The sequence below is a fragment of the Streptomyces sp. TRM64462 genome (assembly GCF_013362995.1).
Classification (GTDB): domain Bacteria; phylum Actinomycetota; class Actinomycetes; order Streptomycetales; family Streptomycetaceae; genus Streptomyces.
The window spans coordinates 3018-60688 of the sequence record NZ_JABWDV010000425.1; the positions used below are offsets into that span (position 1 = coordinate 3018).

A 57671-nucleotide genomic window follows, 5' to 3' on the forward strand; every position below is an offset into this window, starting at 1 on the left:
GAGCCCGCCGTGGAGGTCAGCGTGAGGCTCAGGCCTCGGGCTTGTCCTCGGACTTCTCCTCGGCCTGCGTGTCGGCGGCCTCGGTGGCGGCCTCGACGGTCTCGGCCGTCTCATCCTCGTCGTCCAGGACGACGGGCTCACCCTCCGTGTCGACGACCGTGGCGGCCTCGACGACCAGGGCCAGGGCCTTGCCGCGGGCGACCTCGCCGACGAGCATCGGGACCTGGTTGCCCTGGACGACGGCCTGGGCGAACTGGTCGGGGCTCATGCCGGAGGAGGCGGCACGGCGCATCAGGTGCTCGGTCAGCTCTTCCTGGTTGACGTTGAGCTTCTCCTTGGAGACCAGCTCGTCGAGGATGAACTGGGTCTTGATGCCCTTGACCGCGGCTTCCTTGGTCTCGGCCTCGAACTCCTCGACCGTCTTGCCCTGGAGCTCCAGGTACTTCTCCAGCGTCAGGCCCATCTGGCCGAGCTGGTGGTGCTCCAGGTTGTGCTTGCGGGTGTTGACCTCGTCCTCGAGGAGCTTCTCGGGGATCGGGACCTCGACCAGCTTCAGCAGCTCGTCCAGGACGCGCTCCTGGGCCTGGGTGGCCTGGTCGTACTGCTTCATGTTCTCGAGGCGCTTGCGGCTGTCGGCCTTCAGCTCGTCGAGGGTGTCGAACTCGGACGCCATCTGGGCGAAATCGTCGTCGAGCTCGGGGAGCTCGCGGGCGGCCACCTGGGTGACCTTGACGGTGACCTCGGCGTCCTTGCCCTCGGCGGAGCCGCCCTTGAGCTGCGAGGTGAAGGTGGCCTCGCCGCCGGCCTCCAGGCCGGTCACGGCCTCGTCGATGCCGTCGAGCAGCTCACCGGAGCCGATCGTGTACTGCACGCCACTGGCGACACCGTCCGGGAGGACCTCGCCGTCGACCTTGGCCTCCAGGTCGATCGTCACGACGTCGCCCTCGGCGGCGGCGCGCTCGACCGGGGAGGTGGACGCGAAGCGCTCGCGGAGCTGCTCCACGGACTTCTCGACGTCCTCGTCGCTGACCGCGACGGCGTCGACGGTGACCTCGATGCCGGAGTAGTCCGGGATCTCGATGGCCGGGCGGATGTCGACCTCGGCGGTGAAGGCCAGCAGCTCGCCGTCCTTCAGCTCCGTGATGTCGACCTCGGGCTGGCCGAGCGGGTTCACGTCGGCCTCGTTGACCGCCTCGCCGTAGAACTTGGGCAGCGCGTCGTTGACGGCCTCCTCCAGCACCGCACCACGGCCGAAGCGCTGGTCGATGACGCGCGCCGGGATCTTGCCCTTGCGGAAGCCCTTGACCGTGACCTGCTGGTTGATCTTCTTGTACGCCGCGTCGAGGCTGTCCTTGAGCTCCTCGAAGGGCACCTCGACAGTGAGCCGAACCCGGGTCGGGTTCAGGGTCTCTACGGCGCTCTTCACGGTTCGGTCTCCTTGGTGGCTGATTCTGGGTTTCTGCCGGCGCGCCGACTTCGGCGGTCCAGCGGATCGGGCCCGGTCAGACGGACACACGGGCACGCAGCTTGCATAGTAACCGCAAGGAGTACGGCCCCCACAACGTGATCTTGGTTGCGCGGGAGACGCGAGAGGTGGTCGGGGTGGCGGGATTTGAACCCACGGCCTTCCGCTCCCAAAGCGGACGCGCTACCAAGCTGCGCCACACCCCGTCGGTGCGACACGTAGGGTACATGGCCGCGGGCGCCGCGTCGGCCCATTAAGGGGTGTGCGACCAGGGCGCGGGACCCGCTACGATGCTCTTCGTACCGCGGCCGTCGCTCCCTGGTGACGCGCACGGTGCGGCGCTTGCGGGCGTAGCTCAATGGTAGAGCCCTAGTCTTCCAAACTAGCTACGCGGGTTCGATTCCCGTCGCCCGCTCTGTACGGATTCCGGCCCGGCCGGGTGAGCTGCTCACCCGGCCGGGCCGGAGTCGTTCCGTCGGCGCGTTTCCTAAAAAGTGATCCTGCTGATCGAGGCGGCGACCTCGTTGAGCACGTTCGTGATCGTCGGCCCGATACCGGAACCGGCCAGGAAGAAACCGAAGAGGGCGGCGACGACGGCGGGGCCCGCTTTGAGCGATCCGCCGCGGATCAGCACCACGAGCACGATCGCCAACAGAAGCACCACGGACAGCGATATGGCCACAACTGATCACCCCTCGGTCGGTCCGGCCGGACGGCCCGGGGGTACACGGCCCGGCACACCCCCGCACGCGGTCCATCGTGCCATCAACATCCCCTGGTCTGCTGCCCCGTGACGGATGGTGGACGGGAGACGGGGAGCCCTGCGGCGCGGGCGGGGTGGGCGGCGTGAATTTCGCAACGGAATTACCGGCGATCATTTCACGGCGCCCGCATGTCCGTCACAGAAAATCCGCAGGGCCGCACCGCCGGCGCTTATTGATCAGCGCCAGCCGGGCGATATGCGGCTTTTGTCCTGGATTTGTTGTGGCATTTCAGGCACGGCGTGGATGACGAGACGTGGCTTTCCTGGTTTTCGCAAGGACCTGGAGCGGCATTAGGGTGCCTCGAATGTTCCACCCACCCCAGGAAAAACAGCGGCAGCGAGACCCTTACTTCGACAACGCGAAATACCTGGCGATCGTGCTCGTCGCGGTGGCGCACGCGTGGGAGCCGGTCATGGAGGGCAGCCGCGCGACGCGGGCGCTCTACATGGCCGTGTACGCCTTCCACATGCCGGCGTTCGTGATCATCTCCGGCTACTTCTCGCGGAGCTTCGCCGCCCGGCCCGAGCAGCTGAGACGGCTGGTGAGCGGGGTCGTCGTCCCGTACCTCGTCTTCGAGACGGCGTACACGCTGTACCGGCGGTGGGGCGACGACGCGCCCTGGCAGGCGTTCTCGCTGACCGATCCGATGTACCTGACGTGGTTCCTGATCGCGCTGTTCGTGTGGCGGCTTTCGACGCCGCTGTGGCGTGCCCTGCGGTACCCGTTGCCGGTGGCGGTGGCGCTGGCCGCGCTCGCGTCGCTGACCCCGGGCATCTCGCAGGACCTGGATCTTCAGCGGGTGCTTCAGTTCCTGCCGTACTTCGTGCTGGGGCTGATGCTGCGCGAGGAGCACTTCCGGCTGGTGCGGCGGCGGGCGGTGCGGCTGCTCGCCGCGCCGGTGCTGGTGGCGGCCGTGGTGGTGGCGTACGCGGTGGCGCCGTCGCTGCGGATGGGCTGGTTCTACCGGAACACGAGCGCGCAGGAGCTGGACGCGGCGTGGTGGGCGGGGCCGGTGGCGACGGTCGCGCTCGGCGGGGTCGCGCTGGTGCTGACGGCGGCGTTCCTGGCGCTGGTGCCGGGGCGGCGCACGTGGTTCACGGTGCTGGGCGCTGGCAGCATCTGCGGCTACCTGCTGCACGGGTTCGCGGCGAAGGCGGTGCCGTACTGGGGGCTCGACGAGACGTACGGGGTGCTGGTGACGCCCGCGGGGCGGGTCGGGCTGACGGTGGTGGCGGCCGTGGTGGTGACGCTGCTGTGCACCCCGCCGGTGCGGCGGGCGCTGCGGTGGGTGGTGGAGCCTCCGCTGGAGTGGGCGTTCCGCGGCGGGCCGCCGGCCGCGGCGGAGCGGCCCGGTGCCGGGGGCGCCGCGCCGACGGTGCCCGCGCAGCAGGCGGTCAGCCGGACGTGAGGCCGAGGAGCCGGCGTACGCGCGCGTACTTGGCGGCCAGCCGGGTGCGGGTGGGCTCGTCGAGGGCGGCGAGGCGGCCGGGGTCGCTGTTGTGCGCGAGGTCGGCCTCCTTGACCAGGAGGGCGCCGGGGACGGCCAGGATGCGGGCGGTGTAGGCGTCGAGGTCCTCGCCGGGGCGCTTGGTGACGGCGAGGACGATGTCCTTGACCTGCTGCGGGAGGGCGGCGTCCGCGAGCCACCGCGGGGACAGGGCGTCGTCCTCGACGGCGTCGTGCAGCCAGGCGGCGGCGATCTGCTCGTCGCTGCCGCCGCGTGCGCGTACGCCTTCGGCGACGGCCTGAAGGTGCTCGGCGTAGGGGCGCCCGGCCTTGTCGGTCTGGCCGGCGTGGGCGTGGCGGGCGGTGGCTTCGACCTGGGCGAGGGTGAGGTGGGGCTGCGGCATGGGCCGACTGTACGCGCGCGCCGGCCCCCACCGGCGTGCAGTCGCCGTACCGGCGGGAGGGGACGCGCAGGGGTCGCCCCCGCAGGATTGGTGGTGCCGAAACGCTTCGCGTTCCGGGGCCCGAGCCCGCCAATCCGAGGAGGTGAGCCCCGGAGCGGCCCCGACCACGCACCGGCGTAAGGCGCACCGCCCACGGGGTGACCGGGAACGGGGGTGCGGGCGGCCGGTTCCGCTGTGCCCACCCGTTCCGCCCTTGGCGGAACGCATGCCCACAGCGAAACCGGCGGTACCGGCCGACGCACCGCCCCACAGCAAAACCGGCGGAACCGCGGCCCACGCACCGCCCCACAACAAGACCGGCGGAACCGCGGCCCACGCACCGCCCCACAGCAAAACCAGCGGCACCAGCCCACGCACCGCCCCGCAGCGGGAACCGGCGGGCCGGTCGGCGCACCGCCCCCGCAGCAGGGGTGGCGGCGACCGTCGGGGGGCCGTTCGGGGGGCAGGGGGCGGGCTGCAGCCGGTGCTGGGGGCGGCGGGTGGGGGTTAGGGGTCGCGGGTTAGGAGGAGGAGGGCTCGGTCGTCGTTCACGTCTTTGGCGCAGGCTTCGATCAGGTGCCACGCGGCGCCCCGGAAGCCGGAGGAGACGTAGCGGTCGGCTTCGCCGGTCAGGCGGTCGATGCCCTCGGTGATGTCGCGGTCGGATGCCTCGACCAGGCCGTCCGTGAACAGCATCAGGACGTCGCCCGGGTTCAGGGTGCCCTTGACCGGGTGGAACTCGGCGCCGTCGTAGACGCCCAGCAGGGGGCCGTCGCCGGACTTCTCCTCCCAGCGGCCGGTTCCCGCGTGGAGCTGGAGGGCCGGGAGGTGGCCGGCCGACAGGAGTTCGTAGTCGCCCGAGTCCAGGTCGAGGACCAGGTGGATGGAGGTGGCGAAGCCCTCGTCCCAGTCCTGGCGCAGCAGGTAGCCGTTGGCGGCGGGCAGGAAGCCGTGCGGCGGGAGGGAGCCCAGGAGGCCGCCGAACGCGCCGGACAGCAGGAGCGCGCGGGAGCCGGCGTCCATGCCCTTGCCGGACACGTCCGTGAGGACGACCTCCAGGGTGCGCCCCCCGCCGGTGCGGGCAGCGACGACGAAGTCGCCGGAGAACGACTGGCCGCCGGCCGGGCGGAGTGCCATCTCGCGGTGCCACCCCTTGGGCAGCGCGGGCAGCGCGCTCTGGGCGCGGATGCGTTCGCGCAGGTCGAACAGCATGGTGCCGCCGCGCCGCCACGGCACCCCGACGCGGGCCCGGAACTGGGCTATCAGGAGGCCGAAGAGCCCGCAGGCGGCGACCACGAGGACGGTGCCCGGGGTCACGCGTGCCATGCCCTCGGTGTACGGGCCGAGCACGGCCGACTCGACGATCAGCGCCCCGGCGGCCGCCGCGTACAGCCCGAGCAGGCTCGCGGGGCGCAGCAGCAGTCCGCCGGCGACGATCGGCAGGACCAGCGCCTCGGGTGCGAACCACACGGGTGCGGCGAGGGTGGCCAGCAGCAGCGCCGGGATGGTCAGGAACAGGCCTGCCAGGGCGACCCAGTCGGAGCCGTCGCCGCGGAAGTAGTCGACGGCGGATTTGCGCAGGCCGACGCGGACCCGGTGGACCGCCTTGCGGTACCGGGCCGTGTACGCGTCCACTCGTGCAGTACGGGCCATTGGCCTGGACCCTATCCACCCGGCCGGGTGGCGCGCAGGGGGACCCCCGTGACAATGCGTTCGAAATCGGGTCGCCCAGGGGGGTGGACGCCTGGTACGCATGGCATATGACGACTGAGTTGCGGGTACTGCGCGCGGCCGAATGGCAGTCCTGGTACGGGCAGTTGGAGCTCGCCTTCGGGGGCGTGGCGGAAGCCGCGGAGGAGCGGGAGCTGTGGGAGGCGCTGACCGAGTGTGAGCGGTCGGTGGGGGTCTGGGACGGCGGGGTGTGCGTGGGGACGGCCGGGGCGTTCGGCTTCCGTGTGGCCGTGCCGGGCGGCGCGGTCGTGCCCGCGGCGGGCGTGACGATGGTGAGTGTGGCGCCGACGCACCGCAGGCGCGGCATCCTCACGTCGATGATGCGGCGGCAGTTGGACGACGTACGGTCCTGGGGGGAGCCGCTGGCGGTGCTGACCGCGTCGGAACCGGACATTTATGGCCGGTTCGGTTACGGCCTGGCGACGCGGCGGATGCGGGCGGACATAGACACGTCCCGGGTGCGGCTGTCCGTACCGGACGGGACGGATGACGTACGGCTGCGGCTCGCGCGCCCCGAGGAAGCGGCGGCGGCCTGCGAGGCGGTGTACGCGCGGTCGGTGCCGGGACGGCCGGGGATGCTGGAGCGCAGACCGGGCTGGGAGCGGCTGCCGTTGCTCGACCCTCCGTCGGAGCGTGAGGGTGCCTCGCCGCTGCAGTGCGTGCTGGCGGAGCGTGACGGTGACGTGGCCGGGTACGCGCTGTACCGGGTGCGGCCGGACTTCGACGCGGAGGGCCCGAAGGGCACGGTGGTGTTGGAGTACGCGGGGGCGCTCGACCCGGCTGCGGACGCCGCCCTGTGGCGTTTCCTGTTCGCTATCGACCTGACGTCGCGGCTGACGATGGCCAACCGGCCCGTGGACGACGCCTGGCAGCATCTCGTCTCGGACATCCGGCGGTGCCGGGTGGCCTGGCGGGACGGGATGTTCGTACGGCTCGTGGACGTGGCCGCGGCGCTGGAGGCGCGGACGTACCAGGTGCCGGTGGACGTGGTCCTGGAGGTGGCGGACGCGTTCTGTCCGTGGAACGCGGGCCGGTGGCGGCTGACCGGGAACGGCAAGGGCGCGCAGTGCTCCCGTACGGACGACGCGCCGGACCTGGCGCTGTCGGTGCGGGAGCTGGGCGCGGCCTATCTGGGCGGGTTCTCGCTGGTGTCGCTCGCGGCCGCGGGCCGGGTGCGGGAGCTGCGGGAGGGCGCGCTGGCGGAGGCGTCGCTCGCGTTCGGCTCGCCCGTGGCTCCTTGGGTGGCGCACGGCTTCTGACCCGGGGTCAGCGGGTCGGCGGGTCAGCTGGTCAGCGGGTCAGCGGGGCTGGCAGGCGGGGCACCAGAAGAGGTTGCGGGCGGCGAGATCGGCGGTGCGGATCTCGCCGCCACAGATGTGGCAGGGCATCCGGGCTCTGCGGTACACGTACACCTCGCCGCCGTGGTCGTCGACGCGCGGCGGGCGGCCCATGGCCTCGGGGGTGTGCTCGGGGCGTACGGTGTCGATCCGGTTGGCGCGGACGCCCTCGCGCATCAGCGCCACGAGGTCGTGCCAGATCGCCGTCCACTCCCGCTCGGTGAGGTCCCTGCCCGCGCGGTACGGGTCGATGCCGTGCCGGAAGAGGACCTCGGCGCGGTAGACGTTGCCGACGCCCGCGATGACCTTCTGGTCCATGAGCAGGGCCGCGATGGTGGTGCGGGAGCGGGAGATCCGCCGCCAGGCGCGGTCCGGATCGTCGCCGGTGCGCAGCGGGTCGGGGCCGAGCCGGTCGTGTATGGCCTGCTTCTCGGGGTCGGTGATGAGCGCGCAGGTGGTCGGGCCGCGCAGATCGACGTACGACTCCGGGTCGGCGAGCCGCAGCCGCACGGTGTCCGTGGGCGGCGGCGCGGGGGCGGCGCCGAAGTTCACCTTGCCGAAGAGGCCGAGGTGGATGTGGACCCAGCCCATCTCCTCGAAGCCGAGGAACAGGTGCTTGCCGTGGGCGTCGACCCCGTCGAGGACCATGCCGTCCAGGAGCGCCGCCGCGTCGGCGAACTTGCCCTGCGGGCTGGACGCACGCACAGGCCGGCCGCCGAACCTTTCCAGGTGGTCGGCGGCCAGCCGGTGGATCGTGTGCCCCTCGGGCACGTCAGTCCTGCTGCGGGTGGTGGGCCGGGACGGGGGGCATGACGCCCTCCGTCTCGTACGCGGCGAGCATGTCGATGCGGCGGGTGTGCCGCTCGTCACCGCTGTACGGGGTGGCGAGGAAGACCTCCACGAACTTGGTGGCCTCGTCCTGCGTGTGCATACGGGCGCCGACGGCGACCACGTTGGCGTTGTTGTGCTCGCGGCCCAGGGCGGCGGTCTGCTCGCTCCAGGCGAGGGCGGCACGGACGCCCTTCACCTTGTTCGCGGCGATCTGCTCGCCGTTGCCGGAGCCGCCGATCACGATGCCGAGGGCGTCGGCGTCGGCGGCCGTCCGCTCGGCGGCGCGCAGGCAGAACGGCGGGTAGTCGTCCTGGGCGTCGTAGATGTGGGGTCCGCAGTCGACGGGCTCGTGGCCATGGGCCTTGAGCCACTCGACGAGGTGGTTCTTCAGTTCGTAGCCGGCATGGTCCGAGCCGAGGTACACGCGCATGGGTCCGAGTGTGGCACGGGGCCGGTCACCGGTCGGGCAGCGGGGGTGCGAAACCGGGCGGTGTCCGGCGCGCGCGCCTCCGGACGCGTTCGTGTCACCGGACGCGTTCGCACCTCCGGAAGACGGCTCGTGTCAGGCGTCCCGGCCGGCGAGCTTCCACGCGGCCGGCGTGAGGCCCATCGCGAGCACGGCCTTCAGGGCGTCACCGATGAGGAACGGCACCATGCCGAGGGCGACGGCCTTCGACAGGCCCATGCCGGTCGACAGGGCCAGGTACGGCACGCCGACCGCGTAGACGATCAGTGAGCCGAGCGCCATCGTGCCCGCCATGCGGAGCACCGACCGGTCCGCGCCGCGCCGGGCGAGCGCGCCGACGGCGGTGGCGGCGAGCAGCATGCCGAGGATGTAGCCGAGCGTCGGGATGGAGAACCCGGAGGCGCCTTCCGCGAACCACGGCACGCCCGCCACACCGACCATCAGGTACAGCGCCAGGGAGAGGAAGGCGCGGCCGGCGCCGAGCGAGGTGCCGACGAGGAGGGCGGCGAAGGTCTGGCCGGTGATGGGGGCGGGGAGACCCTCGACGGGGATGGAGACCTGGGCGGCGAGGCCGGTGAGCACGGCGCCGCCGGTCACGAGCGCGATGTCGCGGGCACGGCTGGCGGGGAGCAGGTCGGCGAGGACCGCTCCGGTACCTCCGGTACGGGAAGGGGCGGCGGCAGCAGTGCTCATGGGGACTCCGCGGTGGTGAGGTGGCCGGTCGGGACCTGCCGACCGTAGCCCAGGTGTGAACGGGCGATCACCGTCAGCCGATGACAAAGCCCTCGGCGCGGTGTTGGTTGACTTCGCACAAAGATCGCTGATTACACCTCAGGGCACGTGATGCTTGTCACGTGGGGTGGAGTTCGATCGGCCCCTTTTGCACCATGGAGCCTCCGAGGGAGAGACTGTGGAGTCTCACCAAAGTCGCCTGATCCGCGGACGTGGCAGTCCTGTGTCCGCTTCTTCACGTTGTGCAAGCGGTGTGTCCGTATAGCGGAAACCGGTTCCCCGTGACCGGTGCACGCACCCAGACTCGTGGGCGACTTTGCCCCTTACCCGGACAGGAACAGGGCCCACCCATGTCCCGTACCTCCGCGCCCGAGAACGCCGACGCGCCGCTCTCGCACGGACTCAAGCAACGCCATCTGTCGATGATCGCCCTGGGCGGTGTGATCGGCGCCGGCCTCTTCGTCGGCTCGGGCGCGGCCATCGCGGCCGCGGGCCCGTCGATCATCGTCGCGTACGCGCTCTCCGGTCTGCTCGTCATGCTGGTGATGCGCATGCTCGGCGAGATGTCGGCGGCCAACCCGGCGTCCGGCTCCTTCTCGGTGCACGCCGAGCGGGCGATCGGGCCGTGGGCGGGCTTCACGGCGGGCTGGGCCTTCTGGTTCCTGCTGTGCGTGGCGGTCGGCCTGGAGGCGATCGGCGCCGCGAAGATCGTGACGGGCTGGCTGCCCGGCGTGCCCGAGTGGTCGCTCGTGGCGCTGTTCATGCTGATGTTCTGTGTGACCAACCTGGCCGCCGTGAAGAACTTCGGCGAGTTCGAGTTCTGGTTCGCCGCGCTGAAGATCGGCGCGATCACGCTGTTCCTGGTGATCGGCGTGCTCGCCATCCTGGGTGTGCTGCCCGGCACGGACTCGCCCGGCACCTCCAACCTCCTGGGCCAGGGCGGTTTCCTGCCCAACGGCAGCGAGGGCCTGATCGTCGGCCTGCTGGCCTCCGTGTTCGCGTACGGCGGTCTGGAGACCGTCACCATCGCGGCCGCCGAGTCCGAGCACCCGGTGCAGGGCGTGGCCAAGGCCGTCCGTACGGCGATGTGGCGCATCGCGGTGTTCTACATCGGCTCGATGGCGGTCATCGTCACGCTGATCCCGTGGAACAGCGAGTCGCTGGCGAAGGGCTCGTACGTCGCCACGCTGGAGCACCTGGGCCTGCCGGCGGCCGGCGAGATCATGAACGTGGTCGTGCTGATCGCGCTGCTGTCCGCGATGAACGCCAACATCTACGGCGCGTCCCGCATGGCCTGCTCGCTGGTGGCGCGCGGCCAGGGCCCGAAGGGGCTCGGCAGGATCTCCGGCGGGGTGCCGCGCGTCGCGGTGCTGACGTCGTCGCTGTTCGGGTTCCTGTGCGTGCTGCTGAGCTACTGGCGGCCGGACGACCTGTTCATGTGGCTGCTCAACATGATCGGCGCGATCATCCTGGTGGTCTGGTCCTTCATCGCCGTGTCGCAGCTGATCCTGCGCCGCCGCACGGAGCGCGAGGCCCCGGAGAAGCTGGCCGTGCGGATGTGGGCGTACCCGTACCTGACGTGGCTGGCGCTCGCCGGTATCGCGACGGTGTTCGTGCTGATGGCGCGTGAGGAGGGCACGCGGGTCCAGCTCTACTACACGGGCGGTCTGGTCCTGGTGCTGGCCGCGCTGGGCTTCGCGCACCAGCGGCTGACGCGCCCGGCGCGGCGTACGAGGCCGCTCATGACGGCCGCGGAGGCGGCGGAGGCGACTGAGCCCGCTGAGGCCGCTGAGCAGGACGAGGTCAAGGCCGGCGCCTGACACACGGTCGGTTCGAGTTCCCGGGAAGCCCCCGGCGCCGCGTGCGCCGGGGGCTTCCGCGTGCTTCTTCCGCGTTCTTCCTTCGTGGTCCTACGACCGAAGGCTGATCAACATCCCGGCTTACTGCTGTTAGCCTGCTATTGCACACAGCTTGCAATAAGCGGTCGGAGGCTCAGGCCATGGCGATGTACACCCTTCCGGAACTCCCCTACGACTACGCGGCGCTGGCGCCCGTGATCAGCCCGGAGATCATCGAGCTGCACCACGACAAGCACCACGCCGCCTACGTCAAGGGCGCGAACGACACCCTGGAGCAGTTGGAGGAGGCGCGGGACAAGGACCAGTGGGGCTCCGTCAACGGCCTCCAGAAGAATCTGGCCTTCCACCTCTCGGGCCACATCCTGCACTCCATCTACTGGCACAACATGACCGGTGACGGCGGCGGCGAGCCCCTCGACAAGGACGGCGTGGGCGAGCTCGCGGACGCGATCGCCGAGTCGTTCGGCTCCTTCGCCCGGTTCAAGGCCCAGCTCTCCAAGGCCGCCGCGACCACGCAGGGCTCGGGCTGGGGCGTCCTCGCGTACGAGCCGGTCAGCGGCCGGCTGATCGTGGAGCAGGTCTACGACCACCAGGGCAACGTGGGCCAGGGCTCGGTGCCGATCCTGGTCTTCGACGCCTGGGAGCACGCCTTCTACCTCCAGTACCGGAACCAGAAGGTCGACTTCATCGAGGCCATGTGGCAGGTCGTCAACTGGCAGGACGTGGCGAAGCGCTACGCCGACGCCAAGGACCGTACGCCGCTGATCGCGCCGTGATCCCGGCAACCCACAGTCGTCCTGCCTCGTGATCGTCTTCTCACCCTTCACGTGGCAGGCGGAGAAAGGGACAGCCCCCGCGAGGACAGGACTCGCGGGGGCTGTTCTGTAGGGCTGTTCTGCAGGGGATCAGTCGAAGTTGGGGCCCTCGGTGCGCGTGCGCTTGATCTCGTAGAAGCCCGGCGTCGACGCGACCAGGAGCGTGCCGTCCCACAGCCGGGCCGCCGCCTCGCCCTTGGGCGCCGGGGTCACCACCGGGCCGAAGAACGCGACCTCCGTGCCGTCCGGGCCCGGCACCGAGACGACCGGCGTGCCGACCTCCTGGCCGACCTTGTTGATGCCCTCCTTGTGGGAGGCGCGCAGCTCCGCGTCGTACGTGTCCTTGTTGGCGTACTCGGCGAGTCCGGCCGGCAGCCCCGCGTCCTCCAGGGACGCGGCGATGGACTCGGGCGTCGCACCCAGACCCTGGTTGTGGAAGCGGGTGCCCATGGCCGTGTACAGCCGGCCCAGCACCTCGGGGCCGTGCAGCTGCTCGGCGGCGATCGCCACACGGACCGGGCCCCAGGCCGTCGTGCGGAGCGCCTCCCGGTACTCCTCGGGGACCTCGTCCAGCTTGTCCTCGTTGAGGACGGCGAGGCTCATCACATGCCATCGCACGTCCACCGGGCGTACCTTCTGCACCTCCAGCATCCAGCGGGATGTCATCCATGCCCACGGGCACAGGGGGTCGAACCAGAAGTCCGCGGTGGTCCTCGTCTCCGACATGTCTCTCCGTCTCCCCGTCTCTTCCGGTCTTCCGACGATGCGGTGTCCGTTCCGGACACCCGGGACAACAGGAGGGACGGGCGAGGGCATTCCCGGATACGTAGCGTGAAAGCCGCGTGGGAGGATCGCTGCCGGTACCAACGAGCCACGAAGGAGTCGCCCGTGCCCGGTGAGAATCTGTCCCGCGACGAGGCCCGCGAGCGGGCCGCGCTGCTGTCCGTCGACGGGTACGACGTCGCGCTCGACCTGCGGTCGGCGGTCGGCGGCGACGAGTCGGAGCGGCGGACGTTCCGGTCGGTGACGACGATCCGGTTCCGCTGCGCCGCCCCGGGGGCGAGCACGTTCGCGGATCTCGTCGCGCCGTCCGTGACGGCGGTCACGCTCAACGGACGGGAGCTCGACCCGTCGGCGGTGTTCGACGGGGCGCGGATCGCCCTGGACGGGCTGGCCGATGAGAACGTGCTGGTCGTGGACGCGCGGTGCGCGTACAGCCGGACCGGCGAAGGTCTGCACCGGTTCGTGGACCCGGAGGACGGCGAGGTCTACCTCTACACGCAGTACGAGCCGGCGGACGCCCGTCGGGTCTTCGCCAATTTCGAACAGCCCGATCTGAAGGCCCCGTACCGCTTCGAGGTGACGGCGCCCGGGGGCTGGACGGTGTGGAGCAACGGCGCGGAGGAGTCCCGCGAGGAGGCCGCCGGGGGCGGTGTGCGGCGGCGGTTCGCGCGGACGCAGCCGATCTCGACGTACATCACGTGTGTCGTCGCCGGTCCGTACCACTACGTCACGGACACCTACCGGCGCGGTGAGCTGGAGATCCCGCTGGGCGCGATGTGCCGCAAGGGCCTCGCGAAGCACTTCGACGCGGACGACGTCTTCCTGGTCACCAAGCAGGGCCTGGACTTCTTCCACGACGTCTTCGACTACCCGTACCCCTTCGGGAAGTACGACCAGGCGTTCGTGCCCGAGTACAACCTGGGCGCGATGGAGAACCCGGGGATGGTCACCTTCCGCGAGGAGTACATCTACCGGGGCAAGGTGACGCGGGCCGCCTACGAGCGGCGGGCCAACGTCATCCTGCACGAGATGGCGCACATGTGGTTCGGCGACCTGGTCACCATGAGGTGGTGGGACGACCTCTGGCTGAAGGAGTCCTTCGCGGACTTCATGGGCACGTTCTCGATGGTCGAGGCGACCCGCTTCACGAACGGCTGGATCACCTTCGCCAACAACCGCAAGGCGTGGGCGTACCGGGCCGACCAGCTGCCGTCCACGCACCCGGTCACGGCCGACATCCGTGACCTGGAGGACGCGAAGCTGAACTTCGACGGCATCACGTACGCCAAGGGCGCGGCCGTCCTGAAGCAGCTCGTCGCGTACGCGGGGCGGGAGGCGTTCCTGGAGGGCTCACGGCGGTACTTCAAGCGGCACGCGTACGGGAACACGACGCTGGGCGATCTGCTGACCGTCCTGGAGGAGACCTCCGGGCGGGACATGAAGGCGTGGTCGCGGTCGTGGCTGGAGACGTCCGGGGTCAACGCGCTCACGCCGGCGGTGGCGTACGACGGGGAGGGTCGTATCGCCGAGCTGGCCGTGGAGCAGGACGGCGCTCAGGCGCGTCCGCACCGGGCGGCCGTCGGGCTGTACCGGCTGGAGAGCGGGGAGCTCGTACGGTACGCGCGCGCCGAGGTGGACATCACCGGGGCGCGGACGGTCGTCGCGGAGCTGGCGGGGGCCGAGCGGCCCGCGCTGGTGCTGGTGAACGACGAGGATCTGACGTACGGCAAGGTCAGGTTCGACGAGGACTCGCTGGCGACGCTGAAGGCGCGTCTGGGCGACATCGTGGACCCGCTGGCGCGGGCGCTGTGCTGGTCGGCGCTGTGGAACATGACGCGGGACGCGCTGATGCCGGCGCGGGACTTCGTGGCGGTCGTGCTGGCCTTCGCGGGGCGCGAGTCGGACATCGGGGTGCTGCAGATGCTGCACGCCTGGGTGCGGACCTCGCTCGTCCACTACGTGGCGCCGCAGTGGCGCGAGCACGGCGGGCGGCTGGTCGCGGAGGCGGCGCTGCGCGAGCTGCGGCGGGCCGAGCCGGGCAGTGAGCACCAGCTGACGTGGGCACGGTTCTTCGCGGCGGTCGCGGCGGCGGACGAGGACTTCGCGTTCCTGGAGGGCCTGCTGGCCGGGACGGCGGCCGTGGAGGGGCTGGACGTCGACCAGGAGCTGCGCTGGGCCTTCCTGGAGCCGCTGGCCGCGCACGGGCGCGCCGACGAGGCGGTGATCGCGGCGGAGCTGGCGCGGGACGACACCGCGACAGGCAGGCGGCACCAGGTGCGGTGCCTGGCGGCGCGGCCGTCGGAGGCGGTCAAGGCACAGGCGTGGGCGCAGGTCGTGGAGTCGGACCGGCTGTCGAACGCGCTGGTCGAGGCGACGATCGCGGGGTTCGCGCAGCCGTCGCAGCGGGAGCTGGCGGCGCCGTACGCGGCGCGGTACTTCGACGCGATCGAGCGGGTGTGGGCCGAGCGGTCCATCCAGATCGGGATGGACGTGGTGCGGGGGCTGTTCCCGGCACTGCAGGACCGCGCGGAGACGCTGGAGGCCACGGACGCGTGGCTGGCCGCGCACGAGGCGGCCGCGCCGGCGCTGCGGCGGCTGGTGCTGGAGGCGCGGGACGACCTGGCCCGCGCGCTGCGGGCCCAGGAGCGCGACGCCCTGGCGTGACGCGTACGCCGTGGCGTGACGCGTACACCGTGGCGTGACGCGTACACCGTGGCGTGACGCGTACACCGTGGCGTGACGTGTACGCCCTCGGGGGGCGGTGCTCCGGAAGGGGTGCCGCCCTCGCGGGTCGAAGCCTTCCATCATCGGCAATCGAACGTCCGTACTTTAGGACGGAGTCGTCCCTAAATGTCGACGGGCTTGTAACAGCGGTTAGCGCGGGCGTCGTTGGCGGGCACTTCCGCAGCATGAAGAACACCCCGCTCTCCCCCCGCCCCCTGTCCCACCTCTCCGACGCCCCGTCCCGGGTCCTGTCCGCCGCGCAGTTGCGGGCGCACGGGGTGCCCGCGGCGGAGGTCAGTGCGCAGAGCCGGGCCGGTGGCCCCTGGCAGCAGCTCCTGCCGGGGGTCTACCTGCTGCACCAGGGGCCGCCGACCAGCGACGAGCGGCTGCAGGCCGCGCTGGTGTACACCGGGCGGCGGCCCGCGCCCGCGGACGCGCCCGGGTTCGGCGACTCGATGATCACGGGCCTGGCCGCGCTCACGCTGCACGGGTTCCCGTCCGCTCCCCCGCTGCTGTCGCTGGACCGGATCGACGTGCTGGTGCCGCGCACCCGGCGGCTGCGGTCGACCGGGTTCGTGCGGATCGTGCGGGCGGCCCAGGAGCTGCCCGTACCGGAGGAGGTCACCGGCCTGCCGGTCGCCCCGGTGGCGCGGGCGCTCGCGGACGCGGTGGCCCAGCTCGGCGACCCGCACACGGTGCGGCGCCTGCTGACCGAGGCGGTGCGCGACGGGTACTGCGAGCCGGCTGCGGTCGTACGGGAGTTGAGCAGGGCGCGGCTGCTGTCGCGGCCGCACGTGGTGGACGCCGTGGACTCGCTGCTCGCGGAGGGGCGGGCGCTGGCCGAGGGGCGGTTGTACGAGATGGTGCGGGAGCACGGGCTGCCGGACCCGGTGTGGAACGTGGACCTGCGGCTGCCGGGCGGCCCGCACCTGGGGGGTGTGGACGCGTACTGGCCCGACCAGGCGGTGGCGGTGGAGCTCGACACCCGGGCGCCGCGCCAGGACGAGGATGCCATGTGGTCGGAGTACACACGGAAGCGCGAGTACCTGGAGCGGCTGGGGATCACCGTCGTGCACATCACGCCGAAGAAGCTGCGTGAGGCCATGGACCAGCAGGCGATCGTGGTGCGTACGGCTCTGATGGCGGCCGACGATCGCGCGCCGGCCGCCTATGTGGTGGTGCTGCCGAGGTGACGGCCGGTGGTGACCGCCGGTGTGACGTCCCGTGGTGACGGCTACTTGCAGAACTCGGCTTCCAGGGCCTCGTCGAGGCCGCCCGCCCAGTCGCCGTTGATGTTGCCCGCCATGGAGTGCGAGGCGTCGCGCGTGGCCGCGACCAGCGATCCGGAGCCGTGGATGCCGCCGGTGTGGCCCCAGACCTCCTTTCCGCAGCTCAGCTTGGTGGCGTACACGCCCAGTCCGTAGCCCGTGATGCCCGCCATGCCGACCGGGACGGTGGTCGTCAGCTCCTTCATCTGCCGCTGCGGCAGGAGCCGTCCGTCGAGCAGGGCGCGCAGGAACTTCTGGAGGTCGGCGTTGTCGGAGATCATCTCGCCGGCCGCGCCGGCGAGGGACGGGTTGAGTTCGGTGACGTCGTGGATCTTCGTGGCCGGGTCGGCCGGGTCGGCGCCGAGCGTGGAGTAGGCGCGGCCGCTGGGCCGGGGCAGTGCGGCGTCGGTGCCGGGTACGGAGGTGGCGCGCAGCTTGAGCGGCTTGAGGATGCGGCGTTCGACCTCGGTGCCGTAGGGGCGGCCGGTGGCCTTCTCGATGACCATGCCGGCCAGGACGTAGTTGGTGTTGGAGTAGTTCCAGCTCGTGCCGGGGGCGAAGTCCGGCTGGTGCTTCATGGCGATGGCGACGAGCTGTTCGGGGGTCCAGGTGTCGTAGCGGTGCTTGAGGAAGCCGTCGCCGAGGACGGTGGTCTGGAAGTCCTGGTCGGATGTGTAGCTGTAGATGCCGCTGGTGTGGTTGAGGAGTTGGCGCAGGGTGACGCGGCCGCCGTCGTGGCCGTTGCCCTGGACGACGCCGGGGAGCCACTTCTCCACGCTGTCGTCGAGGTCGAGGCGGCCCTCGGCCTCCAGTTGGAGCATGACGGTGGCGACGAAGGTCTTGGTGATGGAGCCGACGCGGTAGCGGTCGTGGTGGTGGCGCTTGCGGCCGGTGTCGCGGTCGGCGACGCCCGCGCGGCCGTTCCAGGTGCCGTGGCGGTCGCGTACCTGGACGAGGACGCCGGGCGCTCCGTCGCGCACGGCGGCCTCGATGGCCCGCTGCGTGGCGTGGTGGCGGCCGCCGCCGGCCCGCTCGCCGACTGCGTCCGGGGCGGCCGGAGCGGCGGCGGGGCCGGGTGCGGCGACGGCGGGTGCGGTGAGCGCGGTCGCGGTGACGGCTGCCGCGACCAGGGCGGCCGCGAGACCACCGCGGAGCGTTCGTACGGACATGTGGGGTTCCCCTCCCTGGACGACTGGTTCGCGGGAGGGGACTTCGGGGCGGTGCCGCAGGGTTGAGCCGCGCTGCGGGGTTGGGCCTGTTTCAGCCGTTGCCGCCGATGCGGCTGTTACGCGTCACGCATGCATACGGCGCAGGCCGCCACCCTCAACCTCTGCTTCATGCAAGGAGGTTACGGAGGCTTGCGGGCCGGCCGACAGGATGCGCGGACGAAAGAGGGATAACCCTCGCCCGCTGGGCGACTGATCCCGGTTCGCCCCTCGTGGCGTATCCGGCGCGATGACGGGTTTACGCCAGGAACCCCTTCCGTCTCCAGACGCCCTCCACAAATCCCTGTCACATACGAAAGGCTCAACGGTCATCCGGCACCGAATTCCGGACCGTTCCTTTCACAAACAGGGATGCTGATGACCCTCGAACCCCCCAACCCCATATCGGGGATGAGACGTGCGACCCGTGTCGCGGCCGCCGCGGGCCTGGTCGCCGCGTTGATCGCGACCGGCGCCGCGCCCGCCTTCGCCGCGCCCGGCGCGCCCGGCGCGCCCGCGAGCCCCGTGGACACCCCGCCGGCCTCCCCCGTGCCGGCGAAGTCCGCGGAGGACAAGCTCGGCTCGGACGACGCCGAACTCCTCGCCGACGCCCAGGCCAGGGGCGAGCGGACCGTCACGGTCATGGTGGCCACGGCCCCCGGCGCCACCGACCAGGTCGCCGAGCAGCTCGACGCCGTCAAGGGCGGCTCGGTCGGCCGGACCTACGACAAGCTCGGCTACGTACGGGCCACCCTGCCCACCGCGCAGGCGGAGGCCGCCATCGCCGCGGCCGCCAAGCTGTCCAGCGTGCAGGGCATCGACCTCAAGCACGAGATCCGGCTCGACGACCCGACGCCCGCCGCCGACCGGGCGCACGGGGCCTCCGCCGAGAGCACCGGCACCTACCCGGCGCCCGGCAAGCACACCCCGGCGGTCAACCCGTACAACCCGTCGCACGAGACGGGCGCGGTCGACTTCGTCAGGAAGAACCCGACAGCGGACGGCCGTGGTGTCACCATCGGCATCCTCGACTCGGGCATCGACCTGGGCCACCCGGCGCTGCAGAAGACCACCACCGGCGAGCGCAAGATCGTCGACTGGGTGACCGCGACCGACCCCGTCAGTGACGGCGACCAGACCTGGCGCCGCATGGACGTCGGCGTGTCCGGCCCCGTCTTCACGTCCGGCGGCAGCACCTGGACGGCGCCCGAAGGCACGTACAAGTTCCGGACCTTCGCCGAGGCCGCCACCAAGGGCGGCGACATGGCGGGCGACCTGAACCGGGACGGCGACACCACCGACGTGTGGGGCGTCCTGTACGACCCGGCCGCCGGCACCGTCCGCGTCGACCTGAACGGCAACAAGGACTTCGGCGACGACGAGGCCATGAAGCCGTACAAGGACGGCTTCCAGGTCGGCTACTTCGGCACCGACAACCCGGCAACGGACGTCGTCGAGCGCATCCCGTTCGTCGTCGAGATCCGCAAGGACGTCGTCTTCAACGCCGCCGGCGACAAGGCCGACTACGTCAACATCGGCGTCATCGAGGGCTCCCACGGCACCCACGTCGCCGGCATCGCCGCCGCCCACAGCCTGTTCGGCGGCAGGATGAACGGCGCGGCGCCCGGCGCCAAGCTGGTGTCCTCGCGCGCGTGCACCTGGAGCGGCGGCTGCACCAACATCGCCCTCACCGAAGGCATGATCGACCTCGTCGTCAACCGCGGCGTCGACATCGTCAACATGTCCATCGGCGGGCTCCCGGCGCTCAACGACGGAAACAACGCCCGCGCGCGCCTCTACACGCGCCTCATCGACACCTACGGCGTCCAGCTCGTCATCTCGGCCGGCAACAGCGGCCCCGGCGTCAACACCATCGGCGACCCGTCCCTCGCCGACAAGGTCATCAGCGTCGGCGCGAGCATCTCCAAGGAGACATGGGCCGCGAACTACGGCTCGATCGTCTCGAAGCGCTACGACATGCTGCCCTTCTCCTCCCGCGGCCCGCGCGAGGACGGCGGCTTCACGCCGACCCTCAGCGCGCCCGGCGCGGCCGTCAACACCACGCAGACCTGGGCGCCCGGCGGCCCGGTCCGCGAGGCCGGCTACGAGCTCCCGGCCGGCTACTCGATGCTGCAGGGCACCTCGATGGCGGCCCCGCAGGCCACCGGCGCCATGGCGCTGATGCTGTCGGCCGCCAAGCAGCGAGGTGTCGAGCTGACCCCCGCGAAGCTGCGCACCGCCGTGGTCAGCCAGGCCGACCACATCCGCGGCGTGCAGGCACACGAGGAGGGCGCGGGCGTCCTCAACGTCGTCGACGCCTGGAAGGAAGTCCTCCGCGGCGCCCACGCCCACGAGTACACGGTCAAGGCGCCGGTCGACACCGCGATCGACCAGTTCCTCGCCGAGCCGGGCTCCGGCACCGGCCTGTACGACCGTGAGGGCGGCATCAAGGTCGGCCAGGAGAAGGTCTACGAGATCACCGTCACCCGCACCACGGGCGCCGACAAGCCGATCCGGCACGAGCTGTGGTTCGAGAACAACCACGAGCGCACGTTCCGGGTCGTCGGCAGCGACGAGATCATGCTGCCGCTGAACAAGCCGGTCACCTTCAAGGTCGCCGCCAAGCCGCGCAGCGCCGGTGTCCACAGCGCGATCCTGGAGGTCACCGACCCGAAGACCAAGGGCATCGACAAGCAGATCCTGACGACCGTCGTCGCCACGGAGCAGCTCGCCAAGCCGTCCTTCAGCCACTCGGCCGAGGGCTCGGTGCAGCGCAACAGCCACCGCTCGTACTTCGTGACCGTCCCGGCCGGCGCCAAGTCCCTGGAGGTCGCCCTGGGCGGCCTGGCGAAGGACAGCCAGACCCGGTTCATCGCGATCCACCCGTACGGTGTGCCGGCGGACTCCACGTCGACGATCAACTGCTACCCGAACTACACCAACCCGAACAACACCTGCCGCCCCGACCTGCGCTCGTACGCGAACCCGCAACCGGGCGTCTGGGAGATCGAGGTCGAGGCGCGCCGTACGTCGCCGCTGCTCGACAACCCGTACAAGCTGGACGTCACCGTGCTCGGCGCCACCTTCGACCCGGCCGTGCAGACGCTGCCGGAGGCCCGGGTGGGCACGGCCGCGCCGGTCGAGTGGAGCGTCACCAACGGCTTCGCCGCCATCGACGGCAAGCTGAAGGGCGGCTCGCTGGGCTCCGCGAAGGTCGCGCGTCCGACCATCGGCCACCACGCCGAGCAGCGCACCACCGTCGAGATCCCCGAGGGCGTCGAGCGCTTCGACGTCGCCATCGGCAACGTCTCCGACAAGGCCGCCGACCTCGACCTGATCGTGCTGCGCGACGGCGTGCAGGTCGGCTCGTCCGCGGACGGCGACTCGGAGGAGTCGGTGTCCCTGGTGAAGCCCGCCCCGGGCACGTACACGATCGTCGTCGACGGCTACGCGGTCCCGGCCGGGGAGACCGCCTACGACTACAAGGACGTGTACTTCTCGTCCGCGCTCGGCGAGGTCAGGGTCGACGAGTCGAAGTCGGTCTCGCTGGCGAACGGCGCGTCCGCGGCGTTCGGCGCGGAGGTGCTGGTGAACGGCGCGGCTCCCGAGGGCCGGCAGTTCTTCGGCGAGGTCAGCCTGCTGAACGCGCGCGGAACCGCCGCGGGCACGGGCAGCGTCGTGATCGGAAAGGTCACTCCGTGATCCACACTCCGTGACCTGGAGGGATACGGAGTGTGAGGGCGGGCGTCCAGACAGGGCGCCCGCCCTCTCCGTTCCGTGTCCGGTCCGTGGTCCTTCTCACCACCCGGACAATGGATTGGACAAGGCGACCCGGGACATACGCATCATGGACAGCGGCAGCACCCCTTGCCGCACGTACGTACGGAGGAGTCCTCGTGAAGGTAGGAATCGTCGGAGCCACCGGTCAGGTCGGCACGGTCATGCGCAGGATCCTTGCCGAGCGAAAGTTCCCGGTCGACGAGCTCCGCCTGTTCGCCTCCGCGCGCTCGGCGGGCACGGTCCTGGACGGCGTGACCGTCGAGGACGCCGCCACGGCCGACTACACCGGCCTGGACATCGTGCTGTTCTCGGCCGGCGGCGCCACCTCCAGGGCGCTCGCCGAGAAGGTCGCGGGGCAGGGCCCCGTGGTGATCGACAACTCGTCCGCGTGGCGGCGTGACCCCGAGGTGCCGCTGGTCGTCTCCGAGGTGAACCCGCACGCGGTCAAGGACCGCCCCAAGGGGATCATCGCCAACCCGAACTGCACCACCATGGCCGCCATGCCGGTCCTGAAGCCGCTCCACCAGGAGGCCGGCCTGGTCGCGCTGGTCGCCACGACCTACCAGGCCGTGTCCGGCTCCGGCCTCGCCGGTGTCGCCGAGCTGGACGGCCAGGTCAAGGCCGTCGCCGAGCGCGCCACCGAGCTGACCCACGACGGCGAGGCCGTCGACTTCCCGGAGCCCGGCGTCTACAAGCGCCCCATCGCCTTCAACGTGCTGCCGCTGGCCGGCTCGATCGTGGACGACGGGCTGCACGAGACGGACGAGGAGCAGAAGCTCCGCAACGAGTCCCGCAAGATCCTGGAGATCCCGGAGCTGAAGGTGTCCGGCACGTGCGTGCGCGTCCCGGTCTTCTCCGGCCACTCCCTCCAGATCAACGCCCGCTTCGAGCGCCCGATCAGCGTCGAGCGCGCGTACGAGCTGCTGAAGGACGCCGAGGGCGTCGAGCTGTCCGAGATCCCGACGCCGCTCCAGGCGGCCGGCAAGGACGCCTCGTACGTGGGCCGGATCCGCGTCGACGAGACCGTCGACAACGGCCTGGCGCTGTTCGTGTCCAACGACAACCTGCGCAAGGGCGCCGCGCTGAACGCGGTGCAGATCGCGGAGCTGGTCGCGAAGGAGCTCCAGGGCTGAGCCCCGCCCCGGTGTGAGGGCGGTCCCGCCGGGTGGCGGGGCCGCCCTTTTCGCTGCCCGCTTTTTCGCTCCGCTTCCGGTACACGGCCGTGGAAGGATGGCCCCCAAAAGTCGTACATGGAGGAGATGACCGGGTGCCTGGCACAAACCTGACCCGTGAAGAGGCGCAGCGGCGCGCGGCGCTGCTGACCGTGGACTCGTACGAGATCGACCTGGATCTCAGCGGCGCGCAGGAGGGCGGCACCTACCGGTCCGTGACCTCGGTGCGCTTCGAGTCGGCCGAGGACGGCGCGGAGACGTTCATCGACCTGGTGGCGCCGGCGGTGCACGAGGTGGTGCTGAACGGCAAGCACCTCGATGTGGCGTCCGTGTTCCGGGACTCGCGGATCACGCTGAAGCATCTGCGGGAGGGCGCGAACGAGCTGAGGGTCGTCGCGGACTGCGCGTACACGAACACCGGTGAGGGTCTGCACCGGTTCGTGGACCCGGTGGACGACCAGGCGTACCTGTACACGCAGTTCGAGGTGCCGGACGCGCGGCGGGTGTTCGCCAGCTTCGAGCAGCCCGACCTGAAGGCGACGTTCCAGTTCACCGTGAAGGCGCCGTCCGGCTGGACGGTCATCTCGAACTCGCCGACGCCGGAGCCGAAGGACGACGTGTGGGTCTTCGAGCCGACCCCGCGTATCTCGACGTACATCACGGCGCTGATCGTCGGCCCGTACCACGCGGTGCACTCGACGTACGAGGGCCCGGACGGGCAGGTCGTGCCGCTCGGCGTGTACTGCCGTCCGTCGCTGGCGGAGTTCCTGGACGCGGACGCGATCTTCGACGTCACGCGGCAGGGCTTCGCCTGGTTCCAGGAGAAGTTCGACTACGCGTACCCGTTCGCCAAGTACGACCAGCTCTTCGTGCCGGAGTTCAACGCGGGCGCGATGGAGAACGCGGGCGCGGTGACCATCCGCGACCAGTACGTGTTCCGGTCGAAGGTGACGGACGCGGCGTACGAGGTGCGGGCCGAGACCATCCTGCACGAGCTGGCCCACATGTGGTTCGGCGACCTCGTGACCATGGAGTGGTGGAACGACCTGTGGCTGAACGAGTCGTTCGCCACGTACACGTCGATCGCCTGCCAGGCGTACGCGCCGGGGTCGAAGTGGCCGCACTCGTGGACGACGTTCGCGAACCAGATGAAGACCTGGGCGTACCGGCAGGACCAGCTTCCGTCCACGCACCCGATCATGGCCGAGATCCGCGATCTGGACGACGTGCTCGTCAACTTCGACGGCATCACGTACGCCAAGGGCGCGTCGGTGCTGAAGCAGCTCGTCGCGTACGTGGGGATGGACGCGTTCTTCGCGGGCGTACAGGCGTACTTCAAGCGCCACGCGTACGGCAACACGCGCCTGACGGACCTGCTGGGCGCGCTGGAGGAGACGTCCGGGCGTGACCTGAAGACCTGGTCGAAGAAGTGGCTGGAAACGGCCGGCATCAACATCCTGCGCCCGGTCGTCGACACGGACACGAACGGCACCATCACGTCGTTCGCGGTGAAGCAGGAGGCCCCGGCGCTCCCGGCGGGTGCGAAGGGTGAGCCCGTGCTGCGGCCGCACCGGATCGCGATCGGCCTGTACGACCTGGACGACGCGGGCCGGCTGGTGCGCACCGAGCGCGTGGAGCTCGACGTGGACGGCGAGCTGACCGGCGTCGAGGCGCTGGTGGGCAAGAAGCGGCCGGCCGTGGTGCTGCTGAACGACGACGACCTGTCGTACGCGAAGATCCGCCTCGACGAGGAGTCGCTGGCCAACGTCGTCGCGCACCTGGGCGACTTCACCGAGTCGCTGCCGCGCGCCCTGTGCTGGGCGTCCGCGTGGGACATGACGCGGGACGGCGAGCTGGCCACGCGCGCGTACCTGGACCTCGTGCTGTCGGGCATCGGCAAGGAGTCCGACATCGGCGTGGTGCAGTCGCTGCACCGGCAGGTGAAGCTGGCGCTGGACCTGTACGCGGCGCCCGACTGGCGTCCTGTCGGCCTGGCGCGCTGGACGGAGGCCTCGCTGGAGCACCTGCGGGCGGCGGCGCCGGGCAGCGACCACCAGCTCGCGTGGGCGCGCGCGTTCGCGGCGACGGCCCGTACGGAGGCCCAGCTCGACCTGCTGGAGGCGCTGCTCGACGGCTCGGAGGCGGTCGAGGGCCTGGCCGTGGACACGGAGCTGCGCTGGGCGTTCGTGGAGCGGCTCGCGGCGACGGGGCGGTTCGACGCGGACGCGATCGCGGCGGAGCACGAGCGTGACAGGACGGCGGCGGGCGAGCGGCACGCGGCCACGGCGATGGCCGCCCGGCCGACGGCGGAGGCCAAGGCCGAGGCGTGGGCGTCGGTCGTCGAGTCCGACAAGCTGCCGAACGCGGTGCAGGAGGCCGTGATCGGCGGGTTCGTGCAGACGGACCAGCGGGAGCTGCTCGCGCCGTACACGGAGAAGTTCTTCGCGGCGGTCAAGGGCGTGTGGGAGTCGCGGTCGTACGAGATGGCCCAGCAGATCGCGGTGGGCCTGTACCCGAGCCTCCATGTGTCGCAGGCGACACTGGACGCGACGGACGCGTGGCTGGCGTCGGCGGAGCCGAACGCGGCGCTGCGGCGGCTGGTCCTGGAGTCCCGCGCGGGCGTGGAACGCGCCCTGAAGGCCCAGGCGGCGGACCACTAGCGGCACGGAGCGCCGCGGGGAGGGCCACGCCGCCTGCAGCGGACCCTCCCCCACCCCGCCCCTTCCGCCTGTGCTCGATTTGCGGCTCCGCCGCGCGGGGCTCCACTCCCGGAGGGGCTGAACGTCAGCCCCTCCGGTTATGGCTCCGAACAGGGCCCAGGAGTTGTCGTCAGATGTCACGCCCACATCAGCAGCGATGCGAGGGTAACGGCTGCTTGGGAGGACTGGGCGATCTTGCCGTAGCGGGCATCTGCATCTGACCGCGCGGTGATCCAGAAGAAGGCTCAGGCGGACGGCGCGACCGAGGACCACACGCCGAACCACTGCTCGGCGCCGTACTCCTCGAACCGCTCCACCGCGGTGAACCCCAGCTTCGCCGCGAGGCGCATCGCGCGGTCGTTGGCGGTCCGGGTGCAGAGCACCACCGGCTCGCCGGGAAGCGCGTCGGCGAACCAGTCGAGTGCCGCTGCGCACGCCTCGGCGGCGTACCCGCGTCCCCACGCCTCCGGCAGGAACATGTAGCCGAGCTCGGCCTCTCCGCCATCCGGACGGACGTGACCCGGACGCTCCGCGTCGCGCCGATCGAGCGTGATCATGCCGATCATCGCTCCGTCGAGCTCGACCACGAAAAATCCAGGACGCCGCCCGGGCACCTCAGGCACCGCGCGTTCGAGCTCATCGCGCGGTCCGGGGCCATCTACGTAGACCCCCACCTCTGGCGAGGCGAACAGCTCGATGAACGCCGCACGGTCCCGGGACTCGGACTCGCGGAGCACGAGCCGTTCGGTCCTTATCAGGGCAGGTGGCCAGGCGACGGGTCCGAGTTCAGGCATGGCAGGCAACCTCTTGCACGCCCGTGAGAGTGACCGAAAGAGAAGACCTAGGCGGCCTTCTGCTGGAGCAAGGGGCGGCCGCGTTCGTACGCCTCTCGTGCGTGGCCGTTCTTCAGGTGGGGACGCAGCAGCGCCAGCATGGTGCGTACGCGGTCGTCGCATCGCCCCGACTGCACGTGCGGGTAGTCGTCCAGGACGCGGTTCCAGTCGGCGCAGGCTTCTTCCAGGCGCCCGAGCTGGAGCTTCCGCTCCGCGAGCATCGCATGGTACCGGACGTGGGTCCGGCGGTACACGGGCTCCCGCAGGCGGCTCGACTCCTCCATCGAGGTGACGGCGCCGGAGATGTCGCCGAGCTCGTACCGCACCTGGCTGATGTGGTAATGCAGGGACGACGGGTCGTAGGAGCCGAACGCCTTCGCCCGCGACTCCGCTTTCTCCATCGCGGCCTCCGCCTCCTTGATCCTCAGCAGGGCCCCGGCCCGGTCGCCGGTCTGGGCAGCGGCGTGAGCCTGCTGGCCGACCAGGAAGGCGAGCATCCGAGGTCCCGCCTGCGGTGACGCGGCGGACGCGCTGTCGGCCAGCCGCACCGCCACCGGGCCGTGTCCGAGGTCGACGGCCTGCACGCTCATACCGCGCAAGGTCGTGCAGTACGTGAGGTGGTCACCCGCCGCGCCGGCCAACTCCAGGGCCTTCGTGTAGTACCGCTGAGCCAGGCCGTCCGCACGTTCGTCCATCGCCATGTAGCCGGTGAGGTAGCAGTGGTCGGCAGCGGCCGACAGCATGGCCCGGCGTACGGTGTCCGGGGCGTCGGCACGCAGGTACGGGGTGATCGTGTTGACGAGGAAGGCGGCCGCCATCGGCCGGGCCATCCGGCCGCCGAACTTGTCGTCGAGATCGCTGATGTGCTCGGTCATGGCGACGACCGCGTCCACCTCAGGCATCCCGATCCTGATGTGCGGGTCCCGCGCCACCCAGTCGAATCGGTCTGCGATGTCCGGCCATCCCGGGATCGCGAGAGCCGCCGAGTACACGCTTCCTTTGAGTATGGTCCTCCGGCCAGGGTTCATGTCCGCGCTCCCCAGTTCGATCAGTCCTGTCACGGTATCCGTGGACTCGCCAGGCGTCTCATCCGATTTGACGAATCCCGCTTCCGGCGCGGTGACAGGACGCCCGAGCCTGCGTGACAGGGCTTCGAGGATCAGCGGACGAACGAGCTTGCGTGGCATGGAGCCCTTCAGCCAGTGCGGCACGGCGGACTCGTCGTAGGTGACGTCCTGGCCAACTTCCGTACCCACCCGCTGAACAGCGCGGATGAACTGCCCCCGCGTCCATCCGGTCTCGGCGTAGAGGTCGGCGAGTGCGGTGTTCGGTGTGCGTGCCGTCATGGGTTCCCCCGCGTTTTCACGGCTTTCACGGTCCGGCGACTCTCCCACCGTACTCACCTTGCGCTCATGGCGGTTGACTGACTGTCAGTCCACAAGGTGTGGCGGCTGCGAAAGAGCGCCGCTTCGTGGCAAAGCACGGACCCCGGCGAGGTGGCGAGACCTCCCGGGGCGCGGTCACCAGCTACAGAGGAGCTGACGACAGTGAGCATTATCCATGCGGTCTTGCACTGGATGGCGGGGGTGTTCGGCCCGCGTCCGCACATCTGCCGGCCATCGCCCAATATCAGCATCCCGCCCGAGGCTGCGGCCTCACAGCCCGCAAGCAGTCCCACCGGGACACGCCTCCCGGCGCCCCGATCCTCGTACGCCCGCGGGTCGGCAGATCCGATCAACGGCCACGACACGGCCCTGGTGCGCCCGTACCTGGTGGACCACGACCGGCGGCGGCAGAAGGCCCTGCAGCAGGGACGTCGACTGGCACTGGTCCTTGCGGCGGACTTCGGCATCGACCTGGACGTCCACGACCTGCACGGGGCGGAGGTGGTCTGGTGACGAACACCGCCAGAAACGAACGCCGGAAGCCGATCCGCCTCTGCGTGCGCTGCGACCGGGTCACAGACGAGCCTGTGGTTGTCTCCAAGGTTCACGCGGCCACGGGACCCGGCTTCAACGTGTACAGCTGCCCCGACTGCGCGTCGCACTTCCCGCCGGTACCGGACGTGCTCGAACTCCTCGACGGCGCACGACCGTACGCGGACGGTGCCCGGTGAACCGCCAAGCGACGGCCGCGCGCACGGGCACCAGGCTCGTGGTCGGCGCGATCGTCTACTGCCGCCACTACGCCATGCCCGCCCGCGTGACACGCATCAGTGGCACGTTCGTCTACCTGATCCGCCCGTCCGGCCTGCAGTGGCGCTCCGCACGCGTCGCCGTCCGCCCGGCAACCGACTGGGAGCACAAGCAGTACCGGGCCCTCGCCAAGCTCCAGACACAGCGGGAACGAGGGCTGCGAAGCCTCACCTAGACCCCGACCACGCACGATCCGAAATCGATCAGCATCGACCAGCTTGGAGGACACGTGTTCAGTCATGCCGACCGGCTCCCGACTGGGACTCCGCTGCCCATGGGCCACGCCACACCCGTCCCGTGGGGTGTCCAGCGCATGGCCCCGTACCCGGCGATGGCCGCCGCCTACGCGCGGGCCGAGATCGACCCGGTCACGCAGACCACCCGTTACTTCGACGCCGACGGCCAGGTCATGGAGATGCCGAAGCACGGCACCAGCTCCGGCACCAACCCGGCCACCAACACCGGCAACCCGTCCGACGGAACCGCCGGCGGAGGGGACCAGGACACCGGGAACGACTCCGACCAGTGACCGACCTCGGCCCGGTGCTGGTCGTCACCATGATCGACGACCCCACGGCCGACCTGGTGATGAGCGAGCTGCACGACCGGGGCGTCCCGGTGGTGCGGCTCGACTCCGGGGACTTCCCCGGCACCCTGTCGGTCGCGGCCACAATCACGCCGCAAGGCATCCAGGGCACGCTGTCCACCCGGACCCGGACCGCGGATCTGTCCCACGTGAGGTCGCTGTACTACCGACGGCCGTCCGGCTTCGCCTTCCCTCACCTCGGCGAGCAGGACGCCCGCTTCGCCGTCACCCAGGCCCGCTACGGTCTGGGTGGTGTGCTGGCCTCGCTGCCCGGCTGTCTGTACGTCAACCACCCCCACCGGATCGGTGACGCGGAGTTCAAGCCGTCCGGGCTGGCAGCCGCCGTCCGGAGCGGCTTCCAGATCCCCGCGACCCTGGTCACCTCCGATCCCGACGCCGCCCGCGCCTTCGTCAAGGCCCACGGGTCCGTCATCTACAAGCCCTTGTCGACGCCCCTGTACCGGATGGACGGTGTCTCGTGCACGGTCGAGGTCGGGGAGGTCACGGTGGACCAGATCGACGACCGGGTGGCCGCCACGGCCCACTTGTTCCAGAAGCGCGTCGACAAAGTCGCGGACGTGCGCGTCACCGTCATCGGCAGCCGGGTGTTCTGCGTACGGATCGACTCCGGCCTGCTGGACTGGCGAACCGACTACGAGCGGCTCACCTACACCGTGGTTGATCCACCGCCGGGAATACAGGAAGCGCTTCACCGGTACCTGGACCGCTTCGGGCTGGTCTTCGGCGCATTCGACTTCGCCGTGGACCGCACCGGGGCATGGTGGTTCCTCGAATGCAACCCGTCCGGCCAGTGGGCGTGGATGGAACCGGAAACCGGACTGCCCATGATCGCGGCAATGGCCGACCTCCTGGAACGGAAGCATCTGTGAGCGACGACAAGACCCTGCGCGCAGCCCTGGGCGACCGGCTCACCGCCGACGGCTGTCTGCGCTCGCCTCAGTGGCATCAGGCCGTACTCGACACTCCTCGGCACGAGTTCCTCCGGAGCGGGTACTTCCGGCGAGTGGACGGCACCGGCCCCACGGGCTGGGAGCCGGTCATGCCGGACGATCCTGCATGGCTCCCCGCGTGCTACGCGGACGAGTCACTGGTGACCCAGATCGCCGGGACCATCACGCCCGCCGACCTCCAGGGCCGCATCTTCCGGGCGCCCACCAGCTCCAGCACGATGCCGGGCCTGGTCGTCCGCATGCTCGAAGACCTCCAAGTCGACGACGGGATGCGCGTGCTGGAGATCGGTACCGGGACCGGTTATTCGACGGCTCTCCTGTGCCACCGGCTGGGCGACGAGCACGTGACGAGCGTCGACGTGGACGCGGACGTGTCCACGCGGGCCCGTATCGCGCTGGGAGCTGTCGGCCACAGCCCCGAGCTCGTTGTCGGTGACGGCCTGCACGGGCACCCGGTCGGCGGCCCGTACGACCGGATCGTGGCCACCTGCGGGGTGCTGCGCATTCCGCCCGCCTGGCTCGCCCAGACACGGCCCGGCGGCCAGATCCTCGCCACGGTGTGCGGCTGGATGTACGCCTCCGAACTCGCCCGCCTGACCGTCGACGGCGACGGCACGGCCCGCGGCCGACTGTTGGACGGGCAGACCTCCTTCATGCTCGCCAGGCCCCACCTGCCGCCGCCTTTGGGCCTGCTGCCCGACATGGACGACGGCGAGGAACGCCGCGCTGTGCTCGGCCCAGAGCTGCTCGACGACTGGACCGCGCGATTCGTCGCCCAGCTCGCCGCACCTCGGGCCCAGCGCATCCAACTCCCCCGCGACGGCGGCAATACCCAGCACGTGCTCCTCGATGTCGGGGCAGGGGCCTGGGCGGCGCTACACCGTGACGGCGACCGCTGGATCGTACGCCAGGGCGGCCCCGACCGCCTGTGGGACCGGGTCGAGGACCACCTGGCCCGCTGGCGACGCGACGGATCCCCCGACCTGAGCCGCTTCCAGATCACCGTCACCCCCGAGCAACAGACGATCACCTGGATCACCTAGGCCCGCTGGTGCCGCTCACCGAACACGGCTGGTAGTAGCTCACGGGCGGGATCAGCCTTCGAGGGCCATGCGGGCGCCGAGGAGGAGCAGTACGCCGCCGGAGACCTGTTCGAGGCGCCTGCGTACGTTGACGCGGGAGACGATGTTCCTCAGCCGGTCGACGAACCATACATACAGGGCGTAGTAGCCGACCTCGAAGACCGCCCAGACGGCCGCCAGCGCGATCATGGCGGGGAGGTGGAGTGCGCCGGCGGGGACGAACTGGGGGAGGAAGGACAGGGCGAAGATCGCGGCCTTGGGATTGGCCAGGTTCAGCAGCAGGCCCGAGCGGTACGAGCTCCAGCCCGAGCGCGTCGCCTGGGTCTCCTGGCCGCCGTTCTCGTCGGCGGCCCCGTGCCGTCCGCGACGGGCCTCCAGCAGAGTCCTGACGCCGAAGACGACCAGGACCACCGCTCCGACGATCCGCATCACGTCGTACGCCACCTGGGACGCCGCGAGAAGTGCGGTGAGTCCGAGCGCGGCGACGACGCCCCATATGAAGACGCCGCTCTCGTTGCCCAGCACGGTGAGGAAGCCGGCGCGCCTGCTGCGCAGGGACTCCCGGATGATCAGCATGGTGCTCGGGCCGGGGGACGCCGCGATGAGGAGGCAGGCGCCGAGGAAGGCGAGGAGCGTGGTGAGCATGAGCCCCATCGTGGGGACTGTTGTCTGTGGTGTCCATGCGATTCCGGTCTCACACGGCGCGCAGCTACTGGCGGGCGCCCGCCGTCTCCCGTAGGGCGGTCAGCACGTGGGCGAGGGCCGGGGTGGATTCCGCGCCGCGCCGCACCGCTGCGATGACGTGACGGCGGGGCGGGTCCGGGGTCAGGCCCCGGACGGTCACGCCCGGGGTGCGGGACGCGCCCGCCATGCGCGGGACAAGGGCGACGCCCATGCCCGCGCCCACCATCGCGAGGATGGCGGTCCACCCGGAAGCCGAGTGCGCCGGCTCCGGCACGAACCCCGCCGCCTCGCACGCCGCCGTCGTGATCTCCGACCACGGCCCGCTCCCCCCGAAGATCCACCGCTCCTCCGCCAGGTCGGCCAGCCGCAGCTCCGGCGCGGCTGCGAGCGGATGCCCCTCCGGGAGTGCCACGTCCAGGGGGTCAGCCAGCAGCGGTACGCGCGTGAACCTCGGGTCCCGGGCTGTCGGCGCCCGGGCTGCCAGCGACAGCGCCAGGTCCACCTCGCCCGCCGACAGCAGCGCGTACGCCTCCGCCGCCTCCGCCTCCCGCACCCGCACCTCCAGCGCGGGCCGCGTCTCGCGCAGCCACCGCACCGCGGGCACCACCAGCGCCGGCACGGCCGTCGAGAACGCCCCCACCCGCACCTCGCCCACCTCGCCCCGCAGGTATCCGGCGAGTTCGGCGTCCGCCCGCTCCAGCTCCGCGAACACCGCCTCCGCGTGCCGCAGCACCAGGTGCGCGGCGTCCGTGAGCCGCACCCGCCGCCCCTGCGCCTCCAGCAGTTCCACGCCCAGCTGCCGTGCGAGGCCCGACAGTTGCTGGGACACCGCCGACGGGGTCATCAGCAGTGCCTCCGCCGTCGCCGTCACCGTGCCCCGGTCACGCAGCGTGCGCAGGATGCGGAGCTTTCTGATGTCCCACTCGGTCATGCCGGGAACCTACGGGAACGGGCCGGTGGCGTGCACCGGACAGCTCGCCGGAACCGGTTGCCGCCGCGCCCGGGCCCCCAGGAGACTCGGGTCCGGCAGATTCCTCCCCTCCCCGCCGGAGCCCGGTCCACCGGCTGACCACCGGTGCACCGGGCCCTCACGTTCCCCCTCAAGCCGTCACCCGGAGCGTCCCGCGCCCAGCGCGACCCCCCCGAGCACCAGGCCCATGGCCACCGTCCCGGCCGGGCCCATGGTCTCCCCGAGGAGGACGAACGCCAGCAGCGCCACGCACACGGGCTGGAGGTAGTACACGACGCCCGCCCGCGCCGCCCCGACCAGCGCCACCGCCCGGTTCCAGGCGAAGAACGCCACGGCCGACGAGAACACGCCCAGGTACAGCAGCGGCCCGACGGTGCCCGCCGTGAGCGGGAAGCCGCCCCGTACGGTGACGTCGGCGGCGTACAGCGGCAGCAGCATCAGCGCGCCCAGCGTGAAGGTGGTGAACAGCAGTGCGGGCCCGTCGAGTTCGCGCGGGCGCCGCCGGAGCAGGGCGCTGTACGAGCCGAAGCAGACGGCCGCGCCCACGATCCACAGGTCGGAGACGCCCGGCAGCGCCGCGTCACCGCCGGAGCCGACCAGCAGCGCGACGCCCGCGCACGCCGTGAGCGTCCCGGCCGTGCGCCGCGCGCCGAGACGGACGCCGCCCAGCCGCTCGTACAGCGCCATCAGGACCGGTGACGCCGCCATGACGAGGCCCATCGTGCCGGCGGGCGTGGAGAGGCCGGCCTGGTGGACGAGCGTGTTGTACGCGGTGACGCCGAGCAGCGACGTGAGGACGGTCCAGCCGAGGTGACGGCGGATCACCGCCCGCTGCCGCCAGGCGGCGCGGGCACCGAACGGGGCGACGACGAGGATCGCCAGGACCCAGCGCCAGAAGGCCGCCTGGACGGGCGGTACGGAGTCCCCGAGCGCGCGGGCGGCCACGAAGCTGCCGGACCAGACGACCGTCGCGACCGCGGCCAGCAGCACACCGGCCGCCGGGAGGGCGGTCCTCGTCGGCGCCGTCGTCCGCTGTCGGTGGTGTGCCTGGTCCAGGAGTGTCACGGGCGTCCCTGTCTCTCTCCCCGTACGGGGTGGTCGGTTCGGGGACTACCGTCGCATCGCCTCACCCATAAGGTCTATCGAATCTTTCCGATCATTCCTTTCAGGAAATCTGAACGATCGGCGCGCCCCGCGCGTGCCACGGGCCGGGAGCTGGCCCACCACCGTCGCGCCGAACGCCACGGCCATGCCCAGCAGTTGGACCGGCCCGAGCGCCTGCCCGAGCGCCGCCCAGCCGACGACGGCCGCGGTGAGCGGCGACAGCGGGCCGAGCAGCGTCGCGGAGGTGGCGGTCAGCCGCTCGACGCCGCGGAACCACAGCCAGTACGCGACGGCGGTGTTGGCGAGCGCCAGGTACGCGTAGCCGAGCGCGGCCCGCCCGTCGAGCGCGGGCGGCGCGCCCTCCACGAGGAACGCGACCGGGGCGATGAGCAGCCCGCCCGCCGTGAGCTGCCAGCCGGCCATGGCGAGCGGCCCGGCCCCCTCGGGGCGGCCCCACCGCTTGGTGAGCACCGTGCCGGCCGACATGGACGCCGTCGAGGCGAGCGCGGCCACCACGCCGACCAGGTCGAACGCGGCGCCCGCCCGCAGGACGACGAGGCTCACGCCGAGCGCGGCGGCCAGGGCGGCCGACAGCGTCCGTGCCGTCGGGCGCTCGCCCAGCAGCAGCGCGGCGAGCCCCACGACCACCAGCGGCCCCATCGAGCCGACTACGGCCGCGACGCCGCCGGGCAGCCGGTACGCGGCGAGGAAGAGCAGCGGGAAGAACGCGCCGATGTTCAGTGCGCCCAGCACCGCCGACCGCCACCACCAGGCGCCGCGCGGCAGCGTCCTGGTGAGCGCGAGCAGGGCGAGCCCGGCGGGCAGTGCGCGCATCAGGCCCGTGAACAGCGGCCGGTCGGGCGGCAGGAGCTCGGTCGTGACGGCGTAGGTGGTGCCCCAGGAGACGGGGGCCAGGGCGGTGACGGCGACGACGGCGGCACGGCGGGACATGCTGATGCCCTCCCAGGAGTCAGCTTGTGGCTAAGTAGCTTAGCGCTAAGCTACTTAGCCACAAGCTACTTGGCTACAATCTACTCAGCGACTAGCCACTTTCTTGCGAGCGAGTGGCACGGGGAGCACACTGCGGCCATGACCTCGACTTCCGCCCCGGATCCCGTCGACGCCATCACCGCCCAGTGGGCCGTGGTGCGGCCGGACCTGGACACGGTCCCGATGGCCGTATTCGGCCGCATCTACCGGCTCGCGCACACCGTCGGCGAGCGCATGGACCGCGCCTACGCGGCCCACGGCATCTCGCGCGGCGAGTTCGACGTCCTGGCGACGCTGCGCCGCTCGGGCGAGCCGTACACGCTGTCGCCGCGCCAGCTCGCGGCGACGCTGATGCTGACGTCCGGCGGGATGACCGGCCGCCTGGACAAGCTGGAGCGGGCCGGGCTGCTGCGCCGCAGCCCCGACCCGCACGACCGGCGCGGGCTGCGGGTCACGCTCAGCGAACGGGGCCTGGCGCTGGTGGACGAGGCGGTCACGGCGGGGCTCGCCGTGCAGCGGGAGGCCCTGGAGGCGGCGCTGGACGAGCGGGAGGCCCAGCAGCTCGCGGGGCTCCTGCGGAAGCTGCTCACGACGACGGGCGCGTGAGCGCGGCCGTCGTCACACACAGCAGGGCGCCGCGCGGCGGGGTGATCCCCGGCGCGCGGCGCCCTGCGTGTCGTACGGCGTGAAGAAGGGGCGGCGTCAGGCCTGCGGCTGCTTCTTCGACCGGTCGAGCACCATCACGAGACCCGCGATGATCACGAACAGCGCGATCGGGGCCCCCACGAACAGGCCGAGCGTCTCCATGACGCTCAGACCTTGACCCGGGTCGTCACCGTCGTCGCGGGTGAGCGCGAGCGCGGGGGACGACATGAGCAGCATCATCAGCGTCGTACCGGTCGCGACGGCGCCGGCGCGCAGGGCGTTCTTCTTGTCCACGGGGCAAACGTAGCGAACGGCTAAACCCGCCGCGCGTCCGGGGGTGCCGTACGGGGACCCCCGCCGTCCAGGGCCGCCATCAGGGCGTGCAGCCGGGGCGAGGCCGCGAGGTCCTCCAGGGTGACGGGACGGCCGTCGGCGCCGGCGACCGGCAGCCGCCAGTTCGGGTACTGGTCCCACGTGCCGGGCAGGTTCTGTGGGCGGCGGTCGCCCACCGCGTCCGGCAGCCACACCCCGGTCATACGGGCGGGCGTGCGCCGCAGGAAGCGGTAGACCGCGAGGATCTCCTCCTCCTCGTTCTCCTCGTTCTCCTCGTTCTCGTCGGGGCCGGGCGCCAGCAGGCCCAGCTCGCGCAGGTACGCCCGCCACTCCCCCACGTCATCGGCGTCCTCCGCCCGCTCCTCCGCGAGCGGCCGCGTGAGCAGCCCCAGGCGGTGGCGGAGGTCCACGTGGTCGCCGCTGAGGCGGGCGGCCGTGGGCGGCAGGTCGTGCGTGGTGGCCGTGGCCACGCAGTCCGCCCGCCACGCCTCGGGCGGCAGCGGCCGCCGCGTGCCCTCCCAGTCGCGTTCGAACCACAGCACGGACGTGCCGAAGACGCCGCGCCGCCGCAGGACGTCACGTACGCCGGGTTCGACCGTGCCGAGGTCCTCGCCGATCACGGCGGCGCCCGCCCGGTGCGCCTCCAGCGCCAGCACGGCGAGCATCGCGTCGGCGTCGTACCGGACGTACGTGCCGTCTGTCGGCGGGCTCCCGGCGGGCACCCACCAGAGCCGGAACAGGCCCATGACGTGGTCGATGCGCAGGGCGCCCGCGTGCCGGAACAGGGACCGCAGCAGATCCCGGTACGGGGCGTAGCCGGAGGCGGCGAGCGCGTCGGGGCGCCACGGGGGCAGCCCCCAGTCCTGACCGCGCGCGTTGAACGCGTCCGGCGGCGCGCCCACGGACATGCCGCGCGCGTACGCGCCGGCCTGCGCCCAGGCGTCGGCGCCGTCCGGGTGGACACCGACCGCCAGGTCGTGGACGACGCCGACGGCCATACCGGCCTCGCGGGCGGCGCGCGCGGCAGCGGCGAGCTGCTGGTCGGTGAGCCAGACGAGCCAGGTGTGGAAGGCCACGCGGTCGGCGAGTTCGGCCGCTACGCGCGCGGTGGCGGCGGACCGGGGGTCGTGCAGGCCCTCGGGCCACTGGGTGCGGTCGGCGCCGTACCGCTCGACGAGGGCGCACCACGTGGCGTGGTCCTCCAGGGCCCGGCCCTGGTCGGCGCGGAAGGCGTCGTACGCGGCCTGCCGGCCGGGGCCGAGGGGGACGCGCCGGATCACCTCCAGCGCCTGCCGCTTGAGGACCCACACGGCGTCCCGGTCGATGAGCTCGCCCTTCCGCAGGACGCCGTCCCGGAGTTCCCCCGCGCGCCCGGTGAGGGCGTCGAGCGCGGCGCGGTCGGCCCCGGAGACGTACGCGTACTCGGGGACGTCCTCGATCCGCAGGTGGACGGGGTCCGGGAAACGGCGCGACGACGGGCGGTACGGGGACGGGTCGGTGGGGGTGCCGGGCACGGCGGCGTGCAGCGGGTTGACCTGGACGAAGCCGCAACCGGCGGCGCGGCCCGCCCAGTCGGCGAGTTCGCGCAGGTCGCCGAGGTCGCCGAGGCCCCAGGAACGGGTGGAGAGCAGCGAGTAGAGCTGGACCAGGATGCCGTGGCAGCGCGCGGACGGCTGCGGCACGCGCGCGGGGGCCACGACGAGGGCAGCCTCGGCGGTGCGCCCGTCGGGGGCCCGGGCCGCCAGGGCGTGGACGCCGGGCGGGAGTCCGGCCCACGGGATGGGCGACTCGGCGGTGCCGCCGCCCTCCAGGGCGATCCGCAGGACGGTCCCGGACGGGAGGGAGGCGAGCGGGCGGGGGCGCCCGGACGGCTCGTCGCCCTGCCACACGACCACGGTGGGCGGCAGGAGCCGCCGGGCCCTGGCCTCTTCGGCGGCCGTCAGCGCGGCGCGTACCGCGTCGGGCGTGGTGGCGTCGACGTCCAGGGCGCCCAGCGCGGCCACCACGGCGGCGTCGGGTACCTGGACGGTCGTGCCCGGGGACGGTGAGTAGGAGGTGGCGACTCCGTGCAGCGCGGCGAGCCGGGCAAGGGTCAAGGGGGGCTCCTGGGCCTGGGGTTACGGGAGGGCGGACTCCAGTCCGCCGGCCGTACCGCGCGCGGTCGGCTCGCTGGTGAGGGGGGTGGCGTCGGTGAGCGGGGGCTCGCTGGTCAGCGGGGCGGCGTCGGCGAGGGGCGGCTCACTGGTGAGCGGCGGCTCGCCCGCGAGGGTGCCGGGGTACTGGCCCGGGACCTGTTTGCAGAGCGCGTCGAGGAGGAGCTGGGCGGATGCGGCCATGGTGGCCTCCCTGGTCGGTGTGACGGGCGGACCACACCAGCCCTACCCAGCGAGCGCCGGAGCATCCGTGGAACGTGGCGCTGCTCACATTCTTCGCTCACATTCTTCGTTCGCCGCCGCCACGCCGTTTTTCCGCTGTCCGCGGCTCCCCTATGTGCAAATACGACACATCGACCCCGCACATTGACACCTTCGGCAGGTGGGTGGTGGGCTCGAAACCCACCAGTACGACCACCGGCAAAGCTACCCACAGAACCACGCAGCACGAGGGGAGACGCGCGTGCAGTTCGGTCAGCTCGCGCAGTTCGGACGCGGACGGCGGACCGCGACGGCTGTGGCGGTCGCGGTGATCGGCGGTCTTCTGGGCGGCGCCTCGGGGGCGTCGGCCGCTCCGGGTGCGCCCGGTACGCCCGGTGCGTCCGGTTCGACGGGGTCCCCGGGTTCCCCGGCGGCGACAAACCCCGAGCGGGACGGGGCGGCGGCCCTGCCGTCCGTGTGGCCGCGCCCGCAGACGCTGCGCGCGTCGGACCGGCCCGTACCGCTCGGTGACACGGTGACTGTGGTCTCGGCCGAGGGCACCGACCCGTACGCGCTGGCTGCCCTGGAGGACGTCCTGCGCGAGGCGGGCGTCCGGCAGGTGCACCGGGCGGCTCCCGGGGACGGCCGGGCGGCTCCCGGCGAGGGCCGGGGGCCGGTTGTACTGATGGGCGGCACCGGCGCGCAGAACGCGCTGCGCGCCCTGCGCGCGCCCGAGCGCGGGGATCTGCCCTCCGGTGGCTACCGGATCGCGACGGGCCGCCACGACGGCCGGGACACGGTCGCGGTCGACGGTGTCGGCGACGACGGGCTGTTCCACGCGGTGCAGACGCTCCGTCAGCTCATCCAGGACGACCGGACTCTGCCGGGCGTCATCGTGCGGGACTGGCCGGGCACGGCCGTACGCGGTCTGACGGAAGGTTTCTACGGGCGCCCGTGGAGCCACCGGCAACGCCTCGCGCAGCTCGACTTCATGGGCCGCACCAAGCAGAACCGCTACCTCTACGCGCCCGGTGACGACCCCTTCCGGCAGGCGCGGTGGCGTGAGCCGTACCCGGCGGCGCAGCGGGCCGCGTTCCGTGAGCTCGCCGAGCGGGCCCGGCGCAACCACGTGACGCTGGCGTGGGCGGTGGCCCCGGCGCAGGCGATGTGCCTGGCGTCCGGGGACGACGTGAAGGCCCTGAAGCGCAAGGTCGACGCCATGTACGCGCTGGGGGTACGGGCGTTCCAGCTCCAGTTCCAGGACGCGAGCTACGACGAGTGGCACTGCGACCGGGACGCCGACGCGTTCGGCAGCGGCCCGGAGGCGGCGGCGCGGGCCCACGCGCGCGTGGCGAGCGAACTGTCCCGGCACCTGGCGGAGCGGTACCCGGACGCGGAGCCGCTGTCGCTGATGCCGACCGAGTACTACCAGGACGGCGCCACGGACTACCGTACGGCGCTCGCCGACGCGCTGGACGCGCGCGTGCAGGTGGCGTGGACGGGCGTCGGCGTGGTCCCGCGCACCATCACCGGCCGTGAACTGGCGGGCGCGCGGGACGTGTTCAAGCACCCGCTGGTCACCATGGACAACTACCCGGTGAACGACTACGCGCAGGACCGTATCTTCCTTGGCCCGTACCGGGGCCGCGAGCCCGCGGTCGCGGCCGGTTCGGCGGCACTGCTGGCCAACGCGATGGAGCAGGCGTCCGCGTCCCGCATCCCGGTGTTCACGGCGGCCGACTTCGCATGGAACCCGCGCGGCTACCGGCCGCAGGAGTCCTGGCAGGCGGCGCTCGACGACATGGCGGACGGCGACCCGCGTGCGCGGGCCGCGCTGGGCGCGCTGGCCGGCAACGACACGTCGTCGCTGCTCGACCCGAAGGGCGAGTCGGCGTATCTGCGGCCGCTGCTCGCGGAGTTCTGGCGTACGCACACGACGGCCGGGGTCGCGCCCGCCGCCCGTACGAAGGCGGCGGCCGAGCTGCGCCGGGCGTTCACGGTCATGCGGGAGGCGCCGGACGCGCTGACGGGCCCCGCGGAGGGCGGGTTCGACGACGAGGTACGGCCGTGGCTGGAGCAGCTCGCCCGGTACGGGCGCGCGGGCGAGGCCGCCGTCGACATGCTCCAGGCGCAGGCGCGCGGCGACGGCGCGGCGGCTTGGCGGGCCCAGCTGGAGCTGGAGCCGCTGCGTACGGCGCTGAAGGCGAGCCCGGCCACGGTGGGGCGCGGGGTGCTGGACCCGTTCCTGGAGCGCGCGGTCAAGGAGGCCGCGGCGTGGACGGGCGCGTCCCGCAGGACGGGTGAGACGTACACCTCGGGGACCTCGTACACGGTGGACCTGCGCCGCACGCGCGCGGTGGAGGCCGTGACGGCGATGACGCGGCCGGGCGCCGATGCCGCCGGTTCCGTGGAGGTGCACGTCCCGGGCCAGGGCTGGCGGCGTCTGGGCACCCTGGCGGCGAGCGGCTGGACGCAGACGCGGGCCGGCGGGGTGCGGGCGGACGCGGTGCGGGTCACATGGCCGGACGCCGCGCGGCCGGTGCCCGTGCGGGCCCTGGTGCCGTGGTTCGCGGACGAGCCTCAGGTGGGCCTGGAGCTGCGCCGCCCGGAGACGGACGCGGTGATCGGCGGCGCCCCGCAGCGGGTGGACGCGGTGCTGTCCGCCCAGCGGCCCGAGCCGGTGCGGGGCGCCCTCACGGCGAAGGCCCCGAAGGGCATCGTGGTGACCGTCCCGAAGGAGACCACGGTCCCGCGCGGCACGGCGGCGACGGTCCCGCTCACGATCACCGTCCCGGAGGGCACGCCGGCCGGCTCGTACGAGGTCCCGCTGTCGTTCGCGGGCCAGCAGCGCACGCTGACCGTCCGCGCGTACCCGAAGACGGGCGGCCCCGATCTGGCCCGTACGGGCACGGCGTCGGCGTCCGGCGAGGAGACGTCCGACTTCCCGGCGTCGGCGGCGCTGGACGGCGACCCGGAGACCCGCTGGTCGTCGCCGGCGGAGGACGGGGCGTGGTGGCAGGTCGAGCTGGCGCGGCCGGCCCGGGTCGGGCAGGTGGTGCTGCACTGGCAGGACGCGTACGCGACGCGGTACCGCGTCCAGGTGTCGCCGGACGGCCGGACGTGGCGGACGGCGGCGACGGTGCGGGACGGCGAGGGGCGCCGCGAGGCGATCCGTATGGACGCCCCGGGCGCCCGCTTCATCCGCGTCCAGGGGGACGGGCGGGCCACGGAGTACGGCTACTCGCTGTACGCGGTGGAGGCGTACGCGGTAACGCCGTGAGGTGAGGCGGCGTACGGCACCGATTGGACGTGCGGTGGTACGACAAGGCCCGGATCATCAGGCGGAGATGCCGTCGATCCGGGCCATCGCGTCGTCCGCGCCGTACGGCTGCAGGTAGGGCAGCCAGCGCGGGTCCCTATGCCCGGTGCCGATGATGCGCCAGGCCAGCCCCGAGGGCGGGGCGGGCGGTTGGTGGAGCCGCCAGCCCAGCTCGCGCAGGTGCCGGTCGGCCTTGACGTGGTTGCAGCGGCGGCAGGCCGCCACGACGTTGTCCCAGCTGTGCTGGCCGCCACGACTGCGCGGGATGACGTGGTCGACGCTGGTTGCGACGCCACCGCAGTACATGCAGCGCCCGCCGTCGCGGGCGAAGAGCGCCTTGCGGGTCAGAGGAACGGGCCCCCGGTAGGGGACCCGCACGAACCGCTTCAGCCGGACGACGCTGGGTGCGGCGATGACATGGCTTGCGCTGTGCAGGAAGGCGCCGGACTCCTCGAGGCACACGGCCTTGTTCTCGAGGACGAGCACGAGCGCGCGGCGGAGCGGTACGACGCCGAGGGGCTCGTACGACGCGTTGAGGACCAGGACGTGCGGCACGGATGCCTCCTTGTACGCCGGCGGCGCGTGGCTCGCGCCGGGACGATCTGCTCTCAGTCTCTCCTCATGCCAGGTCGAAGCGCCACCACGTACCGGTAACGGGCTCGGAGTGTTTTCGACCACACGTGAGTCATCCCCATATGAGACGCGTATGAGACGAGCCTCTCCCTCGAACAGACCGAACGAAGCACCGAGGCACCTACTCCGCCCCGTTAAATTGTTGTGACCCGCTCGTGATGCCCAGGAGGTACCTCATCGTGCTCAGGTCGACGCCGCCTGTCACCGACACCAGTTCCTCGTCCCCCGCTCCCGTCTCCCTGGACGAAGCCGCCCGTCAGGCGGGCGCGGCGGCGGGCTGGGTGGAGCAGAACTGGTCCTCGTGGGTCAACACGGGCCTGCGCATCCTGCTGATCCTGCTGGTGGCGTTCACGCTCCGCTACCTGATACGCCGGGCCCTGACGAAGCTGATAGACCGCATGAACCGCGGGGTCCAGGCGGTCGAGGGCACGGCACTGGGCGGCCTGCTGGTGAACGCGGAGCGTCGCAGGCAGCGCTCGGAGGCGATCGGCTCGGTGCTCCGCTCGGTGGCGTCGTTCCTGATCCTGGGGACGGCGGGCCTGATGGTCCTGGGCGCGTTCGAGATCGACCTGGCGCCGCTGCTGGCGTCGGCGGGCGTCGCGGGCGTGGCGATCGGCTTCGGCGCGCGGAACCTGGTGACCGACTTCCTGTCCGGGGTCTTCATGATCCTGGAGGACCAGTACGGGGTGGGTGACTCGGTCGACGCGGGGGTGGCGTCGGGCGAGGTGATCGAGGTGGGCCTGCGGGTGACGAAGCTGCGGGGCGTGGACGGCGAGATCTGGTACGTCCGCAACGGCGAGATCAAGCGGGTGGGCAACCTCAGCCAGGGCTGGGCGACGGCGGGCGTGGACGTGACGGTCCGCCCGACGGAGGACCTGGACGTGATCCGCAAGCTGATCGCGGAGGCAGGCGAGCAGATGGCGGCCGACGAGCCCTGGAACGAACGCCTGTGGGGCCCGGTGGAGGTCCTGGGCCTGACGGAGGTCCTGCTCGACTCGATGACCGTCCGCGTCTCGGCCAAGACCATGCCCGGCAAGGCCCTGGGCGTGGAACGCGAACTCCGCTGGCGCATCAAGCGCACGTTCGACGCGGCAGGCATCCGCATCGTGGGCGGCCTCCCGCAGGCGGAGCCGGACGCCACCCCGAAGGACCCGACAGCCGGCATGTCGGCCCCCTCGGCCTTCGCGTCCCCGGTCTCCCCCCAGTCGATCGCGACGAACCCGATCCCGGGCCCGAACCTGTCAAAGCACTGACGCCCAATTACTCGGCTCCGCGGAACACGCGGCAGGCAGCCCCGTGCTTCAACTCGTAGGATCTGCCCCACCCCCGCCTCTATCGTTGAGCCATGGCTCGGTCTCCTGGCAGCGACCAGGAGACCGAGGCCCACTTTCGCTATTCCACGCTACTAAAATTAGGGACGCCATCGAGGGCGTCAGGATCGCCCATCGAGCGTGTCTCTACGCCATCCGGTGCCTTAGCTCTTGACACCGAAATGCCCCGCAAGCACTCGTCACACCAGAACAGGGCGTACCCCCACCTGGTTTTGTAGCGCACGATGTATCTGAGACGCAGCCCAGCTGAGCCACAGTGCGGACAGCAAGCATCAGCTTTGTCAAGCGTGCGCGCGAGGGCTGTCAACCAGGCGCTCCTGCCGTCCTTCATCTCAGATTCCCTTGGAAGTAGTCCCAGTACTGGCCCTCTACAGCGTATGCAGCGTCCTCGAATTGACGCCCCATAGAGGCTTTAGCCGCAGGGCCATACAGGTCGATCTGCATGACATGCTGCCTCTCATGACCAAGGGTCATGACAAGGTTTCGTTCCGACGAGAACGCATCTGGGTACAGGGTGATGTTTCTCTTCGGCGATGTGTGCCCGTACAGATCCTTTCCGATCAACTCCGGGTTTCAATCAATCCTCACCTTAACGCCGCTTAGATCAATCCCTCCACCCTTAGCATATTGCCTAACAGTCCGCTTCTGCATCGGAAGGGCGATACTCGACAGCGAGCCTGTATTTGCCGTCCTCCTAAGCATGAACGGTCCAGCTCCCGCAGCAGCACCCCTGACGCCACCCGCTACGGGACCGCCACCCATGCCTGACATTATTCCGGAGAACGCAGCATGGTCACCGAAAGCGGCTGAGCTGACGTCTACACCATCCTCAGAGTAGTGTTCTCGGATGGCGTCACTTGCACATTCGACCTCACCAAAGAGTTTGAAGAAGTTACATCCGAAGGTGAGCGTATCAACAACGCCAGTGATAAGCCCTGGGACGATGTCGCCGTCATCACCGCGTGACTGGTCTACCCAAATCCTCTCGCACTTAAATCGGTTGCACTGAAGCTTTTCGTGGCCTTGTTTTCCCCCGCCACCCTGGGCCGTGCCGGAGGTCCCGCCGTTTGTGGAGCCGCCACCGCCACGGCCTCCTCCGCCTGCGCCTCCGCCGCCGCCTGCGGGGGCGGGTTTGGCTGAGGGTTCGCCGTTGTTGCCGGAGCTGCCGTCGGCGTGGGTGACGACGTTGCCGCAGCCGATGTCGAAGCCCTTGCCGCAGGCGAGGCCGAGGCCGGTGGGGTCGGAGAAGGTGTTGGGGTTTTGGGAGCCGTAGGTGTAGCCGTTGAGGGTTTGGTGTTTGTCGAGTTCCATCAGGGGGTCGACGCTGATGAACTGGCCGAGCGTGGGGTCGTATTCGCGGGCGCCGATGTGGGTCAGGCCCGTGGACTTGTCGGCCGGCTTGCCCAGGAAGGACTTGTCGTCGGGCCAGGTCAACGGGTCCCTGCCCCGAGGAGCGCCGAAGGGGGTGGTGTACCGCTTCGTGACGGCCATGGTCACGGCGTCCAGGGCCAGGCTGCTGGTGCCGTGGTGGTCGCCTGCCAGGAAGGTGAGCTTCGTGTCAGAAACGCCGACGGTGGCCGTTCGGACGGCGATCGTCTTGCCGGCGGCGCTGTAGTAGCGGGCGGCGGAGAGTGTCTTCGTCGTGCCCTTCGTGGTGAGGCGGATCTCGGTGTTGCCGAAGTACAGGACCGTGTCGCCGTCGCCCTTCGCGCGGCGGATGAGGAGTTCGCCGGATGCGTCGTACAGGTACGTCGTGTCGAGCTGGGGCTTGGTGCCTGCCGCCGGCTCGGTCGTGGCGGCCAGTTTGCCTTCCGTGTTCCAGGTCAGCGTCTGCTGCGCCTGGGTGCCGGGGCGGCTGGTGGTGTTGCCCGCCTGGTCGTAGGCGTATGTGGCGTTGCGTGCGCCCGTCACCTTCGTCACGGGGTGGGGCTGGCCTGCCGGCGTGCCGTAGGTGTACGTCGCGGTGCTGTCGCCCGACGCCGTGTGCTGCGTCTCCGTCGCGCGCTGGCCCGCCGCGTTGTATGTGTAGCTGGTCCAGTACGGGGCCGCCCCGTCGAGGTTGGCGGTCGTACGGCCCGTGGCCGCGCAGTCCGCCGTCTTCGGTGTCCAGGCGTCCGTCATACGGCGGTGGCCGTCGTAGGTGAAGCACTGGAAGTCGGCCTTGCCCGTGCCGCCCTGTGTGCTCGCGTCGAAGATCGACGTGACGTTGCCCGCGTCGTCCTGCGTGAACCTCAGCTCCTGCGGCATGTAGCCGTGGACATCGTCCGTCACATAGGAACGGGTCAGACGGCGAGTGCCGTCCTCGTAGTCATAAGTCAGGTACGCGTTGTTGTTCGCGCCTGACACCCCCATACCGACCGAGAGCTGGCGAACGTCGCCCTGGGGCGAGTAGAGCGCCCCCTGGAGGTAGCCCGTGTTGCCGCTGAACTTCAGCAGTTGGCCGACCGCGCCGTACCTGAAGCCGAGCATCTCGGACGGCAGTCCGGCGACCGCCGGGCTGCCCTGCTGCTGGACGTCGCCCGCAAAGTTGTAGTACGTGGACGACTCCAGGATCTGTGGCACGCCCGCAGCCACGAGCGGGTCGTCGCCCGGGAGGATCAGGCGGCTGTTGTTGGGGCGGTAGAGCGCGTCGTAGCGCGTGACCTTCTGGGTGTACGCCTTGCTGTTCGGCTGTCCGACGCCGTTTTCGTAGCGGACCGCAGTGTCCTGCTGCCCCTTGGCCAGCGTGTCGAAGGTCCAGGCTGCCAGCTTGTTGGCGTCCGTCTTCCCGCCGTCCCACAGGCCCGTCTTGCGGCCGAGGATGTCGTACTCGGTCGTCAGCGTCCTGCCGCGGGCATCCCTGGTGCTGATCGCCTGGTCCAGGTCGTTGTACGCCGTGGTCACCGTGCCCTTGTCCGGGTCGGTGGCACGGACCTGGCGGCCGAACAGGTCGTAGCCGTACGTCCACTTCTTCTGGTCGGGGCCCTCCACCGTGGCCTGCTGGCCGGCCGCGGTGTACGTGAACCTGGTCGTCGTGTAGTCGTCGCCCGTCGGCTGCGGGGCGCCGTACTCGCGGCGTTCGGTGGTCTGGCCGAGAGCGTTGGTCACCACGGCCGTCGCCTGGCCGCCGGACGCTGCGGTCGTCGTTACCGTGTCGCCCGTGTAGCGCGTCTCCGTCGTCCAGCGCAGGACATTCTTGACCCTGGTCTCCGCCTTGACGGCCCGTCCCGCACCGTCGTAGGTGGTGTCCGTCTGGAGTGGGGCCTGGCCGCCGTCTGTCGCGACCAGCGTTCCGTTCGGCGTGCTCGTCTCGTCCCAGATGTCCGACTGGCTGGAGACCGCGAGCCCACGGTCGTCGTACAGCGTCAGGGCGATCAGCCGTCCGCCGTTGGGCGTGGGGGACTGGACCTGGCGCAGGCGCAGCAGCGAGTCGTAGATCTCGTAGGTGGTCTTGTAGCCGCCGTCGTTGTCGGACTCCAGACTGGACGTCGCGACCCAGGAGGGTGCCGACGACGTCACCTTGTAGGCGTAGACGTAGTTCGGGCTCTTGCCCAGAACGCGCCGGAGGTTGGGCAGCCAGGTCTTCACCACGCGGCCGAGCGCGTCGTACTCGCTCTCCGTGACCTTGCCGTTGGGGTCGGTCACCATCAGCGTGGCGCCGGTCGCGAAGTCGAGCTGGGTCGTGGTCCGGTGGGACTTCGCGTTCGTCACCGTCGTCGCGGTGAGCGGGCCGCTCGCCGCCGGCGTGTACGTGGTCGTGGCGGTGACCGTGTCGTGGGTGTCGCTCACGGTCAGCGGGCGGCCGAGTATGTCGTACGTCGTCGTCGACATCTTCTGCCAGACCGGCTGGTTGTCCGTGCCGTACGCCTTCGCGCGGCCGGTCCAGCGCAGCTCGCCCTTGGTGGGCGTCTGCGTGGCCGTCCAGGTCGTGGCGTCGTACGCCGTCGCCGTGTCGGAGATGACGTCGCCGGGGGCCGCGGAGGTCGACGGCAGGTCCAGCGCCTCGTCGGTCGTGGCGCACGGCTTCGCGGTGACGCGGGTGCGGGAGACCAGGCTGTTGATGCCGAGGGCGTCGTTGCGGGCGTACCAGGTGCGGGTGCACTTCTCGTCGCCCGTGACCGCGGCGTCCCCCTTGTCCTCGACGGTGACGGCCATGCCGTACGCGTCGTAGGTCGTCGCCGTGGAGCGGACCCGGTCGAGGCCGGGGGTGGTCGTGATGCTCGTACGGGAGTGTGTGGCGCCGGTCCGTACGTAGTACGCCTCGATGTCGGCGTACGACTTGTGCTGTGTCGCCGTCCGCTTCGACCAGGGGTCGTTGACGACGCCGCTGACCTCGGGGCCGGTGGCACCGTTGTAGGTGACCGTCTCGCGGGTGAAGCCGGCGTACTGCGCCGCGTCCGTGATGGCCGGGGCCTTGATGCCAGTGACCGTCGCGGACTTGCGCTGGTCCGGGTGGGGTGTCTTGCCGTCCGGGCCGAGGAGGCGGTCGCCGTTCATGCCGCGCATGAAGACCGTGACCGTCTTGGACTGGGTGCGGCCGGCCAGTCCGGTCAGGTGGGTGACCTTTCCGAAGCCGCGCCACACCGACCAGGTGCGTTCCTTCTCCTTGACGAACGGGTCCTCGTTGTAGTGCCAGGCCCCGCCGCCCTCGTAGAGGTACGTGTGCTGGACGGCCTCCGATCCGCCGTGCGGGTCGGTCGTGGCGACGGCCTGCACCGGGTACTTCTGGAACCAGTCGAGGATCGGCTCCTTGCCGCCGTTGGGCGACCAGTAGACCGGGTAGCAGCGGCGCGTGTTCGTGTCGACCTTGGGCATCGTCTGCCCGGCGAGGCAGTCGGCCTGCATGTACGTGACGATGGTCTGCGCGCCGGTCTCCGACGTGATGGTCCGCAGACGCGGCTTCTCGAGGGAGAGGATGTCGTCTGTCGCGCCGTCGACCCGGTTGGGGCGGAACTCATGGCCGAGCTTCACCGGGTCCAGTGTGAGGTCGGTGCCGTGCTTTCCGGTGTGGCGGATCTCGGACAGCCACAGGGACTGGTCGGTGGAGTCACCGGTGTCGCCGGGGTCGAGGTACTGCTGGGTCAGTGCCCAGGAATCGACCGAGGCGTAGCCGGGCGTGGCGGCGGCCGCGTCCCAGGCCTGTGTGGCGACCCCGGTCATCCTCTTGCGCGTGTAGAAGGTCGGGCCGACGTTGCCGGTGCACTTCTGGTCCGCCTTGCACTCGGCGTCGAACGGCACGTCCGGCCAGTTGTCGCGCGTCGCGTCGGTGAGCGATCCGCAGTCCGTGCCGATGCAGCGCTCGGCGTAGCCGAAGACCACCTTGTTGGAGGCCGAAGGTGTCGCCGAGAAGAGCGCTCCGGCGCGCTGGCCGTAGCGGATCTCCTTCAGGTAGCCGCCGCGCGTGTACGCGGTGCCGTTGTTGTCGTCGCCGAGCGTGTCGTAGTGGTTGAGCTCGGCCTCGTACCAGTACGACATGGCATTGCCGTGGGTGTCCTCGACGTAGTCGAGGTTCCACCGCCAGGCCTGGGTCTTGTGCCTGTCGGCGAAGGTGCTGCCGCTGCTGTAGCCGGGCTCGCCCGCGTCGTCGCCGAAGACGGGCACCGTCCACACCGACCGGGTGCGTTCCGCACCGGCTCCCGCGAGCTTGTTGAGGCCGAAGACGTACTTGGTGCCGTCGCCGGTGACGACGGTCCAGTGCTCGCCGTTGTCGTCGCCGTTGTCCGCGCCCGTCGACACGGTGACGGTGGAAGCGTCGTCGTTCTTCAGCCGCCACTTGCCGGTCGTGTCGTTCTTGACCAGCTCCGTGGAGTTGCCGTTCAGGACCAGCGAGGCGTTGTCGTACTTCCAGCAGAGGTCGAACTTGTCCGTCTGGCCGTCGTCGTCGCAGGTGCCGTAGCGGCGCTCGACGTACGACGAGGTGATGTCGAAGCCCTCGCCGATCGCCGTGCCCTGGTTGTTGGTGGAGGCGGTGCGGCCGTCGACGCGCCCGGAGTCGTACGAGATCTTCAGGTCCGGCTTCGGGCCTGCGGCGGACGGCGGTACGCGCAGCGGGTACGACCAGGTGAACGTGCCGGACGAGCCACCGGCCTCCCAGGTGGACGACGAGGACAGCGGGGTCGCCTTGTAGTCGCCGCCCCCGGACTTGGTGCCTGCGGCGACTGCGAGGACCATGGTCTGCTGGGCGGTGGTCGCGCCCGCGAGACGTGCGGTGGGCGCGGAGGCGGTGAAGTTCAGCTGGGCGTCGAGACGCTCGTTCTCACGGTTGTTGGTGAACTCGACCGGCGTGCGGGTGCGGCACTTCGCGTTTCCGGGGTCGGAGAGCGCGCAGTCGGGCAGGCGCAGGACCTGCAGGCGGCCCGCCCAGTCGCCGCCGTACGCCGAGGCGAAAGCGCCGTAGTCGATGCCGAGTTCGGTGCTGCTGCCGTCGGCGGGGGCCGAGACGGCGAGTACGACGCCCTTGACGCCCAGTCGTCCGGCCTGCTTCTGGTCGAGGACGTTGACGGTGACGGCGCGGGCGGAGGCGGCGGCCTTCCGCTTGCTCTTGTCCGTCTTCGTAGGGGCGACAGTGACGGGGAGGGAGCCGGCTGTCGCCTTGGCCCGGCCGTTGGCGGGCACCGTCACCCGGGCTGTGCCCGCCGTGGGCCATGTGGCTCTTTGCTTCTGGTGCTCTCGCGCACGGGCGGCGTCCGCGCGCCCTGCCACGGCCGCCTTGTCGATGACGGCCGCGGCCTTCTTGTTCGCTTCGGCCGTGAACGGGGAGACCTTGGTCGAGGTGGGTGCGTCGAGCTTTGGCCTGCCCAGTGGGTCACTGTCGGCGGCGAAGGCAACCGGTGTGAGCAGCCCCGGCACCATCGCGAAGCCGACCACCGCCGCGAGGTGGCGTGCGGGCAGGGGTCTGCGTCGTGGTCTGTTCCGGCGGCTGCTGCCTGACGCAGCAGCCGGTGGTGATCCGTTCATTGAGTGTGTCCTTATGTGAGGTCGGTCAGGGGCGGGCGGCGGTCGCGTGGAGGTACCGCCGCCCGCTGTGGTGGGAAGGACGGGTCCCTAGGCGCCGGTGGCGAGGGAGAAGACCTGCTCCGAAGTCATGGCGCCCGTCCATACCCTCAGCTCGGAGAGCGAGCCGGGCAGGAAGTGGCCACGGACGCCGCTTGCGGAGCCGCGACCCGCCGCGATCTCGCCGCTGCCCTGCGTCGGCGCGGTGAAGGAGGAGCCGACCGCTTCCGGCTGCTGCATCTCGCCGACGTAGAGGCGGGTGTTGCCGTGTCCGGCGGTGGTCTCCTCCGTGCCGTCGTACACACCGGTGATCTGGACCCACGTGTCGACCTCGGCCACGTCGGCCGAGGCCACGGAGCCGCTGGCCACGACAGCCCCTACGGCGTCCGTCGCGGTGCGTCCGAAGCGCCACAGGTAGGCGTCCGGGCCGGCCTTCTCCACCCACAGCGCCCACGACGACTCCTTGCCGTCCGGCGTCGCCTGGCTGAAGACGTGGGCCTTGGCGCCGACAGGGAGCGCGGCGAGCTTCGCGCCGTCCAGACGTACGCCGGCGGTCACGGTGAAGGAGCCGGTCTCGTCGACGACCGGCCCGGTGGTGGCCAGATGGCCGGACACGCCGTCGAGCCGCAGGGTGCCCTCATCGGGCTCGGCGGTGACACCGGTCGCTGATGCCGTCATCGCGCCGGCCGCATACGACGTGAGCTGCGGCACCCTACCGTTCGCGGCGGCAGCAGCGTCCCAGTGGGCGACCAGCTCACTCGCCGGCACGCCATCGGTCTCCAGCCGGCCCTCCTTGCGTACCTCGCCCGGCAGCAGCGCACGCTGCCAGACGGCCAGTTCGTCGACACGGCCCATGAAGTACTCGCCGGACTTGGAGCCGCCGACCGTCATACCGGCCGATGACGTCCAGGGCATGTAGGCGCTGTTGACCGCCGCCAGCGTGACGGGAGAGCCCTGCGGCCGCCCGTTCACGAACAACTGGATGGTGTCGTTCGCGTTGTCGGTGTCCCTCTTCGTGTCGAAGACGCCCACCAGGTGGGTCCACACGTTCAGCGGAGGATGCGGCGTGTCGGCGAGTGCGCTGACGTAGGCGGGTGTGGCGGAGTCCGCCACGGCCCGGTTGAAGACCCACTTCTTCGCGGAGGCCGAGTAGAAGAGGTTGAAGGCCGCCGAGCTGTCCGTTCCGGGAGCTGATGCCACGACGCGGGTCGTGGACGCGTCGGTGAGCATCACCCAGGCGGAGACGGTGAACGAGTCCCGCGTGTTCAACGGGGCACTGCTGGTGGAGGCGTGGCCGGTCCGCTGCGCCGGGTCCGTGACGTCGTCATTGAGCCGCAGCGAGTAGTCACCGGAGCCCCGGCGACCCTGATCCGTCCAGGTCGCAGCCTTGCCCGACTGCTGATGCAGGGTGATGTCATGGCGCGCGCCCTCGGTGGTGGCGGTGTCCTTCGCCACCGTGGTGGTCGCGCCCTGTGCGGCGTCGTCGAAGTGCCATCGGCCCACAGCGCTCTCGGCGGGGGCGACCTTGAAGTGGAACTCCGCCGGTGTTCCGGCCCGATCTCGTACGTCGATGGCTTCGACGATCAGAACCTGCGTACCGGCGGTGGTCGGCTCCGGGTGGATCGTCACGGTGGAGCCGGTCACGCGGTGCGCGTTCTCGGCGTTCTCGGTGAGCAGCCGCCAGCGGTATCCCGTGATATCCGTGTCGGCGGGATTCGGGGTGATCTTGAACTCGCCCGGGACGCCTGGGGCGCCATGGGCCTCGCACAGGCTGGCGGTGCACTCGGTGTAGACGCTGTTCGCGGTCGTGGCGATCTGCGGCGCCTGGGGTGCCGTGGAGTCGATCTTGAAGTAGCATCAGCGCTTGTACGGGGAGTTGATTGCCGTCGTGACGCCCTCGTACGTCCAGTACGACTGCGTCAGGGACCGGACCCGGTAGAGGGTCCCGTCGACGCCGCCGGCCAGGCGGCGCTTCGCCAGGGAGTCGTCCACGTAGTAGCCGGTCGCGGGCTCCGCGTAGGTGGCGTGGTCGTACCAGGATCCGCCGCTCTTCTTCTGCACATGGAAACGTGCCTTCAGCGACCCCCGCTCCTCGTAGACCGCCGGGGCGACCCCCGTCTGCAGTCTCGCCTGAAGAATCGGGTCCAAGCGCGTGGCGACGACGGGCGTGGCGTCCGATGTGCTGCAGCCTTGCATCGTTCCGTTGCCGGGGATGACACCGTCGTCGGTCACCGCGCCCGGCTTGAGGACGTAGACGACCTTGAGCTCGGCATTCTCCTTGAAGCGCTTCCAGGCGTCCGCGTTGCTCTCGTCCTTGGCGCGCAGCATGAGGGTGAGGCGGGAGAAGCGGCCGTCGGCGAAGTTGCGGACGGTCTGGGTCAGGTTCTCGTACGACTTGCGCGGCGAGTCGTTGAACTCGATCCAGCGGTCAGGCTGTTCAGGACTACAAGCGGTGCCGCGCCCCGCGGAGACATTGCGGTCGCCCATCAGGTCGAGCTGAGAGGGGCCCGGCCAGCGGGTGGACTCGGAGATGTTGTCCGTGCGCCACAGGTCCAGCCAGTGCGGCGAACACGAGAAGGACCAGGTTTCGTACGCGCGGAACGTGGCGTCGATGACGTACTTCCCGGTCAGCTTGGCCGGGGAGAACTCGAAGTACATCCGGTTGGTGTGGTCCGCGTCGCAGTAGTACGGGCCGACGCGGTAGCAGCGGCCGACGCCGTAGTCCCCGGTGAAGTTCCAGAAGCGGTCGCCGTCGCTGGAGAGGACCGTACGCTCGGAGACGCCCAGGCCGAGAGACGGGTCGATGTAGACCGGATAGACCGTGTCGGGGCCACGCAGCAGCGCCGGGTCGGGACGTACGGCGATCGAGTCTTCGGCCACCTGGACCGGCAGCTCTGCCGTGACATCCCCCTTGGCGGGAGCCGCAGGCTCGTCCTGATCGGCGGAGCTTCCGGCGTCCTGAGCACGGAGCAACTGAGGCTCAGCGCCGGTGCCAGTGCCGGTGCCGCCCGCCGAGTCCCACATGAGGCCGGACGGGCCGCTGAAGACGGTGTTGCCGTTCTGGTCGACGGCTCGCAGGCCGCCTCCACCGCCCGGGAGGACCCTGAGCCCCTTGCCGGTCGCGGTGAGTTCGACCTTGTCGAGCTGAGGGTTGGCCGCGGCTTCGGCCGACTTGACGACGAGGACTTCCCGGTAGCCCTCCGCTGTCGCGGTGAGCTGGAGGTCCACACCCTTGTACACCTCGGGATACGTGGCCGTCGCGCCGTCCAGACGCGGCACGGGCAGAGTCCCAGGCCAGCCCAGCTCGACGGCACCACGCGGGGAATCCAGCCGGACGAGATCCTTGCCGCTGCCCCCTCCCGAGAAGGTCAGATCCACGGCGGCGGCCTTGGGCCCCACCGTGCCGTCCGCGCGCCGCTCCAGCGTCACGTCGACGGCGCGCCATGTTCCGTCCTCGGCGCGGGCGTACTGCGGTGTCGTGGACTGCGTCAGCGTGTAGGTGCCGTCCGGATTCGCCATCGTGCGCGAGTACTCGGTGCGTTCGGCCACGACCTCCACCGGCTCGCCCGAAGTGGCAGCCAGAGCAGACGCGACACCAGCACTGAGCTCCGTCGCGGGCTCCTCCGCCGGCCTGGCGGCTGCGGCGGCGGCACTGCCGGGCTGATGGACCAGCACACCACCCGTCGCCAGCAGCGTCAGCCCCAGAGCCAGAACCAGCCCGCGGCCACCACCATGTCTTCGCCTGCCAACAGGCATGACTGCGCCACCCCCCTTGGGCCTCCCCAGACCCACATATCGAACGCGCGATCCATTTAGATCACCGGAACGACGCTATGGATCGACAGATCGTGAGGTCAACGCGATTTCCGGCGAGTCGCTGCACTCTGCAGGAACCTGACCCTCTCGCAATTGCCACAAGCCGGACAATCCCGCTATCAAGGGTGACGATCACTACGGGTGTCGTTGAGACCCCGAAATCGAACGTTGGACGTGTCGCCGTCCAGATCGATGGCCGGCGCCGCGTCCAGAGCCTTGGCGACGCGGCGAGCGGCAGGGTCGGGACGGAGTCGCCGCCCTTGTTCACGGTTATATGCCGCAGGAGTTGAAGTTCACGCAGGACGACGCGGGCAACGTCACGTCGATCTTCGACGCGTCCACGCAGGGCGGCACGGGCAAGGTCGACTTCAGCGCTTCGCCTATGACGGCCACCGCGGCCTGACCGAGGCCTGAACGCCGAAGACGGCGGACTGCGCGGCCACGGGCAACGGCAGGCCGACGGGCGACGGCTCATTTCCCTGGTCAGCGTCCCATCACGTCCGGACATGCGAACGCCCCGCCTGTTCTCGCGGGGCGTCGGGGTGGGGCGATGCGTGTTGTTCGCTATGTCAGGGCGCGATCGGCACGGCTCGGCTCCAAAGCTCCTCGGCGTGATCACGGAAGCGGTCGAACATGCCGCCGTCGCCCTGTCTGTGGAGGTGCAACAGGGGCGAGTCGTGGCCGACCAGCCGCGCGAGATGAGGCGTCACAAGGGCGTCGTCATCGAACCGGAAGACGCTCAAGCTCACGTGGTTCACGGCGTCTGAGGGAGCCGAGAATCGTGTCTCAAGCCCTTCCGGCGAGTCGAGGCGACCCAAGTGCTCCAGGGTGATTCGGATCCGGGTGGAGACGGTCAGGGCCGTGTCCTCGATGGCCTCACGCTGTCGCGTCACCTCGCCGTCGGGGTCGCCGATCAGGAAGCGGACCTGCACCCCGGATTCGACCTTGCGACGCAGCGTCTCTGAGAACGCTGGGACGGACGTGAAGAGGAAGTAGTTCGTGTACCCGGCGAAGTAGATCTCCTGTGCGGCGCCGTCGATCAGTTCGGCCCACAGGGAGGACGGTGCTGCGGACCGGTACGGGTAGCTGCGGGTGATCTCGCGATCCGTGCCGGTCTTGATGCGGTCCTTGACCACCTGTGGCCAGATCATTTCCTCGTCCACTCCCAGAGCGCGGGCGGCGTCTTCGCGGTTCCTGGCGTGCGGCGTTAACGCCTCGTTCGAAACCCATCGTTCCACTTGCTTCGGGGATACCCCCACTCGGTACGCGAGCTGCCGGGCGGTGAGCCCCGCTTCATCCATGGCAGAACGAAGTCTGACGTTCAAGTCAACCCCCTCGGCAGGGACGTTTGGGCCTTCTTAAGACCCTATCGCCGTAAGGCCCAACTGTCCCCGTGCATGGCCAGATACGTCCCTTACGGGGGCCCACGATCGGGAGGACGTAGAAGACCCCCGCGACGGGTGGAGCCGTCCGGGGGCATGGCCAACGCTTACGAGGAGCGTCGACATGACAGACCCTATCTGCCGGATCGCCGCATGGTTCCGGCTGTTGTTCGCCCCCGGTTCCGGCCGGCGCCGGGCAGGCGCGTGCCCGACTGCGGCGGACCCCGCCACGCGGCCCCAGGCGGCCCCCATCCCCCTCGCGCCGCGGCTTCCCGCCCTCCGCTCCCCGTACGGGCAGCATGAGCTGTTCGACGGCGCCACGGTCGCCCTGGTGCGCCCGTACCTGGTCGCTCACGAGCGCCGGCAGGAGCGGCTGCGTAAGCAACGGCGGCGCCTCACCCTGGTGCTCGCGGCGGACTTCGGCATCGATCTGGACACGCGGGTCCTGCACGGGTCGGAGGTGGCACGGTGAGCGCGCGCCTGAAGCGGTCGGAGCCGCTGGACACGGAGCCGTGCGTTGCGCGGCGTTCGGGGTGGGAGCGCCCGGGGCCCGGTTGTCACCGCCTGCCCTGTGTCCTTCCAACCGGCCACGGCGCGGAGCACCGGGACGCGCTCGGGCAGACCTGGGCGGCCCCTAGCGTGCGGGCGGCGCGGAAGCCAGTACGTATGTGTGTGCGATGCCACGACATCACGGACACGCCCATCATCGTGGCGGAGATCCACTCTGCGAGCGGTCCGGGCTTCAACGTCTACTGCTGCCCGACGTGCGCCCGGTACTACTTCATACACCACGAGCGCCAGCCCGGCTGGCCCGGCAACGAGGACGGGACCCCGTGAGCGCTGGGCGCACGGTCACCGGGCGGCGCCTCGCGATCACGGAGGCGTGGGCGGAGATGAACCGGACCGGCCTGTCCGGGGCGTGCGTGATCGATGAGCACGCCTACTGCACGCCTCCGCTGGACGTGTACGTGAAGACGCGCGGGCGCCCGCCGGTCGGCCCGCCGGTCGTGTCGATCCGGTGCACGTGCGCCTGCCACAAGGGCTGCCCCGTCCGGCGAGAGGTCATCACCGTGCAGACCGGCCGCCCGCCACGCTAGGCCGTGTCTCATAATTGATCAAGCGCTTGCCATCCCGACCTGGTAGAAGCGGGTCCGGATGGCAGTGGAACACGACTCTTTGGGGGCGGCATGTCGGGACCGGCAGTCGGGCTGTGGCTCTTCGAACCGCGCGAGTTCGGGGACATCCTGGCCGATGTAGTCCCGTGGCTGGAAGGCTTCTGCGAGCCGGTCGAGACCAAGGTCGGCAGCGACCTGGACTTCTGGGTGCGAGACGGTTCGGCCGTGGGTCTACCTGCATTGGACCCTACCGGCGTTGGTGTGTTCTTCCTGTCGGAGGACGAGGAGATGCCGGCGGAAGAGGAGGACTACTCGGCCTTCTCTCGGCCACCGGTGCAGGGGCTGGTGCTCGGTGCCGGCTGCTCGGGCCCGGCGAACCATCAGGTGCTCGGTCACCTGGCACTCGTGCTCGCCGAACGCCTCGACGCGTTGATCGACTTCGACGGCCTGCTGAGCTATCCCACCCCACGTGATGACACAGGCGATGAGAGGTCTCTGGACCGGGCGAGAGCACTGGTTGCCTCCCTCCCGGGAAGAGTCGCGGAGGTTGCGTACGACACCGGGGGCGGTGGGCGGTGGTTTCGGCACGTCGGTGACGTGAAGTTCCTGGCGGCCTGGCTGCAGCATCCGGGTTTCCACCTGGTCAAGTAGTGCCCGCCACTCGCTCGGCGACGGTTGGGTCAGGTCGTTGTGTTTCGCAGCCACAGGATCAGCGACGCGATGACCACACCGGCCCGGTAGTGGGCGGCGAGCTTGTCGAACCGGGTCGCGACGGGCCCGGAACTGCTTCAACCGCGAGAAACACCGCTCGACGACATTGCAGCCTCGAAACGCCT

The 57671-nt window shown here is 70.9% G+C and carries 46 protein-coding genes, 2 tRNA genes and 1 pseudogene (1 of these 49 only partly in view); 24 read left to right on the plus strand and 25 right to left on the minus strand.

The annotated features are described in order from the left end of the window. Nucleotides 1-28: 28 nt before the first annotated feature. Together tig and HTZ82_RS26785 are read right to left on the minus strand one after the other, a co-directional pair. A complete protein-coding gene (gene tig / locus HTZ82_RS26780; RefSeq protein WP_175411954.1) occupies nucleotides 29-1426 on the minus strand; it encodes a trigger factor in 1398 nt (465 codons plus the stop codon). Nucleotides 1427-1594: 168 nt separating this feature from the next. After that, nucleotides 1595-1671, minus strand: a tRNA-Pro gene (locus HTZ82_RS26785). Nucleotides 1672-1809: 138 nt separating this feature from the next. Between HTZ82_RS26785 and HTZ82_RS26790 the strand changes: the two genes are divergently transcribed. Continuing rightward, a tRNA-Gly gene (locus HTZ82_RS26790) sits at nucleotides 1810-1880 on the plus strand. A gap of 72 nt (nucleotides 1881-1952) precedes the next feature. Here HTZ82_RS26790 and HTZ82_RS26795 read toward each other — a convergent pair. Beyond that, nucleotides 1953-2147: a hypothetical protein gene (locus HTZ82_RS26795; RefSeq protein ID WP_175411955.1), complete on the minus strand. Its 195-nt coding sequence runs from the start codon at nucleotides 2145-2147 to the stop codon at nucleotides 1953-1955. Nucleotides 2148-2533: 386 nt separating this feature from the next. On the opposite strand from HTZ82_RS26795, the gene HTZ82_RS26800 reads away from it, so the two are divergent. Continuing rightward, a complete protein-coding gene (locus tag HTZ82_RS26800) occupies nucleotides 2534-3637 on the plus strand; it encodes an acyltransferase family protein (RefSeq protein WP_175411956.1) in 1104 nt (367 codons plus the stop codon). Here the strand turns inward: HTZ82_RS26800 and HTZ82_RS26805 are convergent. Next, complete coding sequence (locus HTZ82_RS26805) at nucleotides 3624-4079, minus strand: HD domain-containing protein (RefSeq protein WP_175411957.1); 456 nt, start codon at nucleotides 4077-4079, stop codon at nucleotides 3624-3626. The two genes, HTZ82_RS26800 and HTZ82_RS26805, sit on opposite strands and share 14 nt — an antisense overlap. Before the next feature lie 546 nt (nucleotides 4080-4625). Further along, nucleotides 4626-5771 (minus strand): PP2C family protein-serine/threonine phosphatase, encoded by a 1146-nt coding sequence (locus HTZ82_RS26810; protein ID WP_175411958.1) that lies wholly within the window; start codon nucleotides 5769-5771, stop codon nucleotides 4626-4628. A 107-nt stretch (nucleotides 5772-5878) separates the two neighbouring features. On the opposite strand from HTZ82_RS26810, the gene HTZ82_RS26815 reads away from it, so the two are divergent. Further along, the gene (locus HTZ82_RS26815; RefSeq protein WP_175411959.1) at nucleotides 5879-7108 is read left to right on the plus strand and encodes a GNAT family N-acetyltransferase; all 1230 of its coding nucleotides are present in this window, start codon (nucleotides 5879-5881) and stop codon (nucleotides 7106-7108) included. Between the two features lie 39 nt (nucleotides 7109-7147). Here the strand turns inward: HTZ82_RS26815 and HTZ82_RS26820 are convergent, their stop codons facing one another. The 3 genes from HTZ82_RS26820 to HTZ82_RS26830 all read right to left on the minus strand — a co-directional run bounded on the left by HTZ82_RS26820 (nucleotide 7148) and on the right by HTZ82_RS26830 (nucleotide 9176). Then, nucleotides 7148-7957: an Fpg/Nei family DNA glycosylase gene (locus HTZ82_RS26820; RefSeq protein WP_175411960.1), complete on the minus strand. Its 810-nt coding sequence runs from the start codon at nucleotides 7955-7957 to the stop codon at nucleotides 7148-7150. Between the two features lies 1 nt (nucleotide 7958). Further along, on the minus strand, nucleotides 7959-8447 hold the full coding sequence (locus tag HTZ82_RS26825; protein ID WP_175411961.1) for a ribose-5-phosphate isomerase: 489 nt from the start codon (nucleotides 8445-8447) through the stop codon (nucleotides 7959-7961). A gap of 132 nt (nucleotides 8448-8579) precedes the next feature. Next, complete coding sequence (locus HTZ82_RS26830; RefSeq protein WP_175411962.1) at nucleotides 8580-9176, minus strand: biotin transporter BioY; 597 nt, start codon at nucleotides 9174-9176, stop codon at nucleotides 8580-8582. Between the two features lie 389 nt (nucleotides 9177-9565). Between HTZ82_RS26830 and HTZ82_RS26835 the strand changes: the two genes are divergently transcribed. Both HTZ82_RS26835 and HTZ82_RS26840 read left to right on the plus strand, forming a co-directional pair. Then, the gene (locus HTZ82_RS26835) at nucleotides 9566-11035 is read left to right on the plus strand and encodes an amino acid permease (protein ID WP_254712125.1); all 1470 of its coding nucleotides are present in this window, start codon (nucleotides 9566-9568) and stop codon (nucleotides 11033-11035) included. Nucleotides 11036-11214: 179 nt separating this feature from the next. Further along, the gene (locus HTZ82_RS26840; RefSeq protein ID WP_175411963.1) at nucleotides 11215-11850 is read left to right on the plus strand and encodes a superoxide dismutase; all 636 of its coding nucleotides are present in this window, start codon (nucleotides 11215-11217) and stop codon (nucleotides 11848-11850) included. 129 nt (nucleotides 11851-11979) lie between these two features. On the opposite strand, the gene HTZ82_RS26845 is transcribed toward HTZ82_RS26840, so the two are convergent. Beyond that, nucleotides 11980-12615 carry a DsbA family protein gene (locus HTZ82_RS26845; protein WP_175411964.1) on the minus strand — a complete coding sequence of 212 codons (636 nt, stop codon included), beginning with the start codon at nucleotides 12613-12615 and terminating at the stop codon, nucleotides 11980-11982. A gap of 162 nt (nucleotides 12616-12777) precedes the next feature. Here HTZ82_RS26845 and pepN (HTZ82_RS26850) point away from each other — a divergent pair, with 162 nt between their 5' ends. Together pepN (HTZ82_RS26850) and HTZ82_RS26855 are read left to right on the plus strand one after the other, a co-directional pair. After that, a complete protein-coding gene (gene pepN / locus HTZ82_RS26850) occupies nucleotides 12778-15336 on the plus strand; it encodes an aminopeptidase N (protein WP_175411965.1) in 2559 nt (852 codons plus the stop codon). Between the two features lie 245 nt (nucleotides 15337-15581). Beyond that, entirely contained in the window at nucleotides 15582-16589 is a 1008-nt protein-coding gene (locus HTZ82_RS26855; RefSeq protein WP_175411966.1) for a hypothetical protein, read from the plus strand. Between the two features lie 41 nt (nucleotides 16590-16630). Here HTZ82_RS26855 and HTZ82_RS26860 read toward each other — a convergent pair whose 3' ends face one another. Then, nucleotides 16631-17833, minus strand: coding sequence for a serine hydrolase (locus tag HTZ82_RS26860; protein ID WP_175411967.1), 1203 nt, complete (start codon nucleotides 17831-17833; stop codon nucleotides 16631-16633). A 414-nt stretch (nucleotides 17834-18247) separates the two neighbouring features. On the opposite strand from HTZ82_RS26860, the gene HTZ82_RS26865 reads away from it, so the two are divergent. The 3 genes from HTZ82_RS26865 (at nucleotide 18248) to pepN (HTZ82_RS26875) (ending at nucleotide 25481) form a co-directional block, all read left to right on the plus strand. Next, nucleotides 18248-21571, plus strand: a complete 3324-nt coding sequence (locus HTZ82_RS26865; protein ID WP_175411968.1) for a S8 family serine peptidase — start codon at nucleotides 18248-18250, stop codon at nucleotides 21569-21571. A 194-nt stretch (nucleotides 21572-21765) separates the two neighbouring features. Further along, nucleotides 21766-22782, plus strand: coding sequence for an aspartate-semialdehyde dehydrogenase (locus HTZ82_RS26870; protein ID WP_175411969.1), 1017 nt, complete (start codon nucleotides 21766-21768; stop codon nucleotides 22780-22782). A gap of 134 nt (nucleotides 22783-22916) precedes the next feature. Next, nucleotides 22917-25481, plus strand: a complete 2565-nt coding sequence (pepN, locus tag HTZ82_RS26875) for an aminopeptidase N (RefSeq protein WP_175411970.1) — start codon at nucleotides 22917-22919, stop codon at nucleotides 25479-25481. 284 nt (nucleotides 25482-25765) lie between these two features. Here pepN (HTZ82_RS26875) and HTZ82_RS26880 read toward each other — a convergent pair whose 3' ends face one another. Both HTZ82_RS26880 and HTZ82_RS26885 read right to left on the minus strand, forming a co-directional pair. Next, complete coding sequence (locus HTZ82_RS26880; protein WP_175411971.1) at nucleotides 25766-26314, minus strand: GNAT family N-acetyltransferase; 549 nt, start codon at nucleotides 26312-26314, stop codon at nucleotides 25766-25768. A 47-nt stretch (nucleotides 26315-26361) separates the two neighbouring features. After that, on the minus strand, nucleotides 26362-27699 hold the full coding sequence (locus HTZ82_RS26885) for a tetratricopeptide repeat protein (RefSeq protein WP_175411972.1): 1338 nt from the start codon (nucleotides 27697-27699) through the stop codon (nucleotides 26362-26364). Between the two features lie 411 nt (nucleotides 27700-28110). On the opposite strand from HTZ82_RS26885, the gene HTZ82_RS32540 reads away from it, so the two are divergent. The 6 genes from HTZ82_RS32540 to tgmC all read left to right on the plus strand — a co-directional run bounded on the left by HTZ82_RS32540 (nucleotide 28111) and on the right by tgmC (nucleotide 31148). Next, nucleotides 28111-28251, plus strand: coding sequence for a hypothetical protein (locus HTZ82_RS32540; protein ID WP_254712126.1), 141 nt, complete (start codon nucleotides 28111-28113; stop codon nucleotides 28249-28251). Nucleotides 28252-28325: 74 nt separating this feature from the next. Continuing rightward, on the plus strand, nucleotides 28326-28469 hold the full coding sequence (locus HTZ82_RS32545; protein WP_254712127.1) for a hypothetical protein: 144 nt from the start codon (nucleotides 28326-28328) through the stop codon (nucleotides 28467-28469). Next, nucleotides 28466-28723 carry a hypothetical protein gene (locus tag HTZ82_RS26900; protein WP_175411975.1) on the plus strand — a complete coding sequence of 86 codons (258 nt, stop codon included), beginning with the start codon at nucleotides 28466-28468 and terminating at the stop codon, nucleotides 28721-28723. Before HTZ82_RS32545 ends, HTZ82_RS26900 begins: the two co-directional genes overlap by 4 nt. Before the next feature lie 54 nt (nucleotides 28724-28777). Next, entirely contained in the window at nucleotides 28778-29077 is a 300-nt protein-coding gene (tgmA, locus tag HTZ82_RS26905) for a putative ATP-grasp-modified RiPP (RefSeq protein WP_175411976.1), read from the plus strand. Then, nucleotides 29074-30024, plus strand: a complete 951-nt coding sequence (gene tgmB, locus HTZ82_RS26910) for an ATP-grasp ribosomal peptide maturase (RefSeq protein WP_175411977.1) — start codon at nucleotides 29074-29076, stop codon at nucleotides 30022-30024. Before tgmA ends, tgmB begins: the two co-directional genes overlap by 4 nt. Then, nucleotides 30021-31148, plus strand: coding sequence for an ATP-grasp peptide maturase system methyltransferase (gene tgmC, locus HTZ82_RS26915; RefSeq protein WP_175411978.1), 1128 nt, complete (start codon nucleotides 30021-30023; stop codon nucleotides 31146-31148). The genes tgmB and tgmC overlap by 4 nt, the downstream gene beginning before the upstream one ends. A gap of 51 nt (nucleotides 31149-31199) precedes the next feature. Here tgmC and HTZ82_RS26920 read toward each other — a convergent pair whose 3' ends face one another. The 4 genes from HTZ82_RS26920 to HTZ82_RS26935 all read right to left on the minus strand — a co-directional run bounded on the left by HTZ82_RS26920 (nucleotide 31200) and on the right by HTZ82_RS26935 (nucleotide 34896). Next, on the minus strand, nucleotides 31200-31832 hold the full coding sequence (locus tag HTZ82_RS26920) for a LysE family translocator (protein ID WP_175411979.1): 633 nt from the start codon (nucleotides 31830-31832) through the stop codon (nucleotides 31200-31202). A 64-nt stretch (nucleotides 31833-31896) separates the two neighbouring features. Further along, nucleotides 31897-32802 carry a LysR family transcriptional regulator gene (locus HTZ82_RS26925; RefSeq protein WP_175411980.1) on the minus strand — a complete coding sequence of 302 codons (906 nt, stop codon included), beginning with the start codon at nucleotides 32800-32802 and terminating at the stop codon, nucleotides 31897-31899. 177 nt (nucleotides 32803-32979) lie between these two features. Continuing rightward, nucleotides 32980-33906, minus strand: a complete 927-nt coding sequence (locus tag HTZ82_RS26930) for an EamA family transporter (protein ID WP_175411981.1) — start codon at nucleotides 33904-33906, stop codon at nucleotides 32980-32982. A 45-nt stretch (nucleotides 33907-33951) separates the two neighbouring features. Then, complete coding sequence (locus tag HTZ82_RS26935) at nucleotides 33952-34896, minus strand: EamA family transporter (protein ID WP_175411982.1); 945 nt, start codon at nucleotides 34894-34896, stop codon at nucleotides 33952-33954. 138 nt (nucleotides 34897-35034) lie between these two features. On the opposite strand from HTZ82_RS26935, the gene HTZ82_RS26940 reads away from it, so the two are divergent. Beyond that, nucleotides 35035-35541 (plus strand): MarR family winged helix-turn-helix transcriptional regulator, encoded by a 507-nt coding sequence (locus tag HTZ82_RS26940; protein ID WP_175411983.1) that lies wholly within the window; start codon nucleotides 35035-35037, stop codon nucleotides 35539-35541. 96 nt (nucleotides 35542-35637) lie between these two features. On the opposite strand, the gene HTZ82_RS26945 is transcribed toward HTZ82_RS26940, so the two are convergent. The 3 genes from HTZ82_RS26945 to HTZ82_RS26955 are packed head-to-tail and all read right to left on the minus strand — an operon-like array spanning nucleotide 35638 to nucleotide 38249. Beyond that, nucleotides 35638-35874 (minus strand): hypothetical protein, encoded by a 237-nt coding sequence (locus HTZ82_RS26945; protein WP_175411984.1) that lies wholly within the window; start codon nucleotides 35872-35874, stop codon nucleotides 35638-35640. A 20-nt stretch (nucleotides 35875-35894) separates the two neighbouring features. Then, a complete protein-coding gene (gene malQ / locus HTZ82_RS26950) occupies nucleotides 35895-38009 on the minus strand; it encodes a 4-alpha-glucanotransferase (protein WP_175411985.1) in 2115 nt (704 codons plus the stop codon). Between the two features lie 21 nt (nucleotides 38010-38030). Beyond that, entirely contained in the window at nucleotides 38031-38249 is a 219-nt protein-coding gene (locus HTZ82_RS26955) for a hypothetical protein (protein ID WP_175411986.1), read from the minus strand. 280 nt (nucleotides 38250-38529) lie between these two features. Between HTZ82_RS26955 and HTZ82_RS26960 the strand changes: the two genes are divergently transcribed. Then, complete coding sequence (locus HTZ82_RS26960; RefSeq protein ID WP_175411987.1) at nucleotides 38530-41547, plus strand: beta-N-acetylglucosaminidase domain-containing protein; 3018 nt, start codon at nucleotides 38530-38532, stop codon at nucleotides 41545-41547. A gap of 57 nt (nucleotides 41548-41604) precedes the next feature. Here the strand turns inward: HTZ82_RS26960 and HTZ82_RS26965 are convergent, their stop codons facing one another. Continuing rightward, nucleotides 41605-42141 (minus strand): HNH endonuclease, encoded by a 537-nt coding sequence (locus HTZ82_RS26965; protein ID WP_175411988.1) that lies wholly within the window; start codon nucleotides 42139-42141, stop codon nucleotides 41605-41607. Between the two features lie 236 nt (nucleotides 42142-42377). Here HTZ82_RS26965 and HTZ82_RS26970 point away from each other — a divergent pair, with 236 nt between their 5' ends. Beyond that, the gene (locus tag HTZ82_RS26970; RefSeq protein ID WP_175411989.1) at nucleotides 42378-43472 is read left to right on the plus strand and encodes a mechanosensitive ion channel family protein; all 1095 of its coding nucleotides are present in this window, start codon (nucleotides 42378-42380) and stop codon (nucleotides 43470-43472) included. 651 nt (nucleotides 43473-44123) lie between these two features. Here the strand turns inward: HTZ82_RS26970 and HTZ82_RS26975 are convergent. From HTZ82_RS26975 to HTZ82_RS32555, 3 genes are all read right to left on the minus strand, one after another. Continuing rightward, complete coding sequence (locus HTZ82_RS26975) at nucleotides 44124-50486, minus strand: RHS repeat-associated core domain-containing protein (RefSeq protein WP_175411990.1); 6363 nt, start codon at nucleotides 50484-50486, stop codon at nucleotides 44124-44126. An 87-nt stretch (nucleotides 50487-50573) separates the two neighbouring features. After that, a complete protein-coding gene (locus HTZ82_RS32550; RefSeq protein ID WP_309235705.1) occupies nucleotides 50574-52166 on the minus strand; it encodes a LamG domain-containing protein in 1593 nt (530 codons plus the stop codon). Nucleotides 52167-52379: 213 nt separating this feature from the next. Then, entirely contained in the window at nucleotides 52380-54278 is a 1899-nt protein-coding gene (locus HTZ82_RS32555) for a hypothetical protein (protein WP_254712128.1), read from the minus strand. Between the two features lie 334 nt (nucleotides 54279-54612). On the opposite strand from HTZ82_RS32555, the gene HTZ82_RS32805 reads away from it, so the two are divergent. Then, on the plus strand, nucleotides 54613-54741 hold the full coding sequence (locus HTZ82_RS32805; protein WP_302852280.1) for a hypothetical protein: 129 nt from the start codon (nucleotides 54613-54615) through the stop codon (nucleotides 54739-54741). A gap of 166 nt (nucleotides 54742-54907) precedes the next feature. Here the strand turns inward: HTZ82_RS32805 and HTZ82_RS26985 are convergent, their stop codons facing one another. Beyond that, entirely contained in the window at nucleotides 54908-55663 is a 756-nt protein-coding gene (locus HTZ82_RS26985; protein WP_302852281.1) for a helix-turn-helix domain-containing protein, read from the minus strand. A 181-nt stretch (nucleotides 55664-55844) separates the two neighbouring features. Between HTZ82_RS26985 and HTZ82_RS26990 the strand changes: the two genes are divergently transcribed. From HTZ82_RS26990 to HTZ82_RS32560, 4 genes are all read left to right on the plus strand, one after another. After that, nucleotides 55845-56192 (plus strand): hypothetical protein, encoded by a 348-nt coding sequence (locus tag HTZ82_RS26990; protein WP_175411992.1) that lies wholly within the window; start codon nucleotides 55845-55847, stop codon nucleotides 56190-56192. Nucleotides 56193-56386: 194 nt separating this feature from the next. Further along, nucleotides 56387-56557 carry a hypothetical protein gene (locus HTZ82_RS26995; protein WP_175411993.1) on the plus strand — a complete coding sequence of 57 codons (171 nt, stop codon included), beginning with the start codon at nucleotides 56387-56389 and terminating at the stop codon, nucleotides 56555-56557. Beyond that, nucleotides 56554-56817, plus strand: coding sequence for a hypothetical protein (locus HTZ82_RS27000; protein WP_175411994.1), 264 nt, complete (start codon nucleotides 56554-56556; stop codon nucleotides 56815-56817). The genes HTZ82_RS26995 and HTZ82_RS27000 overlap by 4 nt, the downstream gene beginning before the upstream one ends. A 90-nt stretch (nucleotides 56818-56907) precedes the next feature. Beyond that, complete coding sequence (locus tag HTZ82_RS32560; protein WP_254712129.1) at nucleotides 56908-57486, plus strand: DUF6368 family protein; 579 nt, start codon at nucleotides 56908-56910, stop codon at nucleotides 57484-57486. Nucleotides 57487-57515: 29 nt separating this feature from the next. On the opposite strand, the pseudogene HTZ82_RS32565 reads toward HTZ82_RS32560, so the two are convergent. Next, nucleotides 57516-57671, minus strand: a pseudogene (locus tag HTZ82_RS32565) (transposase); its annotated part runs 280 nt beyond the window's last position; the annotation flags it as partial.

Excerpts from the sequence above, each read along its gene's own strand:
- HTZ82_RS26800 (WP_175411956.1), top strand. The coding sequence starts at position 2,534 with ATGTTCCACCCACCCCAGGAAAAACAGCGGCAGCGAGACCCTTACTTC.
- HTZ82_RS26805 (WP_175411957.1), bottom strand. The coding sequence starts at position 4,079 with ATGCCGCAGCCCCACCTCACCCTCGCCCAGGTCGAAGCCACCGCCCGC.
- HTZ82_RS26810 (WP_175411958.1), bottom strand. The coding sequence starts at position 5,771 with ATGGCCCGTACTGCACGAGTGGACGCGTACACGGCCCGGTACCGCAAG.
- HTZ82_RS26815 (WP_175411959.1), top strand. The coding sequence starts at position 5,879 with ATGACGACTGAGTTGCGGGTACTGCGCGCGGCCGAATGGCAGTCCTGG.
- HTZ82_RS26825 (WP_175411961.1), bottom strand. The coding sequence starts at position 8,447 with ATGCGCGTGTACCTCGGCTCGGACCATGCCGGCTACGAACTGAAGAAC.
- HTZ82_RS26830 (WP_175411962.1), bottom strand. The coding sequence starts at position 9,176 with ATGAGCACTGCTGCCGCCGCCCCTTCCCGTACCGGAGGTACCGGAGCG.
- HTZ82_RS26835 (WP_254712125.1), top strand. The coding sequence starts at position 9,566 with ATGTCCCGTACCTCCGCGCCCGAGAACGCCGACGCGCCGCTCTCGCAC.
- HTZ82_RS26840 (WP_175411963.1), top strand. The coding sequence starts at position 11,215 with ATGGCGATGTACACCCTTCCGGAACTCCCCTACGACTACGCGGCGCTG.
- HTZ82_RS26845 (WP_175411964.1), bottom strand. The coding sequence starts at position 12,615 with ATGTCGGAGACGAGGACCACCGCGGACTTCTGGTTCGACCCCCTGTGC.
- HTZ82_RS26855 (WP_175411966.1), top strand. The coding sequence starts at position 15,582 with ATGAAGAACACCCCGCTCTCCCCCCGCCCCCTGTCCCACCTCTCCGAC.
- HTZ82_RS26860 (WP_175411967.1), bottom strand. The coding sequence starts at position 17,833 with ATGTCCGTACGAACGCTCCGCGGTGGTCTCGCGGCCGCCCTGGTCGCG.
- HTZ82_RS26865 (WP_175411968.1), top strand. The coding sequence starts at position 18,248 with ATGACCCTCGAACCCCCCAACCCCATATCGGGGATGAGACGTGCGACC.
- HTZ82_RS26880 (WP_175411971.1), bottom strand. The coding sequence starts at position 26,314 with ATGCCTGAACTCGGACCCGTCGCCTGGCCACCTGCCCTGATAAGGACC.
- HTZ82_RS26885 (WP_175411972.1), bottom strand. The coding sequence starts at position 27,699 with ATGACGGCACGCACACCGAACACCGCACTCGCCGACCTCTACGCCGAG.
- HTZ82_RS26920 (WP_175411979.1), bottom strand. The coding sequence starts at position 31,832 with ATGCTCACCACGCTCCTCGCCTTCCTCGGCGCCTGCCTCCTCATCGCG.
- HTZ82_RS26925 (WP_175411980.1), bottom strand. The coding sequence starts at position 32,802 with ATGACCGAGTGGGACATCAGAAAGCTCCGCATCCTGCGCACGCTGCGT.
- HTZ82_RS26935 (WP_175411982.1), bottom strand. The coding sequence starts at position 34,896 with ATGTCCCGCCGTGCCGCCGTCGTCGCCGTCACCGCCCTGGCCCCCGTC.
- HTZ82_RS26940 (WP_175411983.1), top strand. The coding sequence starts at position 35,035 with ATGACCTCGACTTCCGCCCCGGATCCCGTCGACGCCATCACCGCCCAG.
- HTZ82_RS26955 (WP_175411986.1), bottom strand. The coding sequence starts at position 38,249 with ATGGCCGCATCCGCCCAGCTCCTCCTCGACGCGCTCTGCAAACAGGTC.
- HTZ82_RS26970 (WP_175411989.1), top strand. The coding sequence starts at position 42,378 with ATGCCCAGGAGGTACCTCATCGTGCTCAGGTCGACGCCGCCTGTCACC.
- HTZ82_RS26975 (WP_175411990.1), bottom strand. The coding sequence starts at position 50,486 with ATGAACGGATCACCACCGGCTGCTGCGTCAGGCAGCAGCCGCCGGAAC.
- HTZ82_RS32555 (WP_254712128.1), bottom strand. The coding sequence starts at position 54,278 with ATGCCTGTTGGCAGGCGAAGACATGGTGGTGGCCGCGGGCTGGTTCTG.
- HTZ82_RS32805 (WP_302852280.1), top strand. The coding sequence starts at position 54,613 with ATGCCGCAGGAGTTGAAGTTCACGCAGGACGACGCGGGCAACGTCACG.
- HTZ82_RS26990 (WP_175411992.1), top strand. The coding sequence starts at position 55,845 with ATGACAGACCCTATCTGCCGGATCGCCGCATGGTTCCGGCTGTTGTTC.
- HTZ82_RS26995 (WP_175411993.1), top strand. The coding sequence starts at position 56,387 with ATGTGTGTGCGATGCCACGACATCACGGACACGCCCATCATCGTGGCG.
- HTZ82_RS32560 (WP_254712129.1), top strand. The coding sequence starts at position 56,908 with ATGTCGGGACCGGCAGTCGGGCTGTGGCTCTTCGAACCGCGCGAGTTC.